Consider the following 56,290-nt stretch of genomic DNA (forward strand, 5'->3'; position numbering starts at 1 on the left):
GAACATCTGCCGGGAAGTCTCGAGATGGAAATCGAAGGTCCGATTTCCATTGAAATTGCGGAAGTTGTCCACAGGCACCCCCGGGTTGCCCACATCCTTCGGCGTGTCCGGGGCACGACACACCGGTGGACCCGCAGTTTCAATTGAAACTGCGGGTTCACCTTCCTCCGGGCCCTGCGCCGGGCGTTGGAGGCGTCGGTGCCGGGTCGGCGCGGTTAAGCTCGCGGCGTGCCGTCGATAACGCTGACCGCTCGACTCTCCCCGTCCGCCAAGGACACCCGGCGCGGCGTCGTTCGCCTGCATCCCGAGGTGCTCGACGCCCTGGGGTTGCGGCCGTGGAACGCCGTGCAGCTGACCGGCGCCCGGGTCACCGTGGCGCTGGCCGCCGCGGCCGCGCCCGGCAGTCCGACCGGGGTGCTGCTGCTCGACGACGTGGCGTTGATGAACCTCGGCCTCACCGAAGGCGCCGAGGTGGGCGTCGCGCCCGTGCAGGTCGCCGCCGCGAAGCGGGTGAACATCGCGGGTTCGCAGCTCGCCCGCGCCACCGTCGCTCCCGAGACCGTGCGGATGGCGTTGACCGGCAAGGTCTTCGGGACCGGCGACACCGTGTCGCTGCTGCCCCAGGACGTCGCGCCGGCGACCACCGCGAACGCCGGCGAGGTGCGCCGGAAGCTCTCCGCCGCCATCGGCATGACCTGGACCAACGAGCTGATCACCATCGCCGCCACCGAACCTCCCGGCGCGGTGGCCGTGCAACCGTCCACAGTGGTCGAATGGCGGGACGGCGCCGCACCGGCGGACTCCCCCGCCGCGCCGGCCGCGCCGCAACCGGCGCCGGTCGAACCGGCCGAGCACGCGGTCCCGGTCGCCGACCTGGTCGGCTCCCGCGACACCGCGAAGCGGCTCACCGAATGGCTGCGGCTGGCGTTCGAGCAGCCCGAGCTGCTGCGCCGCCTCGGCGCCGAACCGCACCTCGGCGTGCTGCTCAGCGGCCCGGCCGGCGTCGGCAAGGCCACCCTCGCCCGCGCCGTGACGAGCACGATCGGCGCGGAGCTCGTCGAGGTCGCGGCGCCCAGCGTCGCGGCGCTCGAACCACGCACCGCCGCCCAACGCCTCCAGGACGCGATCAACCGCGCCACCAGCGCAACCGGCAACTGCGTGCTGCTGCTGACCGACGTCGAGAGCCTCCTGCCGGGCACCGAGCCGCCGCCGCTGGCGACCGTGGCGCTCGACGCGATCCGCGGCGCGATCGGCACCGACCGGCTCGCCGTCGTCGTCACCAGCTCGCAGCCGCAGGCGATCGACCCCAGGCTGCGGGAGCCGGGCCTGGTGGACCGGGAGCTCATCCTCGGCCTGCCCGACGACGCCACCCGTGCGGATCTGCTGCGCGTGCTGCTGCGCAACGCGCCGCTGGCCGAGGACGTGCAGCTCGCCGAGGTCGCCGAACACGCCCCGGGGTTCGTCGTCGCCGACCTGGTGGCGCTGTGCCGGGAAGCGGCGGTCGGCGCGGCGTTGCGGCACCAGGACGACACCGCCGATCCCCGCATCCGGCAGCAGGACCTCGTCGACGCGCTGGCCTCGGTCCGCCCCATTTCGATGTCCACATCGGACAACCTGCAGACCGGCGGGCTGACGCTGGACGACGTCGGCGACATGACCGAGGTGAAGCAGGCCCTCACCGAGACGGTGCTCTGGCCGCTGCAGTATCCGGATTCGTTCACCCGGCTCGGCGTCGAGCCGCCGCGCGGCGTGCTGCTGTACGGGCCGCCGGGCTGCGGCAAGACGTTCCTGGTGCGCGCGCTGGCCGGCAGCGGGCGGCTGAACGTGCTCGTGGTCAAGGGCGCGGAGCTGATGGACAAGTGGGTCGGCGAGTCCGAGCGGGCGGTCCGCGAGCTGTTCCTGCGGGCCGCCAACGCGGCCCCGACGCTGGTGTTCCTCGACGAGGTGGACGCGCTGGCGCCGCGCCGCGGCCAGTCCTCGGACTCCGGCGTGGCCGACCGGGTGGTCGCGGCGCTGCTGACCGAGCTCGACGGCGTGGAGCCGATGCGCGACGTGGTCGTCCTCGGCGCGACGAACCGCCCCGAGCTGGTCGATCCGGCCCTGCTCCGCCCCGGGCGCCTGGAGCGCCTCGTCTACGTCCCGCCGCCGGACGCGGAGGCCCGCGAGGCGATCCTGCGCGCGGCGGCGAAGAACACCCCCTTGGCGTCCGATGTGGACCTTGCCGCCCTGGCCGCCGAGCTGGGCGGCTACTCCGCCGCCGACTGCGCGGCCCTGATCCGCGAGGCGGCCCTGACGGCGATGCGCGAATCCCTTTCCGCGGCGGAGGTTTCGGCCACGCACCTCGCGACGGCCCGGAAGGCGGTCCGGCCCTCCCTCGACCCGGCCCAGCTCGCGTCCCTGGAGGCCTACGCCACCAACCGCGCCTGACCGCACGACTTCGCGTCACCCAGGGCAGCGCGATTCCTCGCGAAACTGCGCCGTCCCCGGGTGACGCGGCGGGTCACTTGGCGGCTACCGCGCCCTTGTAGTCGTTGGTGATGATGGCGATCAGGCCCGGCGTCGCGTCCTGGATGCCGTCGAAGCGGGCCTCGGCGCGCGCCCCGAAGTGGGCCGCCATGTCCTTCGCCTGCTGCTCCTCGACCGTGCCCGGCCGGAAGTAGATCGTCGTGGTGGGAATGCGCCCCGCCGAGTAGTTGCCGACCTCCGGAACCTCGTAACCGGTGCCCCGGAAGTCCTCCGCGGCGCGGTGCGCCAGCCCGGCGATCGTGCTGTTGTTGTAGACCCGCACCAGGATCTTGCCCGTCGCGTTGCCGGAACCGACCGGCACGTCCTGGTTCTGGTTGCCCTGCGGCGGCGCCGGAGGCGGAGTGTCCTGTGTGGCCGGTGGCGGCGCGACCGGCGGTGTGACCGGCGTCGTGCCGGCGGGCGGCACCGCGGAGGACTCGGCGGGCGGGTTCTGCGCCAGCGAGGTGATCGGCGGGTTGTTGCCCGGTTCCGGGGGCAGCGGTCGGGCCGTGTTCGACGTGCTACCGCCGGAAACCAGCGTGGTGATGCCGATGACGCCCGCGATCGCACCGACGCCGATCAGGCCGAAGCCGATGATCTTGGCCTTGGCCGGTCCGGTGGGTTCCCCTGAAGCCATCAGTGCAACTCGATTCCCAGTCGTTGGGCGGCCCGTGCGCGCTGCCGTCCCGCCCGTGCCTTGCGCAGCCGCTTGATCAGCATAGGGTCTGCCCGCTCGGCGACCGGACTGTCCAGCAACGCGTTCAGCAGTTGGTAGTACCGCGAGGGCGACATGTCGAACAGCTCGCGGACCGCGAGCTCCTTCTTCACGCCTTCCCGCTTCCACCACTGCGACTCGAAGGCCAGGATGCCCCGCTCCCGGACGGTGAGCTCGCCGTCCGGCGGCAAGGGCTGGGGCGGCACCGGCGGCGGCTCGACGATCCGCTCGATCGGCTGGGTGATCGGCTCGGCGAGGCGCAACCGCCGACCGGGTGCCGGATCGGATTTCGGCTTCCGCTGTTGCAGGCGCGCCAGCTGCTCGCATTGACGAGCGATCTCCTGCGCGGTCAGCATTTGGGCGGCGTCCATCTGGCTCCTCGCCTCGCGATTCGGGACTTCCCGCGTTCGCCGGAATCACACAGCTGTCATTCCACCTCAATTACACCATGCCCGGAATCCCGGCGGGAGCGGATCACACCGGTGAGCACCGGCCCCGGAACACCCCGACGCCCCGACTGCCCAAACCGCTAAAGTCCCGCTCATGGCTGTTCACCCGATCTGCGTCGTCGGCGACCCGGTGCTGCACAACCCCACCCGTCCGGTGGAGCACTTCGACGACGAGCTGCGCACCCTCGTCGAGGACATGTTCGAGACGATGGCCGCCGCCAACGGGGTCGGGCTCGCGGCCAACCAGATCGGCGTCGACCTGCGGGTGTTCGTCTACGACTGCCCCGACGACGAGGGGGTCCAGCACCGCGGCGTGGTGGTCAACCCCGAGCTGACCACCTCCGAGATCCCGCAGACCATGCCGGACCCGGACGACGACTGGGAAGGCTGCCTGTCGGTGCCCGGCGAGTCCTACCCGACCGGCCGGGCGAGCCGGGCGAAGGTCACCGGGTCCGATGTGGACGGAAAGCCGATCGAGGTCGAGGGGACCGGTTTCTTCGCCCGCTGCCTGCAGCACGAGACCGACCACCTGGACGGCCACCTCTACCTGGACCGCCTGATGGGCCGCCACGCCCGGGCGGCGAAGAAGATGGTCCGCCGCAACGGCTGGGGAATCCCCGGCCTGACCTGGGACCCGGCGGAATCCGGCGACCCCTTCGCCGAAGACGAGGACTGATCAGAATTCCTTGGTTTCCAAGGTGAAGTCGAACGGCTCGGGCAAGGCGATCGGTTCACCGAATGGCACTTTGTGCTGAAATCGGTACCGCCCGCCGGAGGGCCCGGAGTACAGCGTCACCGAAGGTTCGTCCTTCGCGAAACGATCGATCAGCAGGAACAGTGGCACACCACCATGCGCATATCCCCACAGCTTCTCGTTCCGGTCCCTGTTCGCATTTGACTTCGACGTGATCTCGACGGCGAGCAACGCCCGCCCCGCGGGCACCGGAGCGGGATCGTCGTCCGATGGCAACGCATCCATCGGAATGACGACCAAGTCCGGGGTGAAGAGATTGCTCCGCAATGGGATCTCGACAGCAGCAGTTTGAAAGATTCCCCAGTCCTGCGGAATCACGCGAGCGAGAGCACGATGCACTCGGTCGGCGATCACATTGTGGCCATATCCCGGCGGCGGGGTCATGACGATGCTCTCCTCGATGATCTCCGCGCGCCAGCCCTTGTTGGGCAGATCCAGGCTCTGCCAGACCTGAACCAGTTCGTCCCACGTCGAACGCGGGAGCACCGGAGCGGCAGTCACAGCGCGGTCACCTCCTGTATCGATGTCGTCACGCACCGTACTCACCACCCCCGACAACACTGTGATCGCCCTGGTCATGAGCCTAATGGCAAACCGGCCTGCCGTCATCGGGGTGAACCGGGGTTGGCAGCCCGCGGTCTCCCGGCTAGCCTCGGGCAGCGACAAATCAACACCGCGGGAGCTCGCACCAAGAGCGGGCTGAGAGGGCGGCTGGAGAACTCCGGGGCCGCCGACCGCATGAACCTGACCGGGTAATGCCGGCGTAGGGAGTGGATGGCAGTGGCCGACGTGCGTCCGAACGCGTCCGAAAGCGGAACCCAGATCACCACCGGGCCGATCAGCGGCTCGCGAAAGGCGTTCCGGAACACCGAATCCGGCCTGCAAGTGCCATTCCGCCGCATCGAGTTGACCAACGGCGAGCACCTCGACGTGTACGACACCTCCGGGCCGTACACCGACGAGAACGCCACCGTCGACGTCCACAGTGGACTTCATCGGATGCGGGCGGGGTGGACCGACGGGCGGGAGCACCGGACCCAGCTCGGCTGGGCCAGGGCCGGCGTGATCACGCGGGAGATGGAGTACATCGCCGTCCGCGAGGGCGTGTCGCCCGAGCTGGTCCGCGACGAGGTGGCCGCGGGCCGGGCCGTGATCCCGGCCAACCGCTGCCACCCGGAGAGCGAGCCGATGATCATCGGCAAGAAGTTCCTGGTGAAGGTCAACGCCAACATCGGCAACTCCGCGGTGACCTCCTCGGTCGAGGAGGAGGTGGAGAAGATGGTGTGGGCGACCCGCTGGGGCGGCGACACCGTCATGGACCTGTCCACCGGCAAGCGGATCCACGAGACCCGCGAGCGGATCCTGCGCAACTCCCCGGTGCCGATCGGCACCGTGCCGATCTACCAGGCGCTGGAGAAGGTCAACGGCGATCCGGCCGCGCTGACCTGGGAGATCTACCGCGACACCGTCATCGAGCAGTGCGAGCAGGGCGTGGACTACATGACCGTGCACGCCGGCGTGCTGCTGCGCTACGTGCCGCTGACCGCGAACCGGGTCACCGGCATCGTGTCCCGCGGCGGCTCGATCATGGCCGCGTGGTGCCTGGCGCACCACCGCGAGAGCTTCCTCTACACGCACTTCAGCGAGCTCTGCGAGATCCTGCGCGACTACGACGTCACGTTCTCCCTCGGCGACGGCCTGCGGCCGGGCTCCATCGCGGACGCCAACGACCGCGCGCAGTTCGCCGAGCTGGAGACCCTCGGTGAGCTCACGCACATCGCCCGCGAGCACGACGTGCAGGTGATGATCGAGGGCCCGGGCCACGTCCCGATGCACAAGATCGTCGAGAACGTGCGCCTGGAGGAGGAGCTCTGCGGCGAGGCGCCGTTCTACACGCTCGGGCCGCTGACCACCGACATCGCCCCTGCCTACGACCACATCACGTCCGGGATCGGCGCGGCGATGATCGCCCAGGCGGGCACCGCGATGCTCTGCTACGTCACGCCCAAGGAGCACCTGGGGCTGCCGAACCGGGACGACGTCAAGACCGGCGTGATCACCTACAAGATCGCCGCGCACGCCGCCGACCTGGCCAAGGGGCACCCGCGGGCGCAGGAGCGGGACGACGCGCTGTCCAAGGCGCGGTTCGAGTTCCGCTGGACCGACCAGTTCAACCTGTCGCTGGACCCGGACACCGCGCGCGCCTTCCACGACGAGACGCTGCCCGCCGAACCGGCCAAGACGGCGCACTTCTGCTCCATGTGCGGGCCGAAGTTCTGCTCGATGAAGATCACCCAGGACGTCCGGAAGTTCGCCGTGGAACGCGGCCTGACCAGCGTCGAGGCGATCGAGGCCGGGATGCAGGAGAAGTCCGACGAGTTCGCCGGGGCCGGCGGCAAGGTCTACCTCCCGCTGGCCGACTAGACCGGAGCACCGTTTCCGCAGGTCACCGCCCGTGAGCGGTTTGGGGTGCCATAACACCCCAACCCGCTCACGGCATCTGACCTGCGGAAACGCCGCTTCGTACCCTGGAAGATCGGTAGGAGCGGGGCCGTAACATGAAGTGGATGCACGAGATCTCGGCCGGGCACGAACGTCGGCCCGCGAACAACACCGCTCCCCCGACCGCGCTGACCATCGCCGGGTCGGACTCCGGCGGCAGCGCCGGGATGCACGCGGACCTGCGCACCTTCTTCGCCTGCGGCGTGCACGGCATGACCGCGGTCACCGCCGTGACGGTGCAGAACACCGTCGGCGTCACCGGGCTGGTCGAGATCCCGCCGGAGACCGTGGCCGCGCAGGTCGACGCGGTCGCCTCGGACATCGGCGTGGACGCGGCCAAGACCGGGGTGCTCGCCTCGGCCGCCACCATCGAGGCAGTGCTGGACGTCTGCGACGAGCACGGCATCGGCCGCGGCGGTCGCACTCCGTTCGTCGTGGACCCGGTCGCCGCCTCCCGCAGCGGCGAGCCGCTGCTGCGCCCGGACGCCCTGGACGCCCTGCGCCACAAGGCCTTCCCGCGCGCGACGCTGGTCACGCCGAACCTCGACGAGGTGCGGCTGCTGACCGGCATCGACACGCGCACCCGCGCGGACCTGCTGGACGCCGCGAAGGCCGTCTTCGACTTCGGCCCGCAGTGGGTGCTGATCAAGAGCGGCCACCTGGCCGACGACCCGGAGTGCATCGACCTGCTCTTCGACGGCAACGAGGCGATCCCGCTGCCCGGACCCCGCTACGCGACGGTGCACACCCACGGCGCCGGCGACGTGTTCGCCTCGGCGATCACGGCCGCCCTGGCGAAGGGCGCTTCGATGCCGGACGCGGTGCGCAGCGGCAAGCGGTTCGTCACGCGCAGCGTCTCGGACGCCTACCCGCTCGGCGCCGGGGTCGGGCCGGTGTCGACGTTCTGGCGCATCAGCCCCCGGTCCATCTGACCCCCCAACCAGGCCCCTAATAGAGTGATTTTCGTCCCGGATCTGTAACCCGAATGGCGTGCCCGATCGACACAGGGGTTGAGAAGCGCGTAATTCCCGAGATCGTGGGCCAGCGGCGGTCCGCGGTCTGCTGCGCGCTGCGCGCATGACGACGACAGGGGTTTGCAACAGCGTGGCTAAATCGGTGTGGACGCGAGTGCGGGGACTGCTGGCCACCGAGGCCGGGGCGCCGGATCCCCGGCAGCGCCAGTACGCGGTGCTGGTGCTCGTCGCCGTGGTGGCCGGCACCGCCATCGGCTGGATCTTCGGCCTGCAGACCCCGGCGCTGATCGCCGGCCTGACCGCGGTGCTCGCGCTGATCGCCACCGGTGGCCAGTCGCTGCGCTCGGACCTGCAGCGGTTCGTCTGGTTCACCCCGGCGCTGGTGCTCGTGATGACCGTCGGCCCGCTGCTGAGCAACATCCCGGTGCTGGCCGGGCTCGCGGTGGCGGTGGTGGTCTTCGGCGCCGGCATGCTGCCCGCGCTGGGCGAGCACTACCGCATCGGCGGGCAGACCTTCGCCGCGGCGACGCTGGTGTCCACCACCACCGGCATCGGTTCCGACCAGCCGGTGCTGGTGCTGCTGGCGGCGAGCGCCGCGGGCGCGGCGTTCGCGCTGGTGCTGCGGGTGATCATCGGCCTCGGCGATCCGACCAGGGCCACCCGCGTGGCGGTCGCGAGGACGCTGCTCGAACCCGGGCCGGGCGTCGTCGAATCCGCCGCCGCCGCGTGGCGCGCCGACGGGTCCAGCACCTGGCTCGGTCAGGTGCTCGCCGGGGCGGCCCGCTTCCGCGCAGCTCGGGAGACCCTGCTCGTGCAGGCCCAGCAGAGCGACCGGGCCGAAGCCGCGCGCCTGGAGAAGATCGTCGCGGAGGCCGACCAGGTCGCCGCCGAGCTCGCCCGGGCGGTGCGCTCCCGCGCCTGCACCGGACTGCCCGCGGCGGCCCGCCGCGACCCGGCGATGGCGGTCGTGGCGCGCGGCGGACGGCAGGACCTGCCGGACGCGGTGCAGGGCCTCAACCAGGGGCTGGACCGGATCCGCGGTGCCGTGGTGCGGCGTGTCGAGACGCCGCTGCCGCCGCCGGCCCCCGGCGCGCGCCGCGAGCGCGTGCTCGGCGCGATCCGCGCGCACCTCTCGTTCCGCTCGTCGCTGTTCCGGCACGCGCTGCGCTGCACCCTCGCCGTCGCCTTCGGCATGGTGATCGTCCTGCTGCTGCGCGACCCCTCGGCGTCGAGCCTGCTGCTCGCGCTCTACGTGGTGCTGCAGCCCGCGGCCCGCGACAGCATGACCGGCGCTCTGGAGCGCACCGGCGGCGCGGTGCTGGGCGTGACCGCGCTGGCCGTGCTGATCACCCTGCTGCCGGGGGCGTTCTTGCTGGTGCCGCTGGTGATCGGCGGCATGCTGCTGAGCATGCCGCGGCTGCGCACCGACTACCAGGCGCTGCTCGGTTGCCTGATCGTCGTGACCGTCGTCGACCAGGCGATGCGGCTGGACCGGCCGCTGGTGAACGTGGGGATCAGCTTCGCGGCGAACACGGCGGTCGGCGCGGCGATCGCGCTGAGCGTCGGCTACGTCAGCTACCTGGTGCTGCCCAGCAGCATCCTGCCCGATGTGCGCGGCGCGGTGCGGTCGACGGTGTGGGCGGTGTCCGAGCTGCTGCGCAGCGTGCGGGCGGCCGGGCAGGGCGTCGATCTGCCAGCGGCGTTGCAGGCCGCGAACGTGCTCGCGCTGCGGCGCACCCAGGACCTGCTGGGCATGCCCGCGCTGCTCGACGGGACCGGCGAGGAGACCGACGACGACCGGGCGACGCGCGCGGCGGCGATCGCGCTCGACGCGTTGCGCCAGGACGTCGCGACGCTCGCGTTCCGGCCGGAGTCCGAGCAGGCGATCGCGGTGCCGGCGCTGCGCGCGGTGGACGACCTGCTGGGCGGCAAGCCGACGGCGAAGATCCCGGACGTGCCCGAGGGCAGCGCCCCGGCGACGGAGCTGCTGGCGAGCTCGCTGGTGGAGAACGCCCTGCACGCCCGCCAGGCGATCGACCGGACCTTCGGTTACGACAACCCGTGGAAGAGCTACACGATCAGCTTCGTCCGCCCCGAACGCCTCCACATCCGCTGACCTCTCCGGCGAGCACCGAAGCCGGAAAGGTTCGACGTTTTCGCTGGTAACGGGGCCTGCAGTTACGCACTTCCGGGGCCGGGCATCAGCGTTGCCGGAAGCCCGGCGCGCTGCCGGTGACTCCCTCCTGCGGGGGAGGAATCTCCAGCCGCAGCGGGAGTTCTTCGCAGCGGGACGTGCTTATCGTCGCTCGCATGGTTGATTCTGTTGTACCGCGGCGCTGGCCTGGTTCAGCGGTGGCGGTGCTGCTCTTCGGTTATGCCGCGGGGAAGGCCGTTTTCGCATCGCAGGGCCGACTCGGATTCCCGGGCGGGCCGACCGTGCCGGAGGCCGTCCAAGAGGGCTACTTCATGGATGCCGCCGGTGCGCAGTGGCTGGCCAGCGCGACCGGGGTCGTGGGCGCGTGCGTGGCCCTCGCGACGGTGACTCCGCTGGGGCGTCGCGTGCCCAGGTCGTTGATGCTGCTGGTGCTGGCCGGGATGCTGCTGGCCGTCGGCGCCGGCGCGGCGATCATGATCGTGGACGGCTTCATCGGCATCGGGGTGGGCTGGCAGTGGTACCACGGGGTCCTCGGGATCGTCGTGATCGGGCTGCTCGTGGCGATGATCCAGTCCTACGCGAAGGCGACGAAGCATGTCGTGGGCTGACCGGACGCGGGCGGGCGCGTACGGGGCGGCGGCCTGCGCCGCGGCCTACGGGTCGATGAAGCTGGCGCAGGCGCTGGGGGCCAATGCGCTGGCCGACAAGGACCCGCTGCGGCCGGACCTGCGCGAACGATTGCTCGCCCGCGATCCATTGTTCGTGGCGAGCCACTGGGTGCTGGCCGCTGCCGCGGTGGTCGGCATCGTCGTCGCGCTGGCCACCACCCGGCCCTGGCGCGCGCCCCTCCCGCGCCGGCTGCTGCTGACGATCGCCTGGACGCTCGGGATCCTCATGATCGTCCGGTCGATCGGTCCGCTGGGCTTCGGCTTCGTCTCCGACACGTTGGTCCTCACCGGGATCGACGTGCCGCCGCCCGAGCACGCCGCTCTGGCCCGCGACCTGGCGCTCTGGGACCTGCTGCTGTGGTCGCCGTTCTTCTTGCTCTGGGGCGCGTGCTGGACATTGGCCGGCTGGCGGCTGAGCATGGACCGCCCGGCCCCGACGGTCCACTGAGGACTCGTCGGGGCGGTCGGCTCACTCCAGGGGACGGCCGGGGCTGGACGCCTGCGCCCAGAAGCGCTTGGGGATCCGGCCCGCCAGGGCCGCGAGGCGGCCTCCCTCGACCGCCGCCCGCATCGCGGCCGCCATGCGCTCCGGGTCCTGGGCCCGGGTGACCGCCGTGGCCAGCAGCACCGCCGAGCAGCCGAGCTCCATCGCCAGCGCCGCGTCCGAGGCCGTGCCGATGCCCGCGTCCAGCACGATCGGCACCGACGCGCGGGAGACGATCATCTCGATGTTGTGCGGGTTCCGGATGCCCAAGCCGGTGCCGATCGGCGAGCCGAGCGGCATCACCGCGGCGCAGCCGGTCTCCTCCAGCTTCAGCGCCAGCACCGGGTCGTCGTTGGTGTAGGCCAGCACCACGAAGCCCTGGTCGACCAGTTGTTCCGCGGCGTCGAGCAGCTCCACCGGGTCGGGCAGCAGGGTGTCCTCGTCGGCGACGACCTCCAGCTTGACCCAGTTCGTCTCCAGCGCCTCCCGCGCCAGCTGCGCGGTCAGCACGGCCTCCGCCGCGGTCCGGCAGCCCGCCGTGTTCGGCAGCGCTTCGATGCCGAGCTTGCGCAGCAGGTCGAGCACCCCGGTGCCGCCGCCGGCGTCGGCGCGGCGCATCGCCACGGTCGTCAGCTCGGTTCCGGACGCGATCAGCGCGCGCTCCAGGACCGCGAGGTTCGTCGCCCCTCCGGTCCCGGTGATCAGCCGCGAACCGAACTCGCGGCCGGCGATCACCAACGGGTCGTCCATGACTCTCCTAACAACGGGTCCACCGAATCCGGGTAGCGCGGGATCCGGTGTGCTTCTGTTGCCCCGCAAGGGGTTCGGGCCGGAGGGGCGTCAGCCGCCCTGCACTGCGGTGAGGACCTCGATCGCGGCATCGGGGCGCAGCGCGGTGCCCGGCCACAGGGCGCGCGGCACCACGGCGCCGTCCAGCGCCACGGCCACGCCCCGCTCGGGCACCCCGAACTCCCGCAGCACCGCCGCGAGCGTTGCGTCGGCGGCGACCTGCCGGGTCTCCCCGTTGATCACGACGTGCACTGGTGTCCTCCCCATCGGCTCGGATCGGCGGCCTTGATCTCGACAGCGGGTTCCTCGTCGCGCAGCAGCGCGAGCGCCGCCTCGACCGTCACCGGGGCGAGCAGGAAGCCGCCGCGGTGGTGCCCGGTGGCCGCCAGGACGCCGGGTTCCAGCCAGCCGAGCACCGGCAGGTTGTCGTCGGTGCTCGGGCGCAGCCCGGCCGCGGCCTCGACCAGCCGGTATTCGGCGATGCCCGGCATCAGCCGCTCGGCGTCGGCGATCAGGTCCCGCACCCCGCCCACGGTGACCTCGGTGTCGAACCCCACCTCGTACTGGGTGGCACCGAGCACCAGGCCGCCGTCGTCGCGCGGCACGAGGTAGGTCTGCCGCCCGCGCACCGGGCCGCGGATCGTCCGGCTCGGTGGCGGCAGCGCCGTGCTCCGCGCGCGCAGGCGGAGGATTTCGCCCTTCACCGGCCGAATCCGGTCCCGCAGCGCGGGATGCAGCGCGCCCGAATGCACGCCCGCCGAGATCACCGCGACATCGCAGTCCACAGTGGAATCTTCGAGCTCCACCGCGCCGGGCCGGACGTGCTTCGCGTTCGTCGCGACGAACTCGACGCCCGCCGCGGTCGCGGCCGCGCGCAACGCGGCCAGCGCGAGGCGGTTGTCGACCGCGAGATCGCCCGGCACTTCGAGCCCGCCGCGCACCGCCGGGCCCAGCGACGGTTCGAGCCGCCGCACCTCCCGGCCGGTCAGGCGGGTGACGGCGCGGCCGAGCCTGGCGAGGTACTCGGCCAGGTTGTCGAGCTCCGCGCGGTCCGCGCTGTCGACGCCGACGACCAGGGTTCCCTCGCAGCGCAGCCCCGAAGGCAGGCCCGAGGCCCGGGCGAGTTCGTCGGCGAACTCCGGCCAGAGCCGCAGCGACGCCGCGCCCAGTTCCAGCAGTTCCTCTTCGCCGGGCCACGCCTCGGCGAGCGGCGCCAGCATCCCGCCGGCCACGTTCGACGCCCCGGACGCCGGTTCGGCGTCGACGAGTTGCACATGATGCCCGGCAGCGGCTGCGCGCCACGCCACGGACATGCCGATCACGCCGCCGCCTACGACGACGACGCGTTTGTTCCGTTCTTCAGACACTCCACGCTCCCTGCGCCGGCATGACCCGGATCAGGTTCGACGGTCGGGGCCAACGCCCCCTCTCAGCCCGGCACCCGGGCTCCCGTGCTCACCGCCAACCACCGTACCCGCCGAGGATCGCCACGTCGTTACCTGTCTTGAACTCACTTTGCGTAGCGGTGCAGGTAGCGGAACCTCGGACGCCGCCTGGACTGTGGGAGCCCCGACACACGTATGCCCAATACGACGCGTCGGGGCTGTCCTCGCCAGACGACGCCCGAGAACCCGCGGCGGTGCGAGTTGCGAGGGTGGGCTAAGCGGCTGGCGCCGCTTCAAAGACAGGCGGTCGAGCAACTTTCACAAATTTCGGGCGCCGAGTGGGAACGCGCGCCGGTGCTCGCGTTCGCGCGGTCCGGCGGCCGCGTCGCGGGAGGCTACCCTGTGGGGCATGCCTGGATTGGACGGCTTCGGCATCCGCGCTCGCCTCGACGAGGCGCGGCTGTACCTGTGCACCGACGCGCGCGCCGAGCGCGGTGATCTCGCGGAGTTCGCGGACGCCGCCTTGGCCGGCGGGGTCGACATCATCCAGCTGCGGGACAAGAACCCGAACGGCGCCCCGCTGGAGGCCCGCCACGAGCTGGCGGCGCTGGAGGTGCTGGCCGAGGCGTGCCTGCGGCACGGCGCGCTGCTCGCGGTCAACGACCGCGCCGATGTCGCGATGGCCGCCGAGGCCGACATCCTGCACCTCGGGCAGGACGACCTGCCGGTGGAGATCGCCCGGCGCATCGTCGGCGAGCACGTCGCGATCGGCCGGTCGACGCACGACGTGGTGCAGGCGGACGCCGCCGCGACCGAGCCCGGCGTGGACTACTTCTGCACCGGCCCGGTGTGGACGACGCCGACCAAGCCGGGCCGCTCGGCGGCCGGGCTGGAGCTGGTGGAGCACGCCGCGGAGCACCGCGGCCACGGCCGGCCGTGGTTCGCGATCGGCGGCATCGGCCCGGACAACCTGGACCAGGCCCTCAAGGCCGGCGCGGAGCGGGTCGTCGTGGTCCGCGCGATCACGGAGGCCGAGGACCCGCGCGCCGCGGCCCGCGAGCTCCGCGTCCGCCTGCCGTAACTCTCGGCGGCGGAGCGATTTCGCCCCGGACGCGACGCAGCCCCCGGCCGGGTGCCGGGGGCCGGTCTGGTGGCGCTTACTGGGTGAGCAGGGTCAAGCCGTAGGCCTGCAGGATCTCGTTCACCGGCTGGAAGTAGGTCGTGCCGCCGGAGCTGCAGTTGCCCGAACCGCCGGAGGTCACGCCCTGGGCCTGGCTACCGGACAGCCAGGAGCCGCCCGAGTCGCCGGGCTCGGCGCAGACGTTGGTGCGGGTCAGGCCGGTCACCGTGCCCTGCGGGTACTGCACGGTCTGGTTCTTGGCCTGCACCGAACCGCAGTGCCAGCCAGTGGTGGAGCCGGAGCGGCAGATGGACGCGCCCACGGCGGACTCGCTGGAGCCCGCGACGCCGACGGTGCTGCCGTTGTACCGGTTCACCAGCGGGCGCGGGGTGTCGGCGGAGCCGACCCGGACCCAGCCGTAGTCGTTGCCCGGGAACGACGAGCCCTCGAACCGGCCGGTGGGCTGCGAAGTGGAGTCGCCGACGCTGCCGCAGTGCCCGGCGGTCACGAATCCGCCCTGCACCGAGAATCCGACGGAGCAGCGGGAGCCACTGCCGATGTAGTAGGCGTTGCCGCCGATGACATCGGCGTAGGTGCGGGGGTTCTCCAGCGATTCGGTGACGCGCACCGCATCCGTGATGACCCCGGAGGTGTGCACGAACCGCGCCGCGTCGGGGGCGGTGCCCGGCCTGGTGGTGACGACGACGGAGTTCACCTTGCCGTCGACGTACCAGCCGGAGACGCCCTTCGGGGCGATCGAGCTGCGCAGGTTGAGGCCTTCGACGACCCCGTTGAGCTGCTCGATGCTGTAGATGACGAGCTTCGGCTCGGCGCCGGCCGCGCGCACCTCGTCGAAGCGGGCCTGGTCGGTGACGCCGACGACGAGCTTGCCGAGCGCCGGGTCGAAGTAGGCGCCGCCGTAGGTGCTGCCCAGCGCGCCGCTCAGCCGCTCGTCGGCCTGGGCCGCAGCGGCTTCCTGGTCGAGCCGCTGGAGGGCCTGGTCCCGGTCCAGGCCGAAGTCGCGCTGCATCGCGTCGAGCAGGGTCGCCGCTTCTGCCGCGGGCGGCGCGGTTTCGGTCGCGGTGGCGGGCATGGTCAACGCGGCCACCGTTCCCGCCGCCAACATCACGGTCCCGGCCACCCGGGCCGCGAGTCTGCGCTTCATCTGATGTCTCCCTCTTCGTGAGCTGGATCTCATCGCCCCGTCGCCGATCCAGTATCAGAGGAGAACATCAGTCCCACATCCGCCTTTCGCCCCATTCGCCCAAAACGCCTCCTGCGCAACTCGATTGAGCTAGCGCAGGAGGCGTTTGGCCTGGATTTCCTATCCCCCAGAAGAAGACTGACGCGGCTCGCCGGTTTCGAGGGGCACCTCGAGGCGGCCCGACTCCGGCGCCTGGCTGGGCCGTTCGGCCGTGGTCGGCGCCTGCGTCGGCTGCTCCCGGGTGGGCGTCGGGGTTTCCGCGGTCGGCTGCACCGTCGGCTGCTGCGTCGGCGTCACCTCGGTCGTCGGCTGCGGCTGCTGGGTCGGGGTCTCCCGCGGCTTCGTCGGCTCGGCCGGGACGCTGGGCGCGCGCTGCTCGTCGCGGTGCAGCACCTGACCGAGCGTCGTGCCGCCGTCACCGCCGGAGAGCGGTTTTCCCGTCACTCCTTCGAATCCGGTGACGATCAGCATGCTCAGCGCGAACACCCCGGCGCAGCTCGCGGCCACCATCGCCCACCGGACGTGGCGCTTGCGCCGGTCCGCGACCGGCTTCGCGGGCTCGACGACCTCGGTCGCCTGCCCCGCCTCGGCCACGTTCAGCATGCGGGTCGCCGCGTCGGTGTCGATCTTCGCCGTGCGGTCCTCGTCCACGACGGTTTCCCCGCCCGGCCAATGCATTCCGGGCGCCAGGCGGATCCGCCGCGTCGCCTCGACGGTTTCATCCTTTTTGGACACATAGCGCGCGACGGTGGTCCGCCGGAGCTTCAGCGCCGAGGCCTTCGCGGCGGCGTGCACCGCCTTCTCCTTCGCGCTGTCGAACGACCGCTGGTAGAGCGCCCCACCCACGGTGATCACCACGCTCGTCAGCCCGGCACCGATCAAGGTGCCCGCCACGCCGAGCCGGGACCCCAGGAAGGCCGCCGTCACCGAGGCCAGCGCCGCGCCCGCGACCTGGGACGGTGCCAGGTCGATCTTCTTGGACTTCTTGGCCTCCTCGTCCGGCTCCTGCTCGTCCGACTCCTCTTGCCGCTTGACCTCTTCCTGCCTGCCCATCGCTCCCACGCTCTTGAACGCACTCTCCCTGAACGGTCCAACGGGCGAGCACGAGCGTTTTCTCCAGATCGTTGCCGAACCGTGAGGACTCCCACTTCGCGTAACGCGGCCGGCAACGACGAAGGGCACCCCGATCCGGGATGCCCTTCCTCATGTCTTTGCTCTTTGAAGCGGCGCAGCCGCTTAGCCCACCCTCGCAACTCGCACCGCCGCGGGTTCTCAGACCGTGCCCGCCCTTCTGGGCTACTGGGCGAGGCCAGTCCCCGATGCCGCGTATTGGTCGTACGCAAGTCGGGGCTCCCACAGTCCAGGCGGCGACGGCAAATCCCGCAGGGGGGCCGCCACCCGCACCGCCACGCAAGGCGATTCTGGAAACAGGTTTCTCAGGGTCAGTTGGGTGGGTTGAGGCGGGCGACGAACTTGTAGCGGTCGCCGCGGTAGATGGAGCGGACCCACTCGACCGGGCGTCCCTCGGTGTCGAAGGAGTGCCGGGACAGCAGCAGCATCGGGAGGCCGACGTCGGAGCCGAGGAGTTCCGCCTCCTCCGGGCTGGCCAGCGCGGTCTCGATGGTCTCCTCCGCGTGCCCCAGCTCGACCTCGAAGGCCTCGCGGAGCACCTGGTAGAGCGAGCCGCCGGACTCCAGCCGGGTGGTCAGCCCGCGGAACCGGGTCAGCGGCAGGTGGGTGGTCTCGATGGCCATCGGCTCGCCGTCGGCCAGCCGCAGCCGGCGCAGCCGCAGCACGGTCGAACTCGGCTTGGTCCCGAGCAGCTCGGCCAGCTCCTCCGCGGCCGGTTCCTCGACGACCTCCAGCAGCCGGGAGGTGGGCTGGCGGCCCTGGGCGCGCATGTCCTCGGTGTAGCTGCTCAGCTGCAGCCGCTGGGCGACCTTCGGCTTCGCCGCGAAGGTGCCCTTGCCCTGCACCCGCAGCAGCCGGCCCTCCACGGTCAGCTCGGCCAGCGCTTGGCGGACCGTGGTGCGCGAGACGTCGAACTCGGCGGCCAGCGAGCGTTCGGTAGGAATCGGCGCACCGGGCGGCAGGGATCGGAGCATGTCCAACAGGTGCTGCTTGAGCCCCCAGTACTTCGGTTCGCGTTGTGCGCGTCCGGGCGAGTCCGCCCCACCGGACACGGACGTTTCGAGCATCGTTCCTCCTACCACCGCAACCTTGCCGCCGTTGTTCCGCTCCCCGAGGCGTCGAGTCGCCGGCCTGCCGAGTCCTGATACCTCAGCATGCCCGAAAGTCGGCCGCCCGAACGCCGGCGGCGGCGACGTGCTGCCGCGGCGAGCCGGCGCCCGAAGATCAAGCCAGCCTTATGCGTGCCTGAACAGTAGCGCCGAAAAGTCTTGACATCGCGTGCCCCGCACCACAATCTTCATCGCATTGGTCTACACCAAAGATAGGCGGGTGCCCGGCCCTGATGGCGAGCACACGCGGCTCCGCGCCGGTGCGGAGGAAGGGGCGAATGTTGAAGACCTGGAAGGCGCTCGCGGCAGCAGCCGCGCTGTCGTTGACCCTCGCTGGTTGCGGCGGCGGAGCCGGCGCGAGCGACAACAAGCTGACCGTCTGGCTGATGGACGGCTCGGCGCCCGACGTACTGATCGAAGAGCTCAACAAGGAGTTCGAGCAGAGCCACCCGGGCATGAAGGTGGACTACCAGATCCAGCAGTGGAACGGCATCCAGGACCGCCTGACCACCGCTCTGACCAGCAACGACCCGCCGGACGTGATCGAACTCGGCAACAGCCAGACCGCGCAGTTCTCCTCCGAGGGCACGCTGCTGGACCTCACCGCCGACGCCGACGGCATGGGCAAGTCGCAGTGGGTTCCCGCGCTGGCCGAGTCGGGCGCGTGGGAGGGCAAGCAGTACGCCGTGCCGTTCTACGCCGCCAACCGCGTCGTCGTCTACAACAAGGAGCTGTTCCAGCAGGCGGGCATCACCCAGCTGCCGACGAACCGCGACGAGCTGCTCGCCACGATCACCAAGCTGGAGCAGACCCACGGCGCGGACCCCGACTTCCAGTCGCTCTACCTGCCGGGCCAGTCCTGGTACGCGCTGCTGTCGTTCATCTGGGACTCCGGCGGTGACATCGCGACCGGCCAGGGCGCGGAGTACAAGGGCGCGCTGGACACCGCGCAGACCCGCGAGGGCGTCGAGTTCTACCAGCAGCTGGTCAAGACGTCGGCCACGTCCGCCCCGGCCGACACCGACGAGGCCGAGCCGCAGCAGGCCGAGGTGTACGCCAAGGGCAAGGTCGCGATGATGATCGCGCTGCCGTGGGAGGTGCAGACCGCCGCGAAGACCAACCCGGCGATCGCCGAGCTGTCCAGCGCCTTCCCGATCCCGTCGAAGTTCCCGGGCAAGACCGCGCCGGTGTTCCTCGGCGGCTCCAACCTGGCGATCCCGGGCGGCAGCGCCGACGCCGACGCCGCCAAGGACTGGCTGAAGCTGCTGACCAGCCAGAAGTACCAGACCAAGCTCGCCGACAGCGGCGTCGTGCCGGGCGCCTCGCAGGACACCAGCGCGCTGGAGAAGAACCCGGTCAGCGCCGCGATGGCCGTCGCCTCGAAGGACGGCAAGGTGCCGCCGCCGGTGCCGCAGTGGGCGGCCATCGAGTCCGGGCAGAACCCGCTCAAGGACATGATGACGGCCGTGCTGACCGGCCAGAAGACGGTCGTCGACGCCACCTTGGAGGCGAACGACAAGATCACCCGATTGCTGGCGGCGAACAACTGATCATGACCGCTACGCACACCCGCCCGGCGCCGGGCACCGCGGGTTCGCCCGTGGTGCCCGGCGCTCGGCGCCGCCCGCGAGTCCGGGAAGCGATGCCGTACCTGCTGCTCGCTCCCGCGGTGCTCGCGCTGATCGCACTGCTCGGCTGGCCCGCGGTGAACGTGGTCGTGACCAGCTTCCGCAAGCTCGACCTCGGTGAGCTCACCCGTGGCGAGTTCACCTGGATCGGCTTCGACAACTACGCGCAGATCCTCGGCAACCCCGAGTTCTGGACCGTCACGCTCCGGACCGTGGTGTTCACCTCGTCCATCGTGGCGGCCACCGTGCTGACGGCACTGCTGCTGGCGCTGCTGATGAAGCACGTGCCGGTGGTTCCGCGAGTGGTGCTGCAGGTCAGCCTGCTGCTCGCGTGGGCCGTGCCGCAGCTGGCCGCGACCACGGTGTTCCAGTGGATCTTCGACCAGCAGTACGGGATCCTGAACAAGACGCTGGTGCTGCTCGGCTTCGACTCCTTCGCCGGGCACTCCTGGTTCGCCACCGGCGCGAGCACGCTGACCGTGGTCGGCATCCTGATCACCTGGCAGGCCGTGCCGTTCGTGGCGATGACGCTGTACGCCGCGCTGCTCGGGGTGCCCAAGGACCTCTACGAATCGGCCGGGATCGACGGCGCCAGCGGCTGGCAGACGTTCACCGCGATCACCTGGCCGCAGCTCAAGCCGGTGCTGATGATCGTGACGTTCCTGTCGGTGCTGTGGGACTTCAAGGTGTTCTCGCAGGTGTGGGCGATGCGCGAGGGCGGCCCGAGCGGCGGGAGCACGACGCTGCCGGTCATGCAGTACCTCGAAGGCATCGCGGGCAAGCACTTCGGCGCCGCCGCCGCGGTCAGCGTGCTGATGGTGCTCGTGCTCGTCGTGGTCTGCGCCCAGTACCTGCGCCTGCTGCTGCGCTCTCAGGAGGTGGAGCTGTGAGGATCCGCCGGATCGGGTTGTCCGCGCTGGCACTGGCCATCGCGGTGATCTTCGTGTTCCCGACGTACTGGATGTTCGCCAGCTCGTTCAAGCCGCGCGGCGAAGTGCTGTCCACGTCCTACGACCTGGTGCCGAGCGCGGTCACGCTGCAGAACTACGCGACCGCGCTGTTCGGCTCGGACTTCCTGCGCTACCTGGGCAACAGCCTGCTGGTCACGCTCACCGCGGTGGCGTGCTCGCTGGTCGCGGGCACCCTGGCGGCGCTGGCGATGAGCCGGTTCCGGTTCCGCGGCCGCAAGGGCTTCCTGATGCTGGTGCTGGTCGCGCAGATGGTGCCGTTCGAGGCGCTGATGGTGCCGATGTTCCTGTTCATGCGGGATCTCGGGCTGCTGAACAAGCTGCCGTCGCTGATCCTGGTCTACTGGGTCACGACGCTGCCGTTCACCATCTGGTCGCTGCGCGGCTTCATCGACGGGATCCCGATGGATCTGGAGGAGGCCGCCATGGTGGACGGCTGCGGGCGGGCCGAGGCGTTCCGCCGCGTCACGCTGCCGCTGCTGGGGCCGGGCTTGGTGGCCACCTCGGTGTTCGCTTTCATCACCGCGTGGAACGAGTTCCTGTACGCGCTGATCTTCATGCGTTCCCAGGACCTCCAGACGCTGCCGGTGTTCCTGCAGAGCTTCCAGAACGCGTTCGGCACCGACTGGGGCGCCACTATGGCGTCCGCGACCCTGTTCACGCTGCCCGTCCTCGTGTTCTTCCTGGCGGTTCAGCGGAAGATGGTGTCGGGCGTCACTGCGGGCGCCGTCAAGGGCTGAGTAAGATTGGTCTAGACCTAACCTGAAGGGATGGACCCGATGACCGCCACCCCCGGTCGCCACATGACCGACGAGATCAGCCAGCAGCCCGCGATCTTCGCCGACCTGCTGGCCGGCCGGGACGCGATCGCCGAGGTGGCCGCGAAGATCGCGGAACGCCGACCGCGCTTCGCGCTGCTGGCCGCCCGCGGCTCCAGCGACCACGCCGCGCTCTACGCGAAGTACCTGCTGGAAGTCCTGCTCGAAATGCCCGTCGGGCTGACGTCGCCGTCGACGACCACGCTCTACGGCGCACAGCCGGACCTGACCGACGTGCTGCTGGTGTCGGTCAGCCAGAGCGGCGGGTCCCCGGACCTGCTGGAGGTCACCGAGTCCGGCCGCAAGCGCGGCGCGCTGACGGTCGCGGTCACCAACACCGCCGACTCGCCGCTGAACTCCGCTGCCGAGCTGTCGGTGGACATCCGGGCGGGCCGCGAGCAGGCGGTGGCCGCGACCAAGACCTACAGCGCGACGCTGCTCGCCCTGTACCTGCTCGTCGACGCGGTGCGCGGCGGGACCGGCGCGGACGCCGAGCCGATCCCCGAGCTGGCCGCGACCGCCCTGGACGCCGGCCAGAAGGTGGTGGACGACGCGGTGCGCCGGTACCGCTTCGCGGAGCGGATGGTCACCACGGGGCGCGGCTACTCGCTGGCCACCGCCGCCGAGGCGGCGCTGAAGCTCGCCGAGACCAGCTACCTCTCGGCCCGCGCCTACAGCGGCGCCGACCTGCTGCACGGCCCGGTCGCGGCGGTCGACACCGACACCGCGGTGCTCGCGCTGTGCAGCAACGGGCGCGGCGGTGACGCGATGCGCGAGGTGCTCGACGTGGTCCACGAGCGCGGCGCGGACATCTGCGCGATCGGCTCGGCGGCCTCGGAGGTGCACGCGTCGCACCGCATCCCGGTGCCCGCCTGCGCCGAGGAGCTGGCGCCGGTGCTGGAGGTCCTGCCGGTCCAGCAGCTGGCACTCGGGCTGGCGCTGGCCCGGGGCTTCGACCCGGACAGCCCGCGCGGCCTGAAGAAGGTCACCCGCACCCGGTGATCGACGGCGTTTTCGAAGCGAACGGCCCGTTCACTCCACCTACCGGAGCGAACGGGCCGTTCGCTTCTCCGGCGCGGTCGCGCTGAGCGACGACATCCCACTGCCGCGCGAGTAAAAGCCCGCCTCACCGAGGGGGCGGGGTGAGACGGGCACCGTCAGGTTACGCCGAACGGAGCACGCCGCAAGCCTCGGGGCGAGCCGAACGGCAGAGTCCAAAGACCCTAAAAGCCGTACACCTCGCGCGCCGTCGCACCGAACACCGCCGCGCGCTGCCGATCGTCGAGCCCGGCGATCAGCTGCCGGGTCACGCCCATGACCTGCCCGTAGTCGGCGGCGAGCAGGCACACCGGCCAATCCGAACCGAACATCAGCCGGCCCGGCCCGAACGCCTCCAGCACCACGTCCACGTAAGGCGCAAGCCTCACCGGATCAGGTTGCCGGGCCCAGTCGTCCTCGGTGACCAGACCGGACAGCTTGCACACCACGTTCGGGTGGGCGGCCAGCGCCCGGATGCGGCTCGCCCACGGCTCCAGCTCACCGGTGGCCACGGGCGGTTTCGCGCAGTGGTCGAGCACGAAGGTCAGCTGCGGGAACTGCCCGACGGCCTTGATCGCGGCCGGCAGCTGGTGCGGCCGGACCAGCAGCTCGTACACCAGCCCGGCGTCCTCGACCGCGGCCAGCCCGTTGAGCACCTCCGGGCGGATCAGCCAGTCCGGGTCCGGCTCGTCCTCGACCTGGTGCCGGATGCCCTTCAGCCAGCCGCCGGACGGGTGCGCCTGCAGGCGGCCGATCCGCTCGCGGGCGTCCCGCGCGGTCAGGTCGACCCAGCCGACCACCGCCGCGATGCGGTCCACGGTGTCGGCCAGCACCAGCATCTCCGGCGTCTCGTCCGGGTCGGCGGCGGTCTGCACCAGCACCGTGGCGGTCACGCCGGAACCCTTCAGCGCGGCCTGCAGGTCGGCGGGCCGGAAGTCGCGGCGCAGCGGCTCCATCGCCTCGCCGACGATCCACGGTTGGTCCCGGACGTCGAGGTCCCACAGGTGGTGGTGGGTGTCGACGGTCATCGAGCTGCCCCGCTCGCGCCGCGACGGCCCGCACCGTCCAAATCGGACATTCGACGTGACCCGGCAAGGTCGTCCATGCTCCAGCTCCCCGACTGATCAAGCAACGCCTCGATGTATAGCCGCTCGCCACGCCGGATGCCAGGGGTTGGCGAGAAGGTCCTGGCCGGTTTTGGTCGCGCTGGCCACGGTGCGCGGCCGCGGCGGGTAGAAAGGGCGGATGCACGGCGACGAAGCGGCGCTCGTACTCGGCCTCGACATCGGCGGAACCAGCAGCCGGGCGCTCGTCAGCGACCTGTCCGGCCGGGTGCTGGGCCGCGGCGAAGCGGCCGGCGGCAACCCGAATTCGCATCCGCCCGAGCAGGCGGCGCGGCAGATCGCCGATGCCGCGCGGGCGGCGCTCGCCGGGATCGATCCGGCGGCGGTGCGCAACTGCGTGATCGGCATGGCCGGGGTCAGCAAGATGGCCGATCCCGGGTTCGGCGCGCTGTTCGACCGCACGTGGTCCGGGCTGGGCCTGCGGAGCCCGTGGCGAGCGATCAGCGACTGCGAGGTGGCCTTCGCGGCGGGCACGCCGGATTCCGACGGCACGGTGCTGATCGCGGGCACGGGCGCCATCGCGGCCCGCATCGAGCAGCACCGGATGGTCGCGACCATAGGCGGTCACGGCTGGCTGCTCGGCGACGAGGGCTCGGCGTTCTGGCTGGGCCGCGAAGCGGTGCGAGCCGCGCTGCGCGCGCTGGACCGCGGCGAGCCGCTGCACGGCCTCACGGCGGCAGTGCGCGACCGGCTCCTGCCGGACGCGCCGGACGCGCAGCGCAGGGAACTGATCAGCGCGGTGAACGCGGCCCCACCGATCCGCCTCGCGGAGCTGGCGCCGCTGGTGACCGCGGCCACCGACGAAACGGCGGCCGACATCGTCCGGCGCGCCGCCCAAGTCCTGGCCGACACCGCGGCGGCGACCCGCTGCCACGGCGAATCCAGGACGATCGTGCTGGCAGGCGGCCTGGTAACGCCGGGCAACCCGGTCCGAGAGGCGCTGCGCGGCACGCTGTCGGCCCGGGGCTTCCAAACCCAGCGCACGGCGGGCCCGGGCGAAGCCGGAGCGGCCTGGCTAGCGGCCCTGGACCTCGCGGAAGACCCGAAGACCCTCCACGAACGCCTGCTCGGCAGGGCTACCAGCGGCTCCCGAGAGCCGTGAGTGCCGCAATTTCAATGGAAATCGAAGGTCCGATTTCCATTGAAATTGCGGACGTTGTCCACAGCCTTCGGCGTGTCGGGGTGTGACACGCCGAAGGTCCGCAATTTCCATTGAAATCGAAGTCCAGTCCGCCTCAGGCGAGGCCGACCTCCTGGAGGCCCTTGCGGATCGCCGCCAGCTCCGCCTCGTCCGCGTCCACCAGCGGCAGCCGGACCCCGCCGACCCGGTGGCCGACCAGGTTCAGGGCCGCCTTGACCGGGATCGGGTTGGTGGTCGTCGACAGCGCGGCGTACAGCGGCTTCAGGGAGGCGTCGATCTCCGCCCGGCGCTCCGGCTCGTCGACCATCCGCCGCATCTGCGGGCCCACCAGGTGGCTGGCCACCAGGATGCCGCCGAGACCACCGAGGTCCAGGGCCGCGGCGAAGCCGTCGTCGTTGCCCGCGTACAGGCCGAGGCCGTCGATCTGGGCGAGCGCGGCGTTGTCCGCCTGCTTGACGTAGTCGATGTTCTCGACCTGGGCGAGCTCCGCGAGCAGGTCGGGCGTCAGCGACAGGCCGATCCGCGACGGCACGTTGTAGAGCACCACCGGCTTGTCCGTCGCCCGCGCGATCTCGGTGAAGTGCCGGACGAGGCCGCGGCGGTTGGGCCGGTTGTAGTACGGCGTCACCGAAAGCACCGCGTCGGCGCCGAGCTCGGTCGCCCGCTCCGTCATCTCGCAGGCGTGCGCGGTGTTGTTCGACCCGGTCGAAGCGATCACCGTGGCGCCCGCCGGGCGCTCGGCGCAGGCGAGTTCGATGAGCCGCAGGTGCTCCTCGTCGGTGAGCGTGGGCGCCTCGCCGGTCGTCCCGCAGACCACGATGCCGTCCGAGCCGTGGTCGATCAGGTGGCGGAACAGGTCCAGGAAGGCGGCTTCGTCGACGCGCAGCTCGTCGTCGAACGGGGTGACTATCGCGGTGATCACGCTGCCGAGAGACATGAGCGCATTCTGCTCCTCCGGCCGAGCGGTCACGACTGCGGATGCCGCAGTCCCGGGTGTTCCGGCGGCAGGGACCGCCGCATCACCCACCAGCTCGCCGCCACGCACACCGCCACCAGCGGCCAGGTCAGCACGACCTGCGCGATGGTCAGCGCGCCGGTGAAGCCCAGCAGCCACAGCGGGATGAACACCACCAGCCGCACCACGTACTGGCCGACCCAGACCCAGCTCGCCCGGCTGTACGCCCGCAGCAGCACCGGGTCGCGGCGCCACCGCCGGGCCTGGCCGAGGGCCGTGGCGACCACCACGCCGAGCAGCGGCCAGCGGATCGCGATGCTGGTCATCCAGGCGAGCGCGCTGAGCGCGTTGGTCACCAACCTGGGCAGGAAGAAGTCCGCGGCATCCCCGGTGTACAGCGCGATCAGCGCGCCGAGCAGGACCGCGAGCAGGCTGATCAGCACCGCCAGCGGCCGGGCTCCCCCGCGCAGCCGCCACCCGGCGATCAGCGCGCCCACCACCACCGCCGCGCCGCCGCCGATGGCGATCGACTCGCCGCCGAGGAACCACCCGGCGCCGAACGCGATGGGCGGCAGGCTCGCGTCGATCGCGCTGGTGCGGCCGCCGAGCAGCCGCATGAACGAATCGCGGTCGTCGCGGTCCGCCGCGATCTCCGCCTGCCGGTCCTGCGTCACGGAACCCAGCCTGCCCTAACCAACACCCGGTCCGCACCCACCAGTGGCAAGCGACTCCCCGACGAGGCGTTTCAGCCGATCCCCCGGCGGGCCCGGTCGAGGAGGGCGGCGAGCTGGCCGGCGATGCGGGGCTTGTCCGCCGGGCGGCAGGTGACGACGTCCTGGCCGTCGGCGCGCTCGCCCTGCAGCGAGTAGCGGCCCCGATCGTTGTCGAACCAGATCAGGTTCGGGATCCGGCCGCGCGGCCCGCCGCGCCGGGCGCCGCCGACGACGAAGTGCCCGAGCCGGAACTTCTGCCCCGAGGTGATCGAGCGCAGTTCGGCCAGCCCGTCGATGTCGGCGTCGGTCGGGTGGCCGTGGCTGCGATCGGCCACCGCGCGCACCTCGCCGCCGCTGCCGGGCGGGGCGTCGGGCAGCAGCTCGGCGCACACCCGGGGCAGGGTGTCCGGCGCCAGGAAGCTCATCCGCAGCCCCCGGCCGTCGAGCACGCCGACCACCCCGACCTCGCCGGTCGCCACGACCCGCGCGGCCAGCCGCTGCCCGGCGCGCACGTCCAGCAGCCCGGCGGCCGCGATCGACACCTCGGAGCTGCACAGCAGGTACAGCGCGTCCTCGACCTCGGGCTCCGGGCGGCCGTTGCGGGCCAGGCCGGTCGACTCCAGCTCCTGCCACACCTGGGCGGCCAGCCGGTTGCGGTCCTCCGCGGCCTCACCGACGCGCGGGAGCTCGAACGGGTACTGCCGCACGGTGAGGTTCAGCTGCTCACCGAGCAGGTCGACCGCGGGGATCGACAGGGTGATCGTCTCGACCATCACAGCTCATTTCGAGTCGGGGTGCACCGGCCGGCGCTGAGATCAGCGTCGCAGGCGGCGCGGGACTCGGCCCGCACCGCAGGCGTTCGTTCCACCCGCGGCGCGAGCCACATCGAACAATCCCTAGAAGTCCCGGTAGCTGGACGGGGCTTCGCCCAGCACCGGCGGGGCGACGAGGCGGCTCCCGCCGTCGTCCTCCTCGAAGAGTTCGTCGGCTTCGACCAGGAACTGCGGCACCGCGCCGCTACCGCTCTCGCCCGGCTTGTAGCCGGCGCCGGCGCGCAGGTCGTCGTCCTCCCGGCGCTCCTCCTTGAAGTCGTCGGCCGACCAGGTCATGTTCCGGCCGTAACCGGCCCGGGACGACGAGGCCCCGCTCCAGGTGCCGGACGATCCCATCGGCCCGAACCCGCCGTCGGCGCGCTGCGTGAGCTTCGGCGCCCGCGCGGGCACGGGACGCCGCTGCTCGGGCGGTCGAGGCGACTCCGGCTGCGGCTCCGGCGGGCGCGGTGGCGCCTGCGGAGCCGGCGGCGGGCCGGCGTTGACCGGCATCGGAGCGTTCGGCGGGCCGTCCGGCCGCGCGGGTGGCGGCCCGACCGGGCGCCCGGCCTGCGGCATCGGACCGCTCGGCGGCCCCTCGGGCGGCGGCCCGGGAGCGACCGGAGGCCGCGGCGGCGGACCACCCAGCGACGGGTTGCCGGCCGGAGGCGACGGCGGACCCTGCGGAGCAGGAGGACGCGGTTCGGCCACCGGCGGACCGTCGACGGGCGGCGGCCCGGAGGGCGGCGGCCCGGCGAGCCGGGGACCGGGAGCCTCGTGCCGCGGCGCGCCGTCAGGCGCGAGCGGTGGGGCGTCGGGCCGCGGCGGAGCCTGCGGCGGCGGACCGCTGAGCGGAGCGGCCTGCGGCAGCGGGCCGCTCTGCGGGCCGGGCTGCGGAGGCGGGCCGTCCAGCGGCAGCGGGCCGGGCTGCGGAGGCGGGCCGTCCAGCGGCAGCGGGCCGGGCGGAGGGCCGTCCTGCCAGGGCGGACCGGCCTGCGGCAGCGGGCCGCTGCCCGGACCGGCGTCGTGGCGCGGCGGCGGACCGTCCAGCGGAGCGTCGTGACGCGGCGGAGCCTGCGGCGGCGGACCGCTCAGCGGACCGGCCTGCGGCAGCGGGCCGCTCGGCGGTCCCACCTGCGGCGGCGCACCCATCGGAGCGGCGTCGGGTCGCGGCGGCAATCCGTCGATCGGCCCATCGTGGGGCGGCGGCCCGTCCGGCCCCGCCGGCGGGAGGTCGTGGCGCGGCGGTCCAGCCTGCGGCAGCGGACCGCTCGGCGGGCCGACTTGTGGCTGCGGACCGCTCGGCGGGCCGGCGTCGTGCCTCGGCGGCAACCCGTCCGGCCCGGACATCGGCCCATCGTGGGGCGGCAGACCATCCCGGCCTGGCGGCGGAACGTCATGCCGTCGCCCGCCGACCTGCGGCGACGGTCCGTCGAACGGCGGAGCGCCGGACCCCAGAGCATCCGGCTCGGGCGCCAGCAGCCCGTCCTGCGGCAGCGGGCCGCTCGGCGGTCCCTGCTGCGGCAGCGGGCCGGAGTCGCGTCGGCGCGGCGGGCCGTCCGGCCCGGTCGGCGGGAGGTCGTGACGCGGCGGTCCCGCTTGCGGCGGCGGGCCGCTCGGCGGTCCTGCCTGCGGCGGCGGGCCACCCACCAGGCCGTCGTGGATCGATGGCAGCGGGCCGCTCAGCGGGTCGTCCTGCAGCGAGCCGCTGAGGCCGCCGCTGAACCCGGTCGGGCGCTGCGGTTCTTCGATCGGCTCGGGGCCGAGCGAGCCGGACAGCTCGGCCGGCGGTTCCGGGCGTCCCGGCGGCACGTCGAGTCCGCCGAGGTCACCGGAGAGCGCCAATCCGCCGCCCGGCGTCTTCGGCGCTTCGGGCCGGTCCGGCGCCGGCCTGGCGTCTTGGGGCGGCCGGCGCTGGTCGTGCTCGAAGCGATCGGGCAGCTGCTCGGCGCGCTGCCACAGCGCGAACGGGTGCGGTTCGGCGGCCAGCGCGGCGAGCTCGCCGCGCAGATCGAGGCGCATCGGACGCGGGGCGGGCGGCCGGGGCCCGCTCGGTGCCGGCGGCACCTCACCGCCGAGCGAGCCGCGCATCGGCGCGTCCGCACGGCGTCGTCCTCCCGGGCTTGCTGCCCGCTGTTGCGCGTCGAAGCCCGCTGGCCCCGGCGCGGACGCCGGATTCTGCGGTGACGTCACGATTCCCCCAGATATTCGGGACGGTTGCAGCGCCGCACGACGTCCGGGTGGACCCGAACCGCGGGCGCACTGGAATCGACGCAACGGAGCACGCTGTCGTTCCCCAACTCAACCGACCGCGATGACGCGAAACGGCGGACGGCGCGGCGTCTCCCCGAACGCACGCCGAGCTGCCACCTGCATCGATCGCAACATCGCGGGCCCCCTCATTGCATCTGCTACCGCCGAAGGACAGTAGCAGCTGAGGTTCACCCGTATCGGTGTTTCGAGGAACAGCCACCCAGTTGCTGCCGCGACGCCGGAAAAGTGCAGTGCGGCAACGAAATTCGCAAAGTTCGAGCAGCTTCCGGGCGAATCGGACAGAAATACTAGACCGTTCAGTGCCGTTAATCACTAGTGCGGAACCGACGGTGGCGTAGGTAGCCGTTCGAGCGCCAATCTTGTTTCCGGTCACCGCGCGTGCGGGAGGAAGGACCAGGAGGGAAAGAGTCAATGGAATCGCAGCGCAACGCCGGCTCGGCGCGCTGGGGCAGCTTCGTCGCGCTGGGGGACAGCTTCACCGAGGGGCTCGCCGACGCGGATCTGAACGGGAGCTTCCGCGGCTGGGCGGACCGGCTGGCCGAGCACCTGACCGCCCACGACCCCGAGCTGCGGTACGCCAACCTCGCGGTGCGCGGCAAGCTGATCCGCCAGATCGTCGACGAGCAGGTGCCCCAGGCGGTGGCGCTGCGGCCCGGGCTGGTCGCCCTGACCGCCGGCGGCAACGACATCATCCGCCCCGGCAGCAACCCGGACGCGGTCGCGGAGCTCTTCGACTCCGCGGTCGGCGAGCTGCGGGCCACCGGCGCCGACGTGCTGATCGGCACCGGCTTCGACACCCGCGGCACCCCGGTGCTGCGGCACGTGCGCGGCAAGGTCGGGACCTACAACTCGCACCTGCGGGCGATCGCCGACAAGCACGGCTGCTACGTGATGGACCTGTGGTCGATGCGGGTGCTGCGGGACAACCGGGCCTGGAGCGAAGACCGGCTGCACCTGTCCGCGGCGGGCCACCGGCGGGTCGCCCTGCGCGCCTGCGAGGCGCTGGGCGTCCCGGTCGCCGCCGACTGGCGCGAGCCCTGGCCCGCGGTCCCCGAAATGCCCTGGCGGGAGCAGCGCGCTCAGGACATCCGCTGGGCCCGCGAGTACCTCGCGCCGTGGATCAGCCGCCGCCTGCGGGGCGTGTCCAGCGGCGACGGCCGCACCGCGAAGCGCCCCCAACTGGAGAAGCTCACCGCCGGGCACCCCTCGGCCTGAGCTCCGGAACAACGTTTCCCCTGGTCACACCTGCCGTGAGCACTTTGTGCCGCCATGGCGGCACAAAGTGCTCACGGCCCCGACCAGGCGGAACACCCCCAGATACCCGGAACGACGAAGTGCGGACCTCCGGCAGGATCACCCACTCCTGGCGCCGAAAGCCCGCACTCACCCCCACGTCCATTCGGGATGAACCCGTCCCGAATGCCAAGCCCCCCTTGCGGCCGCCCCGGCCGGCCACGTGTGCCGACCGGGACGACCGGGCGACAATCCCCCCTGGACTCCCCCCAGAGCCGCCCGTGTGCGAACCATGCACGGCTTGATCCGCACATGATGAAAGTTCCCAGCGGGCGCTACACGGCCGCTAAACGTCGGCTAAACGCCCCTCAGCAGGCGGCCGCGGAGAGGTCTTCCAGCCGCGCGCGGACCTCGGTCGAGCGCGGCGAGCCCTCCGATTCGAAGATCGCCAGTGCGGTGTCCCAGCGGGTCCGGGCCACCGCCAGGTCGCCGCGGGACCGGGCGGCGTCGCCGAGGCCCAGGTACGCGGACGCCTGCCGCATCGCGGAGCCGCACTTCAGCGCCATGTCCAGCGCCTCGTGGTGGAACCGCTCGCCGTCGGCGATCCGGCCCAGCTCGATGCTCACCTCGCCGCAGTTGTTCAGCACCATCGCCAGCGTCTCCAGGTCGTCGGCGTCCCGGTACAGCGCCTCGGCCTCGCGCAGGTGCGCCAGCGCCTCCTCCAGCTCGCCGTTGACCTGCTCGACCATGGCGAGGTTGTTCAGCGCCCCCGCCACGAAGTACCGGTCGCCCAGCGAACGGTAAACCCTCAGCGCGTCCTGGCAGTGCACTTTCGCCTCTTCGTAGCGCTTCAGGCGGAACAGCACGCTGCCCATGTTGACCTGGGTCATCGCCAACCGCGCGGAATCGCCGGTCCGCACCGCGGCCTGGTACGACTCGTCGTAGTGCGCCAGCGCGGCGTCCAGCCGGCCCGACCGCGAGTACGCGACCCCGAGGCCGGCCGGCATCAGCACCTTGCCCGCCGGGTCGTCCACCGCCCGGGCCGAGTCGAGCCCGTCGCGGTAGATCCGGATCCAGTCCTCCCACGGGCAGCGCACCATCAGGTAGTTGAACTGCAGGCGGGCCAGCGGCCAGGCCAGCTCGTGCATGCCCTCGGCGTTCGCGGCGCGGACGGCGGCGACCAGGTTCGTCCACTCCGCGTCGAACCACTCCAGCGCCTGCGACCGGTCGGCGATCTCCGGCCGGGGCACCTCGGGCCCGCTGGAGAAGTCCAGGTCGTCCCGGGCCGGGCGGAGGAAGCGGCGCGCGTGGTCGGCCGTGACGAGGTAGTGGTTCAGCAGTCTGCGCAGGGCCTCGGTGTCGACCGGGGTCGGCTCGGCCAGCAGGTCGCGGGCGTAGACGCGCAGCAGGTCGTGCATGCCGAACCGGTCCGGCTCGGCCTCGGTGACCAGGTGCGCGAGCGCCAGGGCCCGCAGCCTGCGCTGCGCGTTGGGCGCGTCGGTGCCGCACAGCGCGGCGACGGCGTGCGAGGTGAAGGTGTGGCCGGGCACCAGCCCCAACAGCCGGAACGTGTCGGCGTGCACCGGGTGCAGGCTGCGGTAGGAGATGTCGAACGCGCGGCGGACGCTGGTGTCGACGTCGTCGATGTCCAGCGCGTGCAGCCGATTGCGCTCGTCGGTCAGCTCGTGCACCAGGTCGGACACGCCGCGCGCCGGGTTCGCCGCGAGCCGCGCGGCGGCGATCCGCAGCGCCAGCGGCAGCCCGCCGCACAGCTCCGCCAGCGCGGCCGCGGCCGCCGGCTCGGAGGCCGACTTGCCGGGCACGCCCGCCCGGTCGAGCAGCTCGATCGCGGTCTCGGTCGGCAGCGTTTCCAGCGGCAGCACCCGCGCCCCGCTGCGCACCACCAGCCCGTCCAGCCGCCGCCTGCTGGTGACCAGCACCAGCGACTCGGCGCTGCCCGGCAACAGCGGCCGCACCTGCTCGGAGTCCCGCGCGTTGTCCAGCAGCACCAGCACCCGGCGCTTGGCCAGCAGCGACCGGTACAGCGCGGTGCGGTCGTCCAGCTCGACGGGGATCGCATTCGCCGCGACACCGAGCGCTTTGAGCATGCTGGTCAGCACCTCGCCGGGCGTCAGCGGCTCGCGCTCCGAGTCGTAACCGCGCAGCGATGCGTACAGCTGCCCGTCGGGGAACTCGTGCTCGACGCGGTGCGCCCAGGTCAGCGCGAGGGCGCTCTTGCCGACGCCCGCGGTGCCGGTGAGCACGGCGAGCAGGGTGGAGCCGCGTTCGCGTTCCGCCAGCATCTCGTCGAGCGCGGCGAGTTCGCCCTGGCGGCCGACGAATCCGGCCGGGGCCGGCGGCAGCTCCGCCGGGATCGGGCGCTTGAGCTCGGGCCCCGGTTCCGGTCGGCGCTGCGGGCTGCGCAGCGCCGGGTCGTCGCGGAGCAGCTTCTCGTAGAGTTCGCGCAGCTCGGGGCCGGGATCGAGGCCGAGCTCGTGGGACAGCCGGTGGCGCAGGGCGTGGTAGCGGGCCTGCGCCTCGGCGCGGTGCCCCGCGCGGTAGTGGGCCAGCATCAGCTGGCTGGTGAGCCGTTCCCGCAGCGGATTCCGGTCGACCAGGGTGGACAGTTCCAGCACCAGCTGGTGGTGCCTGCCGAGATCCAGGTCTGCGGCGACCCGCTCCTCCAGCGCCAGCAACCGCAGCTCGTCCAGGTTCGGCGCGACCATCCGGTACAGCCGGCTGCTGGCGAGGTCGGAGAGCACCGGGCCGCGCCACAGCGTCAGCGCCTCGGCCAGCATCCGCGACCGCGCCGCCGGCTCCATGCCGTGCGCGCGGTTGATCAGCGCCCGCGCGCGGTGCGCGTCGATCCGGTCGCTGTCGACCCGCAGCAGGTAGCCGGGCGGGCGGGTGACGATCTCGGCCGATTCCGAGCCGGCGCCGAAGAGCTTGCGCAGCCGGGAGACGTAGCCGTGGATGATGGTCCGGGCGCTGGCCGGCGGCTCGTGCTCCCACAGCGTGTCGATCAGCCGGTCCATCGAGACGACCTGGTTCGGTTCCAGCAGCAGGCAGGCCAGCAGCGCGCGGACCGGGGCGCTGCCCAGCGGTTGCGGGCTGCCGTCGACGCGCACCTCAAGAGGGCCGAGCAGGCGGAACTCGAACCCCGCGCCCGGTGCCTCGGTCGAGCTGCCGTGCCCCGCCATCATCTCCAATTCCGACTCTCACTCATGTTTGTTGAGCCTTCAGACAGTCTCGGGTACCGCGCACGGCGAGTCCACACCCCCGGAAAGCCCACGCGGCGGCCGGTCCGCCGCCCAAAACCCGACACACCGTAACGAGGCGCGCCCGAACGCATGTCGATCACCGGCCGACGATTCACCCCAATGGAGCCATGTCCGATTCCTCCCTCGGCGTCCGGCCCACGCCCGCTGTTGCGGTGAACATCTCCCGGCGACCGGATACGCCAAGTAAAGTCTGGACACGGCGATCACTCGTACGAGGACACTGTGGAAGGAGAGCCGCACCCGTGCCGACCCCGTCCACAGTGGTCGATCGCGCGGTGGCCTGCCTGCTCGGCGGGGCGCTCGGCGATGCGCTCGGCAGTCCGGTCGAGTACGCGCAGCTGGACGACATCCGCGCCGAGTTCGGTCAGGCAGGCGTGGCCGAACCGCCGCCGCAGGCCTTGCTCGGCGACGCCACGCAGCTGGCGCTGTTCACCGGCGAGGGTTACCTGCACGCCTGGACCACCGGTAACAACGGCGGCAATTGGCGGCCGGTCGAGTCCACCGCCGCCGCTTACCGACGGTGGTTGACCACCCAGCAGGAAAACAAGCCGCAGCCCGGCGCGACCGGCCTGCTCGCCGAGCCCGAGCTGTACGCCAGCCGGGCGCCCGGCCTGACCAGCCTGCGTGCGCTGCAGGAACCCGAGCTCGGCACGCCGGACCGGCCGCGGAACACCTCCAAGGGCTGCGGCGGAGTGGATCGCAGCGCGCCGCTCGGCTTCGCGCCCACCGCGGAGATGGCCTACCAGCTGGCCTGCCAATGCGCGGCGCTCACCCACGGCGGCGTCGGCGGCTGGGCCTCGGCCGGGGCGCTGTCGCTCATCGTGCACCTGGTGGCCGTCCAGGAGCGGAAGCTGCCCGCCGCGGTGGACCAGGCGGCGGGCCGCGTGCTGCGCGAGGACGGCGAGGCCGCCACGGCCCTCGCGGAGGCTTCGACGCTGGCACGGCTGGGCGCGAACGTCGGGCACATCGAGCGGCTCGGTCAGGGCTGGATCGGCCCGGAGGCGCTGGCCATCGGCGTCTACTGCGCGCTCGCGATGCCCAAGCCCGACCAGTTCGCCGACGCCCTGCGGCTGGCGGTGAACCACTCCGGGAACAGCGACACCACCGCCGCCGTGACCGGCAGCATCCTCGGCGCCCGGCACGGCACGGCGGTGCTGCCCCGCTCGTGGCTGGCGCGGCTGGAGCTGGCGGACGTGATCGAGCGCATCGGCCACGACCTCGGGGCCTCCTGCGTCGGCGAGCAGTTCAACGAACGCCGCTACCTCGGCCTCGCCTGAAGCACGGTTTCCGCTGGTGAACACCCGTGCGTGTGTTGTGCTGCCATAGCGGCGCGAAATACGCGCGGCACCTGACCAACTGAAACCGATCGCTCAGGCGTCGTCCCGCCGGGCGGCCCTGGCCCGGATGACGGCGACGGCCACGGCGAGGAACCCGATGTTGAAGGCCATCTGCACCGAAGCGACCGCGCGGGCGACCTGGGACTCCGCGTGCACGTCGCCGAAGCCGACGGTGCTGGTGATCGTCAGCGAGAAGTAGAGCGCGTCGGTCCTGGTGCGCAACGACGCGATCGAGCCCGGATCCTGACGGGACAGTCCGAAGTAGACAGCGGCGAAGAACAGCACTGCCAGGTACAACGCCACGGCCACCCCGGCCATGGAACTGCCGTGGCGCGCGCCGCCGATCCGGAACCGGCGCACCTGGAACAGGATCAGCGAGGAGACCGCGACCAGGCCGATCGCGAACAGCACGACCGAGTTCACGGTGCCGACGAGCCCGAACCGGTCGACCGGCAGGAGGTAGTAGACGACGGTGCACGCCACCACCGCGCCCAGCGAAGTCGCCAGGTTGATCAGGACCCGATTCCGGCCGCTCCCAGGCACGACCGCCAGCTTCGGCCAACCCCGGACCCACCGCCATTCGGGCTCCTTGCGCGACCCGCAGTTTCAATTGAAACTGCCGTCACACCGCAGTTTCAATTGAAACTGCGGTCAGGCGGTGGCCGGGGTCCGGGACAGGCGGCGGAGTCGGCGGTTGCCGACCACGCGGCACACCAGGTAGATCACGAACGAGATGATCGTGACGAAGGCGCTCACCGGCGCCCCCGGCGCCAGCGACAGCAGGATGCCGCCCAGCACCGCCACCTCGGCGAACACGACGGCCAGCACCGTCGCCTTCACCGGGCTCGCGGTCACCCGCGCCGCCGCGGCTCCCGGCGTCACCATCAGCGCCAGCACCAGCAACGCGCCGACGGTGTAGACGCCGAGCGCGGTCGCCACGCCGACCAGCACCGCGAACAGCGGCGTCAGCAGCCGCGCCGGAACACCGCGGGCCGCCGCGACGTCCGGGTCGACGCTGGCGAACAGCAGCGGCCGGTACACGAAGGCCAGCACGACCAGGACCGCCGCCGCACATCCGGACAGCAGCAGCACGTCCGCGGAATCGACGCCGACGATCTGCCCCACCAGCAGGCTGAACTTGTTCGAGGTCCGCTCCGGGTTGAGCCACAGCAGCAGCACGCCGACGCCGAGCCCGAAGGACAGGATCGCGCCGATCACCGAATCGCGTTCGGTCCCGCGCTGCCCCAGCAGCCCGAGCAGCAGCGCGGCGACCACGGCGCCGGCCAGCGCCCCGACGCCGACGCCCACGCCGATCAGCAGCGCCGCAGCGGCACCGGTGAACGCGAGCTCGGCCGTGCCGTGCACGGCGAAGGACATCTTCCGCGCGACGACCAGCGGCGCCAGGCAGCCGGAGACCAGCCCGAGCGCCGCCGCGGCCAGCAGCGCCTGCTGGACGAACGGGTAGCCGAGCAGGTCGATCGTGGTCGAGAAGTCCAGGATCTTGCCCAGCCCGTCGATGATCGCGTTCACGCTTCTTCCGCCTCTTGCACGTGGTGGTCGTGCTCGTGCTCGTCGGTGCCGGCGACCACCAGCCGCCCGCCGACGCGGGCGACCTCGACGTCGGTGCGGTACAGCTCGGACAGCGTCGCGGAGGTCATCACCTCGTCCGGCGGGCCGATCCGGAACCGGCCGTCGACCAGGTAGAGGACCCGGTCGACCAGCGGCAGCACCGGGTTGATCTCGTGGGTGACGAACAGGGCCGCGGCCCCGGCCTCCCGCGCCTGGTTCGCGATCAGCCGGCTGACCTTGCGCTGGTGCGCGATGTCCAGCGACAGCAGCGGCTCGTCGCACAGCAGCACCGCCGGATCGCTGACCAGTGCCTGCGCCACCCGGAGCCGCTGCTGCTCGCCACCGGAGAGCAGGCCCAGCGGCATCCGGGCGTACTCGGTCGCCTCGACCGCGCGCAGCGCCGCGGCGACCCGCTGCTTGCGCTCGCGGCGGCCGCGCAGGCCCGTGCCCCAGTGGTGACCGTCCAACCCGAGACCGACGAGATCGCTACCGCGCACCATGACGGTCGCGTCCAGCGCCCGCTGCTGCGGGATGTAGCCGATCCGGTTGCTGCCCCGGCGGGCCGGCCCGCCGGCGATCTCGACGCTGCCCGCGGAAAGCTGCTGCAAGCCCAGCAGCACGCGCAGGAGGCTCGTCTTGCCGGAGCCGTTCGGCCCGAGCACGGCCAGGAACTCCCCCGGCGCGACGTCCAGGTCCAGGCCGGACCACAGGACTCGGGGGCCGTAGGAGAGCTCCGCGCCGCGCAGCCGCACGGCGGGGGCCGTGGCGGTGGGCGCGAGGACGGTCTCGGTCTCGGGTTTGGCGGTCATATCTCAGCGATTCTGGGTCAGCGCGGCCTGCAGGGCCGTGATCTGGGCGTCCATCCACTGCACGTAGGTCTTGCCCTGCGGCAGGGTCTCGGTCATCTCCACGACCGGGATCTGATTCTGCTCGGCGGCACTGCGCACGTTGCGGGTGACCGGCGATTCGGTCTGCGGGTTGTAGATGACCGCCGCGGCCTGCTTGGAGTTCACGGCGTTCTGGATCGCGGCGACCGCGGCCGCCGACGGGTCGCTCTCGGCCTCGACGGCCTTGACGAACTCCGGCGGCGTGATGTCCTGCAGGCTCGCCGCTTCCACCAGGTAGTGCGCGACCGGCTCGGTGACGATCACCGGCTTGCCCCGGTTCTGGTCGCCCAGCTCGCCGACCCGCCCCTGCAGCTTGCCGATGTCCTCAGCGAAGTGGCCCGCGGCCTTGCCGAACTGCTCGGCCTTGGCCGGCTGCAGCTTGCTCAGCTCGGCGTTGACCTGGGCGGCCACCTGCTGCACGACGTGCAGGTCGTACCAGACGTGCTCGTTCGCCGAGTGGTCGTGGCCCTCGTGCCCGTGCTCCTCGTGGCCGCCGTGCTCACCCGCGGGCTCGCCCTCGTGCTCGTCCTTGACGGCCTCGATGACGGGCTTGCCCTGGCCGCTGCTGCCGAGGATCTTCTCCATGAACTCGTCGTATCCGCCGCCGTTGAACACGACCAGGTCCGCGTCGGTGACCTTCGCGGCGTCCTGCGGGGTGCTCTCGTAGGAGTGCGGGTCCGCGTTGGGGTCGCTGATGATCGCCTCGACCTCGATGTCGTCGCCGCCGATCGCCTGCACGACGCTGGCCCACGCGCTGGTGGAGGCGACGACCTTGATCTTGTCGCCGCCGGCTGCCTGCTCGCCGGTGCCGCAGGCGGTCAGGGCGATGGCGGTGGCGGCGAGGCCGGCTAAGGCGGTGGCAGCAGAGCGGCTGCGGACGGTCATCGGTTGCACTCCTCGGCGATAGGCCCCTTGCGCAGCAGACTGACGGCTAACTGCGAACGGTAACGGAAACCGTTGTCAACTACAGTCTAAGCACGTCTCCGCACAACACTCCACCGACCGGGTTATTCCTGTTGCGCACACAACGACGCCCCCGCCAGGACCAGCGGGGGCGTCGGCATGGGGGCCGCGACCGGCGGTAGCGGCCTGAGCAGCCACGATCGGTTCGCGATCAGGCGACCAGGCGATCTCCGGTCTCGGGGTGGAAGAGGTGGATCTCACTGTGGTCGCGCAGGGCGACCTTGACCTGCTGGCCGAGCGCGGGCGGGGTGCGGCCGTCGGCGCGGACGACGAAGCGCTCCTGCGAGCCGTTGACGTCGATGGCGCCGTGGATGAGCGCGTCGGCGCCGAGCTCCTCGACCAGCTCGACGGTCATGGCCATGCCGTCGTCCTCGCTGGAGGTCAGCGACAGCGCTTCGGGGCGCACGCCGAAGGTGATCTCCTTGAGGTCGCCCGCGGCGGCCACGGCCTCGCGCGGCAGCGGGATCGTGGCGCCGTCGAGCACCGCGCCGTCGCTGGTCAGCGGCACCGTCTTGAGGTTCATCGCGGGCGATCCGATGAAGCCGGCGACGAAGGCGTTGGCCGGGTTCTCGTACAGCTCGCGCGGGCTGGCGCACTGCTGCAGCAGCCCGTCCTTGAGCACCGCGACGCGGTGCCCCATCGTCATCGCCTCGACCTGGTCGTGGGTGACGTAGATCGTGGTGGTGCCCAGCCGCTTCTGCAGCGCCGCGATGTTCGCGCGGGTCTCCACCCGAAGCTTGGCGTCGAGGTTGGACAGCGGCTCGTCCATCAGGAACACGCTGGGCTCGCGGACGATCGCGCGACCCATCGCGACCCGCTGCCGCTGACCGCCGGAGAGCGCCTTGGGCTTGCGGTCCAGGTACTTCTCGAGGTCCAGCATCCGCGCGGCCTCGGTGACCTTCTCCTTGATGACACCCTTGGGCGTCTTGCGCAGCTTCAGCGCGAAGCCCATGTTCTCCGCGACCGTCATGTGCGGGTACAGGGCGTAGGACTGGAACACCATCGCGATGTCCCGCGACTTCGGCGGGGTGTTGGTGACATCGTTGCCACCGATGGTGATGCCGCCCTCGTCGACGTCCTCCAGCCCGGCCAGCATCCGCAACGCCGTCGACTTGCCGGACCCCGACGGCCCCACCAGCACCAGGAACTCACCATCGGCGATGTCCAAGGCGAGCTTGTCCACCGCCCGGACCGGTGGACTCCCCTGGTAAACGCGCGAGGCGTTGACGTAAGCAACCTCAGCCATCTGTGACACCTTTCACGGAATCGGTCATGAAAACGTAACCGCAAAATGGCTCGGGGTCAGCCCCTCGAATGAACCAACTCGGAGCGTGATCACTCTGCGTCGCTCCGTGTTCATGATTCGAACGTAGGTGGGATCTGCATCATGCTCACTTCACCGAGGGGTACTGAACCGTTACGGTTCCTCCATGGCGCGGTCAACGAATGCCCGGCGGCCTGCGACGCTCGCATCGCTCGCTGCAGAACTCGGGGTCTCCCGGACGACGGTTTCCAACGCGTACAACCGTCCGGACCAGCTCTCCCCGGAGCTGCGCAAGCGAGTCCTGGAGACCGCTCGCCGACTCGGCTACCCGGGGCCGGATCCGGTCGCGAGGTCGTTGCGGACCAGGAAGGCGGGCGCCGTCGGCCTGCTGCTCACCGAGAACCTCTCCTACGCGTTCCGCGACCCGGGCGCCGTCGGCTTCCTCGAAGGACTCGCGCTGGCCTGCGAAGACGCCGGTCAGGGCCTGCTGCTGATCCCGGCGAGCCCGGAGCGCGAGGACGTCGCCTCGGTCCACCGCGCCGGCGTCGACGGCTTCGTCGTGTACTCCGTCCCCGAGGACGACCCGCACCTGGCCGCGGTGCTCGAACGACCCGTCCCGGTGGTGGTCTGCGACCAGCCGCGCCTGGACAACCTGGACTGGGTCGGCCCGGACGACGGGAAGGCCATCAAGAGCGTCGCCGACCACCTGATCGGACTAGGGCACCGCCGCATCGGCGTGCTGTGCATGCGCCTGGCCCGGGGCCGCAACGACGGGCCCGCGTCGGTGCAGCGGCAGGCCAACGCCAGCTTCCACGTGCAGAAGGCCAGGCTGACCGCGCTGGCCGAGGTGTTCAGCGAGGCGGGCGTGGACTGGACGAAGGTGCCGGTGGTGGAGCGCTTCGACCACACCACGGCCTCCGGGGCGTCGGCGGCGGCGCAGCTGCTGGAGATCGACCCCGAGATCACCGCCATCGTGTGCACCTCGGACATCCTCGCGCTCGGCGCGCTGAGCGAGGCCCGCAACCGCGGCCTGCGGGTGCCGGAGGACCTGACCATCACGGGCTTCGACGGCATCCCGGACGCGGAGCGGGCGGGCCTGACGACGGTGCGCCAGCCGTGGCTGGAGAAGGGCCGCGCGGCCGGGCGCCTGCTGCTGGAGGCCAGCGAGCCGGGCCGCCCCCGCCACATCCAGCTGGAAACCCAGCTGATCACCGGCGCCACCTCGGCCCCGCCCCGCTCGGCGGAGGAGCGCTGGTTCGGCCCGTGATCGCGCTGATCACGTCCCGGACAGGCCGCCGTCCACGGCGGTGTAGCCGCCGGTGACGTGCCTGGTGAGGTCGCTGGCGTAGGCGACGATCGCGGCGGCCACGTCCTCGGTCCCGGCGACCCGGCCCAGCGGCGTGCGCGCCCCGGTCTCGTCGATCATCGCCTGCTGCTGCGCACCGGCGTTGGCAGCGGTGGGCACGAATCCGGGCGCCACGATGTTCACCCGGATGACGTTGCACACCAGCACGTCCACGTCGCCGAACTCGTCGGCGACCCGGTCGACCACCCGCGCCATGTCGTCGGCATCGCCGGCGTCCCCGGGACGGCGACGGCGCGGGATCCGGCGGCCTCGACGGCCATGGCCTCGCTGCGGGACGGCCCGATGCGGTTCTCCCGGCTGCGCGCGAAGATCGGCGGGATCAGCGAGAAGATGCTGTCGCAGACGCTCCGCGTCCTCGTGCGCGACGGGCTGATCGAGCGCACGGTGGAGCCGTCGAGCCCGCCCAAGGTCAGCTACGAGCTGACGCCCCTCGGCTGTGACCTGGCAGATCCGCTCCAACACCTGATCCACCGGATAGCGGCCCGAGCCGACGACGTGGTGGAAGCCAACGCCGCTTCGACCACACCTGACCGCAGACCCCGCGCCGTGGGGGGACGCAAGGGCCGGTTTCACGCGAAACCGCCACCGACGTCAGGCACGGGGCTTCCCGACTTCGCCTGAAATCGGAAATCTCCTCGGCCTGGTGGGTCAGTAGTTCGCCCACTCCCCCTGGGCGTACTCGAGGATCGTCGGGTGCATCAGGGTCGACGGTTCCAGGCCCGGGATCCTGGTGCGGTCCGGCGAAAACGTCGCCGCCGCTTGCAGCGTCGCCGCATCCAGGGACCGCAGCGGCGGGGCGTCGGCCGGGAGCCGCAGCGGCGGAGCCCCGGGCGAGGCGAGCGGTGTCCGGCCGGACGCGGCTATCGAGGGTCCGCCCGTCGTGCGGTCGTCGGCAGTTTCAATTGAAACTGCCGAGTCTGGGGCGGAACCCGAGGTCACGTTGGCCAGGTGGAAGCCCCATTCGCCGAAGCTGGGCATCGCGATCTGGTACGGGACCGTGTTCAGGCCCGCCGACCTCATCGTCGACTCGATGCACCAGAACGCCTTCGGCGCGAAGAACGGCGACCCCGCCTGCACCACCACTCGCGCGTTGTCCGACATCGCGTGCCGGACCAGGCCGTAGAACTCCGTCGAGTACAGCTTCGCCGTCGCCGTGGAGTCCGCGTCGGGCATGTCCACGAGCACCACGTCGTAGCGTTCGCGGTTGTCCCGCAGCCAGCTGAAGGCGTCCGCCGCGATCGCCCGCACCCGCGGGTCCGCGAAGGCGTCCTGGTTCAAAGTGGACACTCGGGGGTCGGTGCGCGCCAGCTCCAGCACCGCCGGGTCGAGGTCCACCAGCGTGGCCTCGCGGACATCCGGGTACCGCAGCACCTCGCGCAGCGCCAGGCCGTCGCCGCCGCCCAGCACGAGCACCCGCTCCCGCGGCCCGGCCATCGCCGGGTGCACCAGCGCCTCGTGGTACCGGTACTCGTCCATCGAGCTGAACTGCAGGTCTCCGTTGAGGTACAGCCGGGTGTCGCTGTTCCCGTTCAACGAAACCGACTCGGTCAGCACGACGTCCTGGTACGGCGTGCGCTCCGAATGCACCACGGGGTCCGCGTACAGCGCCTGGCGCGCGGTGACCTCGAAGTCGTCGGCGAACGCGTAAGCCCCGACGAGCACGCCGCCGACCAGCACGGTCGCCCCGGTCAGCAGCAACGTCGCGCGCTTGGAGAGCTCGCGGCGGAAGACGGTCAGCACCAGCCCGATGCCGGCGGCGGCGTTGACCATGCCGACCAGCAACGCGCCCTGCACCTGCCCGAACAGCGGCAGCAGCAGGAACGGGAACGCCAGCCCGCCGACGAGGCCGCCGACGTAGTCGGCCGCGAACAGGTCGGCGACCGCGGAACCCGCGTCCTGCCGCCGGATCCGCTGCAGCAGCACCATCAGCAGCGGGATCTCCGCGCCGATCAGCACGCCGAGCACGAGCGCGGTGGCGATCAGCGCGGGCATGTACAGGCTCAGCCACGCGAACGCGGCGTACAGCCCGAGCACGCTGACCCCACCGAGCAGCGCGAGCAGCAGCTCGATGCCCGCGAACGCCGGAGCCGCCCAGCGCTGCAGGGGTTTCGCGGCGAGCGCGCCGACGCCCATCGCGAACACCATCAGCGACAGCACGATCGACGCCTGGCCGACGGTGTCGCCGATCAGGTAGCTGCCGAGCGCGACCAGCGCTAGCTCGTAGACCAGACCGCAGGCGGCGCAGATGAAGACGGCCACCAGCACCGCGGTCCGGGCGACCCGGCCGCGCGGCTTGACCGGAACGGCGGGCTCGGCGGCGGGCTCGGCGCTCACCGACACGCGCGGCTCACCAGATCGAGGCGGCGATGATCACCGCGATCACCACGTGCGTCGTCGCCGACACCCAGGTCGCCGGGTGCATGTTCGGGGAGGAGAGCTCGTCGCCGAGCTTGCCGGGCGTGACCGCGTCGATCAGCAGGAACGACAGGCTCATCAGGATGAGCCCGAGGAGACCGAAGACGAGGGTGTCGATCAGCCCGGCGATCAGGTCGTCGGCGCTGCCCACGATCGCGGTGGTCAGGATGATCCCGACCCCGATCAGGCCGGAGACCAGCAGCAACGCCGCGTTCGGGTTGCGCTGGACCCAGATCAGGTCGCGGAGCTTGCCCGGCGTGGCCAGGTCGACGAGCACGTAGCCGAGCGCCATCATCGCCACGCCGATCACCCCGTAGGCGACCGCGGCGATCAGGCCGGCGAGCATTTCCTGGAGCAAGGTGAGGCCCTCCTGGTGTCGTGTTCGGTGCGGTCAGCGGCGGGGACCTGCCGGCGGCGGTCCCTGCGGCGGCGGTGGCCAGGACTGCCGCGGGCCCCCGGGCGGCGGAGGCCACCCCTGCTGCCCCGGAGCCGAGGGTCCTCGCGGCGGGTGCGGTCCGCTCGGCGGCGGCCCCTGCAGCGGCGGTGCAGGCGGCGGCCCTTGCGATCCGCCAGGTGGCGGGCCCTGCGGCGCGGGCGGCGGCGTTCCCTGCGGAGGCCCAGGCGGGCCGCCCTGCGGTCCGGGCTGACGCCCGGGCGGCGGATCTCCCTGCGGCGGCGCTGCCCCCTGCGGTCCCCCCGGTGGCGGTGCGGGCGGAGTGTCCGATGTGGACTTCTGCTTCGCGCGGGCCCGGAAGCCCAGCAGCAAGCCGAGCACCACGACGACGCCCAGCCCGCCGAGCCAGGCCCAGGGCACCCAGTCCGAGCCCGAACCGTCGCCCTTCGGCAGCGGCGGGACCGAGGCGGTGCCCGAGGCGTCCTCGGTCGCCCGCGGCGCCGTCAGCACGCCGTTCTCCACCAGCAGCAAGGGCAATCCGAGCGCGGCCTGCCCGGTCGCGGTCACCGGTTCCGCTGCCAGCGAGTCGGCGGTGACGCCGAGGTTCACGAAGTCGTCCGCGTCCAGCTGCGCGTCGAGGTCGCCGGACGCCGCGACCTTGATGTCGGCCGCGTCGGCGTCGTCGTCGGTGTCGCCGGCCGCGACGAACACCTGGGTCTCGGCCCAGCGCGGGCAGCTGTCGGCCGGGACGCCGGGGCCGCGGCTGGAGCCCTGGTCGAACTGCTCCGTCGAGCCGTCGACCAGCTTCCAGCCGAAGCACACCCCGTGCGCCCGCTCCGCCTCCGCGAGCCGCTGCGCGAGCTGCTGCGCATCGGCGGGGGTGAACCGCTCGATCGGCGGCCCCGAGTAGCTCGTGCCGTCCAGGTAGTAGGTGGTTTCCTCCGAGGTGAAGGTGTTCTGCGCGGACTCGCCGCCGATCGTCCCGGCGACCGCCAGGCCGACGGCGATGACGGCGCCCGCGGTCACGACGAGTCCGACCTTCTTGCCGCTCATTTGCCCGCTCCCGGCCCCCGGCCGCGGAAGCTCTCGCCGTGCGGGCTGCTCCAGCCCCAGACGCCGCCGACGTGGCTGTGGTAGCGGCGGTAGGCGCGGTCGGAGTCCATCAGGTGGATCACCGATCCGGGCGCCTGCGGCTGGATGATCACCGCGTCGCCGGAGTACCGCAGGTAGATGCCCGACGAGTCGGCGTACTGGGACTGCGGGCGCCACTTCGAGGTGATCTCGGCGGCGACGACGCTCGGCGGTTTCGGGCTCGTGTAGGCCCGGTTGTCGGAGTCGCCGGACAGGTCGAGGTGGGCGGCGCGGGTGTAGTTCTTCGCGACGTAGCCGTGCGGCCCGGTGCCGGTGGAGAAGATCGTCACCAGCCCGATGATCAGGGCCAATACCGCGGCGGCGCCGGCGATCACGAACCAGAAGCGAGGTTTCACCGGTCAGTCCGCCGTCGGGTAGATGAGCACGTCATAGCGGCTGAGCGCTTCGCCGCTGCTGGCTTCCCAGTCGGCGTCGCCGTAGGACTCGAAGCCCAGCATCGATCCGTCCGAGGCCTCGTAGTCGTGGTAGCGCACGGTGCCCCGCTCGGCCAGGCCGGTGGTGGCCTCGCTGCGGAACTCGGCGCTGCCGGATTCCTCGGAGTGGTAGGTGCGGCCGCCGAAGTCGATCGTCTTCGGGCCGGGCTCGCCGGCGTCGGCGACGGGCGTCCACAGCGAGAGGATCAGGTCCGGGTCCTCTTCCACGGCCAGCCACACCTGCCCGCCCTTGGCGTCGTCGAGCAGGTGCTCCGCCCAGGTCCAGCCGCCTTCGGAGAGCCGGATGGTGCCGCGGACGGTGTAGGTGCCGCCGCGCACCTCGACGATGTCGCCGGCCTTCAGCGCCCGCGGGTCGCCGCGCAGCGAGTCCTGGTCACCGGTGTGGAACGGATCGGTGGGCCGGGTTTCCGGTTTCGCGGCGGACCGCTTGGCCCGCATCCCCATGATCACGGCGAACACCGCGACGACGATCAGCACGATGATCACGACGATCAGCGTTGCGGTCAGTCCGTTCACCCGTCCGCCTTCCCCTCGTGCGAGCGTCCGGCACAGAGCGTATTAGCCCGCCCCCGACGGGATGACATCAATCGCCCAAATCGTGACCAGTTGAACGTTGAACGGACCAATCGGCGCGCTGAGTGGCGAGTCCGTTCACTCCACCCAACAGGCGGAAGCGAACGGGCCGATCACGCCGCAGAACGAGGCGAACAGGCCATTCACCCCACCGAACAAAGCGAACGGCCCGCTCACCTCTCCCGGCAGGCGGAAGCGAACGGACCGTTTGCGCCGTAGAGCGTGGCGAACAGGCCGTTCGCCTCTCCTCGACAGAACTATGCGGACAGCAGCTGGGCGCAGCGGATCAGGCCCAGGTGGGAGTACGCCTGCGGGTGGTTGCCCAGGGAGCGCTCCGCGATCGGGTCGTACTCCTCCGACAGCAGCCCCGTCGGACCGGCCGTGTCGACGATCTGCTGGAACAGCTCCTCCGCCTCCGTGCGGCGGCCGATCAGCAGGTACGCCTCGATCAGCCAGGCCGCGCACAGGTGGAAGCCGCCCTCGTCGCCGGGCAGCCCGTCGTCGCGGCGGTAGCGGTACACGGTGGACCCGCTGCGCAGCTCCGCCTCGATCGCCGTGACGGTGGCCTGGAACCGCTCGTCGGACGGGTCGATCAGCCCGGACAGCCCGACGTGCAGCGACGCCGCGTCCAGGTCCGAGCCCTCGTAGGCGGTGGTGAACGCCTGCACGTCCGGGTGCCAGCCGTTCTTGACCACGTCCTGGCCGATCTGGTCGCGCAGCGGCGCCCACGACGGGTCGGCCTCGCGGCCGTACGCGGTCGCCAGCTTCACCGCGCGGTCCAGCGTCACCCAGCACATGACCTTGGAGTACACGTGGTGGCGCGGCACGTCGCGCTCTTCCCAGATGCCGTGGTCGGGCTCGAACCAGCGGTGCGAGACGGCCTCGGCCATCGCCTTCACCAGGTCCCAGTCCACGTCCCGGATCCGGCCGGTGGCCTGCGCGAGGTGCGTGATCAGCTCCACCACGGGCCCGAACACGTCCAGCTGCACCTGCTGGTCGGCGAGGTTGCCGACGCGGACCGGCCGCGATCCGGCGTAGCCGGGCAGGCTGTCGATCACGGCCTCCGGGCCGAGCCCGGTGCCCTGCAGCGTGTACAGCGGGTGCAGCCGCTCCGGGCCGGGCAGCGTCTCCAGCACCCGGTGCAGCCAGTTCAGGAACGCCTCGGCCTCGCCCGTGGAGCCGAGCGTGACCAGCGCCTGCGCGGTCATCGCGCCGTCGCGCAGCCAGCAGTACCGGTAGTCCCAGTTGCGGACGCCGCCGATCTCCTCCGGCAGCGAGGTGGTGGCGGCCGCCATGATCCCGCCGGTGTCGGTGTTGCACAGCCCGCGCAGCGTCAGCGCGGAGCGGGCGACCAGGTCGCGCTCCACGTCGGGCAGCGACAGCGTCTTCATCCACTCCGACCAGTACCGGTCGGCCACGTCGCGGCGCTCGACCTCGGCGTCCGCCGACGACAGGTCGTCGGTGCCGCAGCGCAGCTCCAGCACGACCGGGTTGTCCTCGCGCGGGTCGACGACCGCGTGCGCGGATTCGTGCATGCCGTCGGAGGTGATCTCCCACTGCACGCCCGGCGAGTACAGCACCATCGGCTCGGCGGTGCCCTGCACCCGCAGCCCGCCGGCCTCGGCGGTCAGCCGCACCGGCACCTGCCCGAACTCGGGGCGCGGCGCGAACTCCACCGCCGCAGGCACGCTGCCGCTGATCACCCGGACCACGTCGGTGCGGTGGCTGTCGGTGCCGTGCGCGAGGTAGTCCGTGACCAGCAGCCGCGACCAGCGGGTTTCCACGATCATGGTGTTCGGCACGTACCGCTGGCCCAGCGGCAGCGGGCTGCGCTGGGCGCCGTTGCCGCCCTGCGGGCGGATCGTGAAGTGCCCGGCGCCGGGGCCGCCGAGCAGGTCGGCGAACACCGCGGCCGAGTCGGGGCCGGGGTGGCACATCCAGGTCAGCCGCGCGTCGGGGGTGACCAGGGCGACGGTGCGCTCGTTGGACAGCATCGTCAGCCGCTCGATCGGCGGGGCCTGCTCGCCGTAGAGCCAGGTGCGCCGTTCCTCCATCAGGAACGCCAGCACGGTCGCGACCTCGGTGGTGCTGCCGATCCGGTAGGCCGCCAGCGTCTCCCCGTCACCGACCTTGATGCCCAGGTCGGGGCCGTGCAGCCGGGCGAATGCCTTCTCGTCGGTGACGTCGTCGCCGAGGAAGATGGCCGCGGTGGCGCCGACCTGGTGGCGCAGCGCGTCGAGCGCGTTGCCCTTGTCGGTCTGCACCACGGCCAGCTCGATGACCGCCTTGCCCTCGGTGACCTGCACGCCTTCCCAGGCCGCCGGGCCGGTGCGGACGGTGTCCAGCACCTCCTCGGCGACCTCGGCTTCGGCGCGCCGGACGTGCACCGCGACGCTGGCGGGTTTGTTCTCCAGCGTGACGCCGGGTTTACCGCGCACGATGTCCTGCAGGGCGATCTGCAGCTCCGTGCGCAGCTGGGTGGCTTCGGGTTCGAGTTCGTGCACGAACCCGACGTCGAACTCCGAGCCGTGGCTGCCGACGAGGTAGACCTCGGCGGGCAGCCGGGACAGGGTGGCGAGGTCGCGCAGCGCGCGGCCGGAGATCACCGCCGTGGTGGTCGCCGGCAGCGCGGCCAGCGACCGCAGGGCGTGCACCGATTCGGGCAGCGGTTTGGCCTGGGTGGGGTCCGCCACGATGGGGGCGAGGGTGCCGTCGTAGTCGCAGGCGACCAGAAGTCGAGGCGTCCGCGCGAGCTGCACGATCACGCGACGCAGCTCGGCAGGAAGGGCTTCGGCGGTCAACGCCATACTCCTCAGGGGGGCGCGGTCAAGTCGTTTGTGGATCGATCCCGTTCGCGCCACGGTGGTGACCGTCGACGGCGAGCGGTTCGAACAAGTATCGCTGAGGCCGGGCCGTCCGTGTTGTGGACCGGTTACTCGCGGCTACTCCACGAGCGGTGCGCCCAACGCTTCGAGGAACGACCGCGCCCAGCGGTCGACATCGTGCGTGAGCACCTGCCTACGCAGTGCGCGCATCCTACGGCGTCCTTCGGCCTCGTCGATGTCGAGGGCCGCGAGCAACGCGTCCTTGACCCCGTCCAGGTTATGCGGGTTCACCAGGAACGCGCTCGTGAGTTCGGCCGCAGCACCGGCGAATTCGCTCAGCACCAGCGCGCCGCCGAGGTCGTGGCGGCAGGCCACGTACTCCTTGCACACCAGGTTCATGCCGTCCCGCACCGGCGTCACGACCATGACGTCGGCGGCGCAGTAGAAGGTCACCAGGTCTCTGCGGTCCACCGAGGTGTGCAGGTAGTGCACGGCCGGGTGACCGACGCGGCCGAACTCGCCGTTGATCCGCCCGACCTCGCGCTCGATGTCCTCGCGCATCTGCTTGTAGTGCTCGACGCGTTCCCGGCTGGGCGTGGCGATCTGGATCATCGTCACGTCCTCGGCCTTGATGTGGCCTTCGGCGAGCAGCTCGTGCATCGCGTGCAGCCGCACGTCGATGCCCTTGGTGTAGTCGAGGCGGTCGACGCCGAGCATGATCTTCTTCGGGTTGCCGAGCTCGGCACGCAGCGTCTTCACCCGCTGCTGGATCTCCTTGGTGCGCGACAGCTTGTCGAGCCCGGCGGCGGCGATGGAGATCGGGAACGCGCCGACGCTCACGGTGCGGTCGCCGACCTGCACGACGCCGGGCCGGGAGCGGACGCCGACCTGGCCGCGGCTGGGTTCGAAGCCGGCCAGCCGACGGGCCAGCCACAGGAAGTTCTGCGCGCCGCCAGGCCGGTGGAAACCGACCAGGTCGGCGCCGAGCAGCCCGCGCACGATCTCGGTGCGCCACGGCAGCTGCATGAACAGCTCGACCGGCGGGAACGGGATGTGCAGGAAGAACCCGATGCGCAGATCGGGCCGGAGCTCCCGGAGCATCGCCGGGACCAGCTGCAGCTGGTAGTCCTGCACCCACACCGTCGCGCCTTCGGCGCTGACCTCGGCGGCGGCCTCCGCGAACCGCTTGTTGACCCGCCGGTAGGAGTTCCACCAGGCGCGGTTGTACACCGGCGGCACGACCACGTCGTGGTACAGCGGCCACAGCGTGGCGTTGGAGAATCCCTCGTAGTACTCGGCGAATTCGTCCGCCGACAGCGGCACCGGGTGCAGCTGCAGGCCGTCGTCGCTGAACGGTTCGACCTCGATGTCGGCGACGCCGGGCCAGCCGACCCACGCGCCGCGCCGGGCGCGCAGGAACGGCTCCAGCGCGGTGACCAGCCCGCCGGGGCTGTGCCGCCAGCGTTCCGTGCCGTCGTCGAGGCGTTCCAGATCCACCGGCAGCCGGTTCGCGACCACGACGAAGTCCGCTCGATCGGGCGTGCTGCCCTTGCTCACCGGTATTCCTCCCGCCGTGTTGGCCACCTGTCGCGAGGCTAGCCAATCCAACCTGCTGCTGCGTGCTGCGTGTGGGGCAAACCGGGCCGGTCGGCCCGTGGGTCGTCCGGCCCGTCGGAACGCCGCCGGAAGACCCGCAACCGATCAGTCGATCCGGCGCTTGGCAGGGCGCAGCGGGCCGGACATCCGCGGCCCGGCGAACCGGCGTTCCAACCTACCGAGCCGGGAGCGGACCGGCTGCGCGAGATATTCGCCGAGCACCACGCCGGCACCGAGCGCGAGCCCGGTGGCGACGGCGAGCATCAGCGTGGCGACGCCGGTCGGGCTGCCAAGCACGGACAGCTCGTACAGCCCGCGGTAGGTCGCGAATCCGGGCAGCAGCGGCGCGACGCCGGAAACGGCGATCACCAGCGCGGGGATCCGCAGCCGCCGCGCGATGATCCCGCCGATGAAACCGACCACGGTCGTCGCCACGGCCCCGGCCAGCACGGTGTGCACGTCGACCAGCGTCAGCAGCGAGTGCACCGCCGCGGCCACGCCACCGCCGATCCCGGCCGCGAGCAGCGGCCGCGGCGGCGCGTAGCTGGCGAGCGCGAAGCATGCCGACGTGGACGCACCGGCGAGCATCTGCACGGGCAGGTGCAGGGCCGGTGCCAGCACTTCGGCGCGCCCGAGGCTCTGCGCATCCAGGCTGCCGACGGACTCACCGCCGATGCGCACGCCGATGTACAGCGAAAGCACGACGCCGGCGATCAGCCCGGCGGACATCAGGGCCAGTTCGGCGATCCGGCCTGCGGCGGTGACGTTGTAGCCGGTGATGGCGTCCTGCATGGAACCGACCACGGTCATACCGGACAACAACACGATGATGCTCGCCGCGATCGCCAACGCGGCGTTGTCCAGCATGCCGGTGGCGTAGCAGCCCAGCGCGACCGCGGTGGCGATCGCCCCGCCGACGGCCTGTTGGAAGAAGAACGGCAGCGCGCGCTTGTTCAGCAACCGCCCGACGCGGTCCACCAGCGCGGTCGATCCGGCGGCGACCAGCGGCAGCAGCGGGGTGGAGCCACCGCCGAGCAGCACGGCCAGCGAGGCGGCCATGCCGGCCCAGGACAGCGTGGCGACCCAGCGGGGGAACGGGTGCGGCGCGGTGGTGATCCGGTCCAGCTCGGCGTAGGCCTCGGCGGCGGTCAGCTCATTGGCGGTGATCCGCCGCAGCAGCGCCTCGACGTCGGCGAGGCGCGTGTAGTCCAGGGAGCGGTTGCGGACCACTCGCAGCGAGGTGATCGGCGGCAGGTCGGTGCCTCGGTAGGTCGACACCGTGATCGACGTGTAGATGACGTCGACCTCGGTGTGCGGCAGACCGTAGGCGCTGACGACGGCGATGATCGTCGCGGTCACGTCCGAGGCGCCGGCCCCGCTGGCCATCTGCACCTCGCCGATGCGCAGCCCGAGGTCGAGCACGAGGTGGACGGTGGATTCGTCGGGCAGAGCCGGCCCGTAGACGACGTTGCGAGCCCCGGGCGGCATGGTCAGTTCCGGGTCGCGCCGCCGCAGCACACCGCGGGCGCGGTGCGTGATTCCCACTGCTGGTCTTCCTTCCTGCCGGGCCGCCTTGCGGGCGGGCCGCCGTGCCTGATCTTCCCCTCGGGCATCGCCTGTCATGAGCCGACCGTTGCACTCACAATCTGTGTCGTCCATCACTGATTTCCGGCCAGTCGTCGACCGCACCGGAAGTCACCGCCCGGCGCCGGTCGCGCGGCCGCTTTCCACCCCGGGCGGATGGACGCATACGATGTCCCCGCACGACGGAAGTGCATGCCGCTGTAGCTCAGTTGGTAGAGCGCCCGCCTTGTAAGCGGACGGTCAGGGGTTCGAGTCCCCTCAGCGGCTCCAAAGGTACCTGACCTGCGCTTTTGACGAAATCAGACGATCTGTCGATTGCAGCACAAAAACGCCCCGCCCGGCATCGGCCGAGCGGGGCGCATTGGTTCGAACGGCCGGAGCTGAAGTTCCGGCAGCTCATGTCTCGTGAGCACTTTGGATCGCCATAGCGCTCCAAAACACTCACGACCACCTACCGGCGGAACCGGCCAGCCTTGACCTGGCCGAGGAAGGCCGCGAAGGCGTCACGGCTGAACGCCAGGACCGGGCTCGCCTCGCCGAGCTTGGAGTCCCGAACGCCACGAGCGCCAGGAGCAGCGCCAACCTCGACGCACTGCTGCGGATTCCCGCTGCTCCTAGTCGACTTGTGCCAGTTGGTGAACGCGCTCGCGTTCATGCTGACCCTCCTGGAGGACGATTGATCACAGATAGTTGTCCGCTTCGCGGAGCAAGTAGTCACGAGAGGCCACCGGATCGAGTGCTGCCCCTGTGAGCCGTGCCCACAAGTGACTGTACGTCTCGACGTCGTCCTCCTCGTCGAGGTATCGGCCGTCGTGAAAGTCCTCCAGGTAGACGAACTCCAGCGGCCCGGCCTTGCCCGGCGACGGAATGCGGAAAGTCGTGAACGGGTAGGTGCAAGCAGGCGGGTAAGTCCTGGCTTTGAACGGCAGGATCTGCAGCTGGACGTTTGCCAACGTCGCCACCTCGGCGAGGTGTAGCAGCTGCTCACGCATCACCTTTGCGTCACCGACCTGCCGAAGCACAGATGACTCCGACATCACGAACCCGATCTCGGGCGCCGACGAGCGGTCGACGATCTTCTGTCGCTCCAGCCGCGCCCTGATGGCGTTGTCGATTGACTGATCGAACACTCGCGGGCCGCCCTCGGTGAACATCGCCCGCATGTAGCCCTCGGACTGGAGAAGTCCAGGTACTAGCTCGGCCTGGTAGTAGCGGATCGTGCTGGCGTCCTGTTCAAGGTCGACTGCCATCCGGAAATGCTTTGCGTAGACGGATCGGTAGCCGGACCAGCGTCCGCGTTGGTTGCAGTGCTTAGCAGTCTCCAGCGCCCATGCCTTCTCCTCGTCCGTCGCTCCGTACTTGTCGAGGAGAACCTGGATGTCGAGCGTGCGGACACTGCTCTGACCTCGTTCAAGACGACTGAGCTTGGTTTCCTTGTTGCCCAACACCTCAACGGCTTCGGCCAGAGTCAAACCGCGATCTTCACGAAGCCGCTTCAGTTCCTTGCCGAGCTGCAGCTGAAGCACTGTCGGTGTTGGCATGTCGATCAGCTTTCCATGCTTCCTGGCATTCACGCCTCAGGCACGAGTGCCCCGGTGTCGTGAGTGGCAATGGTCGCTCAGGCAACCATTGCCACTCACGACCTCACTGGCTCCCGTTCGGATGAAAGTTCTCCGTGACATGTCATCGTAGGATTTCGTTCTGATAGAAACCTATCGTGACATGTCACCGAGACTTCGGGGGTTGACGTGGTTGCGAACGACATGAGGCCCGATCCGTGGCTGGTTCCGCATCTGGATGCGTTGCGGGCGAGTGTTCGGGCCGGGTTTCGGTTCCTGCACCTGCCTCGGTTCGACGATGTCCTTGTCCTGCAAGGACACCGGGTCGAACACGGGGCGATGGACATGTTCCGGGCGAGCTCGGCCGACGACGCGCTCGCGGCGCGGTTCCGCGTCGAAGACCTGGAAACCGGCTCACCACAAGCGGTTTGGCACCGGTACGGGCCGGTAGCCGATGCGGTCCGCGCGCTGCTTGAGCTTCCGCCGCACGGCTCGCCCGGCGCGCCGAGCTTGGCTCGGTCGCGGTCGTTGTGGCTTCCCGGCGATGACCTGCTTCGGAACGGAGGACTGGGATGACTTGGTTGCTGTGGTTCTTCGCGGGATACGTGCCCGGCCTCGCCGTGCTGGTCATCGCGTTGTGCCGATTGAACGGCCGCGAGCCGACCGGTCAGCACTCCGGTTCCGGCGATGGCGCGCTGACCGTCGAACGCCTCATCGCGCGCGTCGAGAACGACCAGGTGTCAACGGATTGCTACGGCAGGCACGCGCTTCGCGATCCGGGACTGTTCCGGGTGGCGGTGTAGCCGTGGCCCAGAACTCCAAGCCACCGCGCGTGGTCCGGGTGAAGCACACCAAGCCGAATCGCTTCCTGCCGATGGCTTGGCGCGTCGAACGGCTCTCGCCCACCGAGGCCTACACCATCCGCTGGGGACGCGGCGCGGGCTACTTCACCGTCCACCGCGGCGACATCGGCAGCTCCCCCGACGACGCCCACCTGATCGACACCGTCCACATAGGTCACGGCTGGGCGGACGAGGCCGACGTGGCCGCCCAGCTCCGGACCTGGTTGCGCCACAAGGCGAATCCCCATCGCCGAACGGCGTGACCGAGACTCCGCCCGATGCCGCCTCCCCCCGACCCCGAGGCATCGAGCGGACGGCCGGTCGGCGCAGGCCCCGCGCCGACCGGCCACCCCCCGGCTCGTGAGTGTTCGTTCCGGTAAGAACCGGAGTCATCGCTCACGAGCACGAACCTGGCTCGGGCTGGCGCCGCGCACGCGTTTGAATGCGGTGCTGAAGGCGAAGTCGTTCTGGTAGCCGACCTTCCGCGCCACCGATGCCACCGTCGCGCCCGGCTCGCGCAGGAGGTCCGCCGCCAACGCCATCCGCCAGGACGTCAGGTACGACAGCGGCGGTTCGCCTACCAGCTCCGCGAAGCGCCGCGCGAACGCCGCTCGCGAGACGTCCGCCGCAGCCGCGAGCGAAGCGACGGTCCACGCATGGCCGGGATCGCCGTGCATCGCGCGAAGCGCCGCGCCCACGACGGGATCGGCCAGCGCCCGGTACCAGGCCGGCGGTTCCGCTCCCGGGCTGGCGAACCAGGCGCGCAGGGTCCGGACCAGCAGCAGGTCCAGCAGCCGGTCCAGGACGAGCTGCTGACCGGGCTGATCGACGTCGAGTTCCTCGGCGAGCAGGGCCACGGCCGACGACGGACCGCCTGCGGAAGCCGGCACGACGATCAGCGGCGGCAGTGCATCCAGCAGCCGCTGCCCGATGTCACCCGCGAGCCGGTACGCGCCGGTGACCAGCGCGACCGGGGCTTCGGCGAGGCTGCCGTACGTGCGTGGGCCGAGCCGCGGGCTGTCCTCCTCTGCGAGCGTCGCACCGTCCGACGTGCTCGTGCAGTGCCGCGCGTGGTGGATGCGCACCTGCGGCGGCGTGTCCGGGCTGTCGGCGATCCCGTGCGGCCGAGGTCCGCGCACGATCGCGGTGTCGCCTGCCCGCAGCGGTGCGGCTTCGCCCCCGTCCGGAACCACCCAGACCTCGCCGCGCAGCACCGCGTAAAGCGTCAGCGGCGCGGGCTCGTCATTCAGCCAGGACCACGGCGGCGAGGCGATGTTCTGCCGGATCACCGCCCCGTCGGCCCGAACTGCTCGCAACACGTCGGCCAGCGCATCCACCCGTTCAACGTAGACGAACGCGAAGGCATCGGAGCCGATCACCCATGGATCGTCCAGCCGTTCGTGAGTTGAGGTGGACGCATGACAGCAGACATCACCTTGGTCCTCGGCGCGACGGGCAAGACCGGGCGGCTGGTCGCCGACGGGCTGCGGGCTCGCGGAAGGGCGGTGCGCGCGGCCGCCCGCTCGGCCGGGACCCGGTTCGACTGGGACGCCCCGGAGACCTGGCCCGCCGCGCTCGACGGCGTGCGAGCGGTGTACGTCGTG

General features: G+C 71.5%; 51 protein-coding genes, 1 tRNA gene, 1 pseudogene and 2 riboswitches (1 of these 55 cut by a window edge). Of the genes and pseudogenes, 21 read left to right on the forward strand and 32 right to left on the reverse strand.

Annotation, left to right across the window (positions count from 1 at the left end; all coding sequences use genetic code 11):
- The first annotated feature begins 228 nt into the window (after positions 1-228).
- Positions 229-2,427: an AAA family ATPase gene (locus AB0H93_RS03705; protein ID WP_358566925.1), complete on the forward strand. Its 2,199-nt coding sequence runs from the start codon at positions 229-231 to the stop codon at positions 2,425-2,427.
- A gap of 73 nt (positions 2,428-2,500) precedes the next feature.
- Here the strand turns inward: AB0H93_RS03705 and AB0H93_RS03710 are convergent, their stop codons facing one another.
- Together AB0H93_RS03710 and AB0H93_RS03715 are read right to left on the reverse strand one after the other, a co-directional pair.
- Positions 2,501-3,142 (reverse strand): LytR C-terminal domain-containing protein, encoded by a 642-nt coding sequence (locus AB0H93_RS03710; RefSeq protein ID WP_358566928.1) that lies wholly within the window; start codon positions 3,140-3,142, stop codon positions 2,501-2,503.
- Complete coding sequence (locus AB0H93_RS03715) at positions 3,142-3,453, reverse strand: DUF3263 domain-containing protein (protein WP_358568423.1); 312 nt, start codon at positions 3,451-3,453, stop codon at positions 3,142-3,144. The genes AB0H93_RS03710 and AB0H93_RS03715 overlap by 1 nt, the downstream gene beginning before the upstream one ends.
- A 310-nt stretch (positions 3,454-3,763) precedes the next feature.
- On the opposite strand from AB0H93_RS03715, the gene AB0H93_RS03720 reads away from it, so the two are divergent.
- On the forward strand, positions 3,764-4,345 hold the full coding sequence (locus AB0H93_RS03720) for a peptide deformylase (protein WP_358566931.1): 582 nt from the start codon (positions 3,764-3,766) through the stop codon (positions 4,343-4,345).
- Here AB0H93_RS03720 and AB0H93_RS03725 read toward each other — a convergent pair whose 3' ends face one another.
- Positions 4,346-5,002, reverse strand: a complete 657-nt coding sequence (locus AB0H93_RS03725; protein WP_358566934.1) for a Uma2 family endonuclease — start codon at positions 5,000-5,002, stop codon at positions 4,346-4,348. It abuts the gene before it with no gap.
- A gap of 86 nt (positions 5,003-5,088) precedes the next feature.
- Positions 5,089-5,210: riboswitch (TPP riboswitch) on the forward strand.
- Here AB0H93_RS03725 and thiC point away from each other — a divergent pair.
- The 5 genes from thiC to AB0H93_RS03750 all read left to right on the forward strand — a co-directional run bounded on the left by thiC (position 5,198) and on the right by AB0H93_RS03750 (position 11,170).
- On the forward strand, positions 5,198-6,847 hold the full coding sequence (thiC, locus tag AB0H93_RS03730) for a phosphomethylpyrimidine synthase ThiC (protein ID WP_358566937.1): 1,650 nt from the start codon (positions 5,198-5,200) through the stop codon (positions 6,845-6,847). It overlaps the preceding riboswitch by 13 nt.
- A gap of 143 nt (positions 6,848-6,990) precedes the next feature.
- Positions 6,991-7,857, forward strand: coding sequence for a bifunctional hydroxymethylpyrimidine kinase/phosphomethylpyrimidine kinase (thiD, locus tag AB0H93_RS03735; RefSeq protein WP_358566940.1), 867 nt, complete (start codon positions 6,991-6,993; stop codon positions 7,855-7,857).
- 145 nt (positions 7,858-8,002) lie between these two features.
- Positions 8,003-10,015: an FUSC family protein gene (locus AB0H93_RS03740; RefSeq protein WP_358566942.1), complete on the forward strand. Its 2,013-nt coding sequence runs from the start codon at positions 8,003-8,005 to the stop codon at positions 10,013-10,015.
- Positions 10,016-10,209: 194 nt separating this feature from the next.
- Positions 10,210-10,662 (forward strand): hypothetical protein, encoded by a 453-nt coding sequence (locus AB0H93_RS03745; RefSeq protein ID WP_358566945.1) that lies wholly within the window; start codon positions 10,210-10,212, stop codon positions 10,660-10,662.
- Complete coding sequence (locus AB0H93_RS03750) at positions 10,649-11,170, forward strand: DUF3995 domain-containing protein (protein WP_358566948.1); 522 nt, start codon at positions 10,649-10,651, stop codon at positions 11,168-11,170. Before AB0H93_RS03745 ends, AB0H93_RS03750 begins: the two co-directional genes overlap by 14 nt.
- A gap of 21 nt (positions 11,171-11,191) precedes the next feature.
- Here the strand turns inward: AB0H93_RS03750 and AB0H93_RS03755 are convergent, their stop codons facing one another.
- The 3 genes and pseudogenes from AB0H93_RS03755 to thiO all read right to left on the reverse strand — a co-directional run.
- Positions 11,192-11,956, reverse strand: coding sequence for a thiazole synthase (locus AB0H93_RS03755; protein ID WP_132487127.1), 765 nt, complete (start codon positions 11,954-11,956; stop codon positions 11,192-11,194).
- Positions 11,957-12,046: 90 nt separating this feature from the next.
- A complete protein-coding gene (gene thiS / locus AB0H93_RS03760) occupies positions 12,047-12,247 on the reverse strand; it encodes a sulfur carrier protein ThiS (RefSeq protein ID WP_358566952.1) in 201 nt (66 codons plus the stop codon).
- Positions 12,235-13,365: pseudogene (thiO, locus tag AB0H93_RS03765) on the reverse strand (glycine oxidase ThiO); the annotation flags it as partial. The pseudogene thiO and the gene thiS, both read right to left, overlap by 13 nt.
- A riboswitch (TPP riboswitch) is annotated at positions 13,353-13,458 on the reverse strand. It overlaps the preceding pseudogene by 13 nt.
- Positions 13,459-13,789: 331 nt before the next feature.
- Here thiO and thiE point away from each other — a divergent pair.
- The gene (thiE, locus tag AB0H93_RS03770) at positions 13,790-14,461 is read left to right on the forward strand and encodes a thiamine phosphate synthase (protein ID WP_358566955.1); all 672 of its coding nucleotides are present in this window, start codon (positions 13,790-13,792) and stop codon (positions 14,459-14,461) included.
- Positions 14,462-14,537: 76 nt separating this feature from the next.
- On the opposite strand, the gene AB0H93_RS03775 is transcribed toward thiE, so the two are convergent.
- The 3 genes from AB0H93_RS03775 to AB0H93_RS03785 all read right to left on the reverse strand — a co-directional run bounded on the left by AB0H93_RS03775 (position 14,538) and on the right by AB0H93_RS03785 (position 17,902).
- Positions 14,538-15,665: a S1 family peptidase gene (locus AB0H93_RS03775; protein ID WP_358566958.1), complete on the reverse strand. Its 1,128-nt coding sequence runs from the start codon at positions 15,663-15,665 to the stop codon at positions 14,538-14,540.
- Between the two features lie 159 nt (positions 15,666-15,824).
- Complete coding sequence (locus AB0H93_RS03780; protein ID WP_358566961.1) at positions 15,825-16,757, reverse strand: hypothetical protein; 933 nt, start codon at positions 16,755-16,757, stop codon at positions 15,825-15,827.
- Between the two features lie 389 nt (positions 16,758-17,146).
- The gene (locus AB0H93_RS03785) at positions 17,147-17,902 is read right to left on the reverse strand and encodes a GntR family transcriptional regulator (RefSeq protein WP_358566964.1); all 756 of its coding nucleotides are present in this window, start codon (positions 17,900-17,902) and stop codon (positions 17,147-17,149) included.
- A 323-nt stretch (positions 17,903-18,225) separates the two neighbouring features.
- On the opposite strand from AB0H93_RS03785, the gene AB0H93_RS03790 reads away from it, so the two are divergent.
- The 4 genes from AB0H93_RS03790 (at position 18,226) to AB0H93_RS03805 (ending at position 22,360) form a co-directional block, all read left to right on the forward strand.
- Positions 18,226-19,494 carry a sugar ABC transporter substrate-binding protein gene (locus AB0H93_RS03790; RefSeq protein ID WP_358568426.1) on the forward strand — a complete coding sequence of 423 codons (1,269 nt, stop codon included), beginning with the start codon at positions 18,226-18,228 and terminating at the stop codon, positions 19,492-19,494.
- Between the two features lie 92 nt (positions 19,495-19,586).
- Positions 19,587-20,462, forward strand: coding sequence for a sugar ABC transporter permease (locus AB0H93_RS03795; RefSeq protein WP_358568429.1), 876 nt, complete (start codon positions 19,587-19,589; stop codon positions 20,460-20,462).
- Positions 20,459-21,280 (forward strand): carbohydrate ABC transporter permease, encoded by an 822-nt coding sequence (locus tag AB0H93_RS03800; protein WP_132487115.1) that lies wholly within the window; start codon positions 20,459-20,461, stop codon positions 21,278-21,280. The genes AB0H93_RS03795 and AB0H93_RS03800 overlap by 4 nt, the downstream gene beginning before the upstream one ends.
- A 30-nt stretch (positions 21,281-21,310) precedes the next feature.
- A complete protein-coding gene (locus AB0H93_RS03805; RefSeq protein ID WP_358566968.1) occupies positions 21,311-22,360 on the forward strand; it encodes an SIS domain-containing protein in 1,050 nt (349 codons plus the stop codon).
- 221 nt (positions 22,361-22,581) lie between these two features.
- Here the strand turns inward: AB0H93_RS03805 and AB0H93_RS03810 are convergent, their stop codons facing one another.
- Positions 22,582-23,424: an amidohydrolase family protein gene (locus tag AB0H93_RS03810; RefSeq protein WP_358566971.1), complete on the reverse strand. Its 843-nt coding sequence runs from the start codon at positions 23,422-23,424 to the stop codon at positions 22,582-22,584.
- A gap of 217 nt (positions 23,425-23,641) precedes the next feature.
- Between AB0H93_RS03810 and AB0H93_RS03815 the strand changes: the two genes are divergently transcribed.
- Complete coding sequence (locus tag AB0H93_RS03815) at positions 23,642-24,622, forward strand: BadF/BadG/BcrA/BcrD ATPase family protein (RefSeq protein ID WP_358566974.1); 981 nt, start codon at positions 23,642-23,644, stop codon at positions 24,620-24,622.
- Between the two features lie 133 nt (positions 24,623-24,755).
- Here the strand turns inward: AB0H93_RS03815 and dapA are convergent, their stop codons facing one another.
- From dapA to AB0H93_RS03835, 4 genes are all read right to left on the reverse strand, one after another.
- Positions 24,756-25,598, reverse strand: a complete 843-nt coding sequence (gene dapA, locus AB0H93_RS03820) for a 4-hydroxy-tetrahydrodipicolinate synthase (protein ID WP_358566977.1) — start codon at positions 25,596-25,598, stop codon at positions 24,756-24,758.
- Between the two features lie 29 nt (positions 25,599-25,627).
- Complete coding sequence (locus AB0H93_RS03825; RefSeq protein WP_358566980.1) at positions 25,628-26,290, reverse strand: DUF3159 domain-containing protein; 663 nt, start codon at positions 26,288-26,290, stop codon at positions 25,628-25,630.
- 71 nt (positions 26,291-26,361) lie between these two features.
- Positions 26,362-27,102 carry an ESX secretion-associated protein EspG gene (locus tag AB0H93_RS03830; RefSeq protein WP_358566983.1) on the reverse strand — a complete coding sequence of 247 codons (741 nt, stop codon included), beginning with the start codon at positions 27,100-27,102 and terminating at the stop codon, positions 26,362-26,364.
- 123 nt (positions 27,103-27,225) lie between these two features.
- Positions 27,226-29,229 carry a hypothetical protein gene (locus AB0H93_RS03835; RefSeq protein WP_358566986.1) on the reverse strand — a complete coding sequence of 668 codons (2,004 nt, stop codon included), beginning with the start codon at positions 29,227-29,229 and terminating at the stop codon, positions 27,226-27,228.
- Positions 29,230-29,823: 594 nt separating this feature from the next.
- Here AB0H93_RS03835 and AB0H93_RS03840 point away from each other — a divergent pair.
- A complete protein-coding gene (locus tag AB0H93_RS03840; protein WP_358566989.1) occupies positions 29,824-30,627 on the forward strand; it encodes an SGNH/GDSL hydrolase family protein in 804 nt (267 codons plus the stop codon).
- A gap of 386 nt (positions 30,628-31,013) precedes the next feature.
- Here the strand turns inward: AB0H93_RS03840 and AB0H93_RS03845 are convergent, their stop codons facing one another.
- Entirely contained in the window at positions 31,014-33,848 is a 2,835-nt protein-coding gene (locus AB0H93_RS03845) for a BTAD domain-containing putative transcriptional regulator (RefSeq protein ID WP_358566992.1), read from the reverse strand.
- 320 nt (positions 33,849-34,168) lie between these two features.
- On the opposite strand from AB0H93_RS03845, the gene AB0H93_RS03850 reads away from it, so the two are divergent.
- A complete protein-coding gene (locus AB0H93_RS03850; protein ID WP_358566995.1) occupies positions 34,169-35,203 on the forward strand; it encodes an ADP-ribosylglycohydrolase family protein in 1,035 nt (344 codons plus the stop codon).
- Positions 35,204-35,296: 93 nt separating this feature from the next.
- Here AB0H93_RS03850 and AB0H93_RS03855 read toward each other — a convergent pair whose 3' ends face one another.
- The 5 genes from AB0H93_RS03855 to ugpC form a co-directional block, all read right to left on the reverse strand.
- Positions 35,297-35,806, reverse strand: a complete 510-nt coding sequence (locus tag AB0H93_RS03855; protein WP_358566998.1) for an ion channel — start codon at positions 35,804-35,806, stop codon at positions 35,297-35,299.
- A 108-nt stretch (positions 35,807-35,914) separates the two neighbouring features.
- Complete coding sequence (locus tag AB0H93_RS03860) at positions 35,915-36,793, reverse strand: metal ABC transporter permease (protein ID WP_358567001.1); 879 nt, start codon at positions 36,791-36,793, stop codon at positions 35,915-35,917.
- Positions 36,790-37,641 carry a metal ABC transporter ATP-binding protein gene (locus AB0H93_RS03865; RefSeq protein ID WP_358567004.1) on the reverse strand — a complete coding sequence of 284 codons (852 nt, stop codon included), beginning with the start codon at positions 37,639-37,641 and terminating at the stop codon, positions 36,790-36,792. The genes AB0H93_RS03860 and AB0H93_RS03865 overlap by 4 nt, the downstream gene beginning before the upstream one ends.
- 3 nt (positions 37,642-37,644) lie before the next feature.
- A complete protein-coding gene (locus AB0H93_RS03870; RefSeq protein WP_358567007.1) occupies positions 37,645-38,604 on the reverse strand; it encodes a zinc ABC transporter substrate-binding protein in 960 nt (319 codons plus the stop codon).
- Positions 38,605-38,833: 229 nt separating this feature from the next.
- The gene (ugpC, locus tag AB0H93_RS03875; protein WP_132487087.1) at positions 38,834-39,928 is read right to left on the reverse strand and encodes a sn-glycerol-3-phosphate ABC transporter ATP-binding protein UgpC; all 1,095 of its coding nucleotides are present in this window, start codon (positions 39,926-39,928) and stop codon (positions 38,834-38,836) included.
- 184 nt (positions 39,929-40,112) lie between these two features.
- Between ugpC and AB0H93_RS03880 the strand changes: the two genes are divergently transcribed.
- Positions 40,113-41,213: a LacI family DNA-binding transcriptional regulator gene (locus AB0H93_RS03880; RefSeq protein WP_132487085.1), complete on the forward strand. Its 1,101-nt coding sequence runs from the start codon at positions 40,113-40,115 to the stop codon at positions 41,211-41,213.
- Between the two features lie 9 nt (positions 41,214-41,222).
- On the opposite strand, the gene AB0H93_RS03885 is transcribed toward AB0H93_RS03880, so the two are convergent.
- Positions 41,223-41,507 (reverse strand): SDR family oxidoreductase, encoded by a 285-nt coding sequence (locus AB0H93_RS03885; protein WP_358567010.1) that lies wholly within the window; start codon positions 41,505-41,507, stop codon positions 41,223-41,225.
- Positions 41,508-41,570: 63 nt separating this feature from the next.
- Between AB0H93_RS03885 and AB0H93_RS03890 the strand changes: the two genes are divergently transcribed.
- Positions 41,571-41,933: a helix-turn-helix domain-containing protein gene (locus AB0H93_RS03890; protein WP_358567013.1), complete on the forward strand. Its 363-nt coding sequence runs from the start codon at positions 41,571-41,573 to the stop codon at positions 41,931-41,933.
- A 27-nt stretch (positions 41,934-41,960) separates the two neighbouring features.
- Here the strand turns inward: AB0H93_RS03890 and AB0H93_RS03895 are convergent, their stop codons facing one another.
- From AB0H93_RS03895 to AB0H93_RS03930, 8 genes are all read right to left on the reverse strand, one after another.
- Positions 41,961-43,652, reverse strand: coding sequence for a polyamine aminopropyltransferase (locus AB0H93_RS03895; protein WP_358567016.1), 1,692 nt, complete (start codon positions 43,650-43,652; stop codon positions 41,961-41,963).
- A gap of 7 nt (positions 43,653-43,659) precedes the next feature.
- Positions 43,660-44,085: a DUF350 domain-containing protein gene (locus AB0H93_RS03900; RefSeq protein ID WP_358567018.1), complete on the reverse strand. Its 426-nt coding sequence runs from the start codon at positions 44,083-44,085 to the stop codon at positions 43,660-43,662.
- Positions 44,086-44,118: 33 nt separating this feature from the next.
- Positions 44,119-45,174, reverse strand: a complete 1,056-nt coding sequence (locus AB0H93_RS03905) for a hypothetical protein (RefSeq protein WP_358567021.1) — start codon at positions 45,172-45,174, stop codon at positions 44,119-44,121.
- Complete coding sequence (locus AB0H93_RS03910; protein WP_358567024.1) at positions 45,171-45,608, reverse strand: DUF4247 domain-containing protein; 438 nt, start codon at positions 45,606-45,608, stop codon at positions 45,171-45,173. Before AB0H93_RS03910 ends, AB0H93_RS03905 begins: the two co-directional genes overlap by 4 nt.
- A 3-nt stretch (positions 45,609-45,611) precedes the next feature.
- The gene (locus AB0H93_RS03915) at positions 45,612-46,223 is read right to left on the reverse strand and encodes a DUF4178 domain-containing protein (RefSeq protein WP_358567027.1); all 612 of its coding nucleotides are present in this window, start codon (positions 46,221-46,223) and stop codon (positions 45,612-45,614) included.
- A 314-nt stretch (positions 46,224-46,537) separates the two neighbouring features.
- Entirely contained in the window at positions 46,538-49,087 is a 2,550-nt protein-coding gene (otsB, locus tag AB0H93_RS03920; RefSeq protein ID WP_358567030.1) for a trehalose-phosphatase, read from the reverse strand.
- 135 nt (positions 49,088-49,222) lie between these two features.
- Positions 49,223-50,662, reverse strand: a complete 1,440-nt coding sequence (locus AB0H93_RS03925) for a trehalose-6-phosphate synthase (RefSeq protein ID WP_358567033.1) — start codon at positions 50,660-50,662, stop codon at positions 49,223-49,225.
- 144 nt (positions 50,663-50,806) lie between these two features.
- Entirely contained in the window at positions 50,807-52,246 is a 1,440-nt protein-coding gene (locus AB0H93_RS03930; RefSeq protein WP_358567036.1) for a threonine/serine exporter family protein, read from the reverse strand.
- A 233-nt stretch (positions 52,247-52,479) separates the two neighbouring features.
- On the opposite strand from AB0H93_RS03930, the gene AB0H93_RS03935 reads away from it, so the two are divergent.
- Positions 52,480-52,555 (forward strand) — tRNA-Thr (locus tag AB0H93_RS03935).
- Between the two features lie 181 nt (positions 52,556-52,736).
- Here AB0H93_RS03935 and AB0H93_RS03940 read toward each other — a convergent pair.
- Entirely contained in the window at positions 52,737-52,940 is a 204-nt protein-coding gene (locus AB0H93_RS03940) for a DUF397 domain-containing protein (protein WP_358567039.1), read from the reverse strand.
- Between the two features lie 25 nt (positions 52,941-52,965).
- Positions 52,966-53,826 (reverse strand): helix-turn-helix transcriptional regulator, encoded by an 861-nt coding sequence (locus AB0H93_RS03945; RefSeq protein WP_358567042.1) that lies wholly within the window; start codon positions 53,824-53,826, stop codon positions 52,966-52,968.
- Positions 53,827-54,416: 590 nt separating this feature from the next.
- Between AB0H93_RS03945 and AB0H93_RS03950 the strand changes: the two genes are divergently transcribed.
- Positions 54,417-54,647: a hypothetical protein gene (locus tag AB0H93_RS03950; protein WP_358567044.1), complete on the forward strand. Its 231-nt coding sequence runs from the start codon at positions 54,417-54,419 to the stop codon at positions 54,645-54,647.
- Between the two features lie 2 nt (positions 54,648-54,649).
- A complete protein-coding gene (locus tag AB0H93_RS03955; RefSeq protein WP_358567046.1) occupies positions 54,650-54,949 on the forward strand; it encodes a hypothetical protein in 300 nt (99 codons plus the stop codon).
- A gap of 126 nt (positions 54,950-55,075) precedes the next feature.
- On the opposite strand, the gene AB0H93_RS03960 is transcribed toward AB0H93_RS03955, so the two are convergent.
- On the reverse strand, positions 55,076-56,065 hold the full coding sequence (locus AB0H93_RS03960) for an AraC family transcriptional regulator (RefSeq protein ID WP_358567049.1): 990 nt from the start codon (positions 56,063-56,065) through the stop codon (positions 55,076-55,078).
- Positions 56,066-56,104: 39 nt separating this feature from the next.
- On the opposite strand from AB0H93_RS03960, the gene AB0H93_RS03965 reads away from it, so the two are divergent.
- On the forward strand, positions 56,105-56,290 hold the beginning of the coding sequence (locus tag AB0H93_RS03965) for an NAD(P)H-binding protein (protein WP_358567052.1). The gene runs 645 nt beyond the window's last position; 186 of the gene's 831 nt are visible here — the first part of the coding sequence; it begins with the start codon at positions 56,105-56,107; its stop codon lies beyond the right edge, outside the window.

The organism is Saccharopolyspora sp. NPDC050642 (assembly GCF_040654735.1).
GTDB classification, from domain to species: Bacteria; Actinomycetota; Actinomycetes; order Mycobacteriales; family Pseudonocardiaceae; genus Saccharopolyspora; species Saccharopolyspora elongata.

Excerpts from the sequence above, each read along its gene's own strand:
- AB0H93_RS03710 (WP_358566928.1), bottom strand. The coding sequence starts at position 3,142 with ATGGCTTCAGGGGAACCCACCGGACCGGCCAAGGCCAAGATCATCGGC.
- AB0H93_RS03720 (WP_358566931.1), top strand. The coding sequence starts at position 3,764 with ATGGCTGTTCACCCGATCTGCGTCGTCGGCGACCCGGTGCTGCACAAC.
- AB0H93_RS03725 (WP_358566934.1), bottom strand. The coding sequence starts at position 5,002 with ATGACCAGGGCGATCACAGTGTTGTCGGGGGTGGTGAGTACGGTGCGT.
- thiC (WP_358566937.1), top strand. The coding sequence starts at position 5,198 with ATGGCAGTGGCCGACGTGCGTCCGAACGCGTCCGAAAGCGGAACCCAG.
- thiD (WP_358566940.1), top strand. The coding sequence starts at position 6,991 with ATGCACGAGATCTCGGCCGGGCACGAACGTCGGCCCGCGAACAACACC.
- AB0H93_RS03740 (WP_358566942.1), top strand. The coding sequence starts at position 8,003 with ATGACGACGACAGGGGTTTGCAACAGCGTGGCTAAATCGGTGTGGACG.
- AB0H93_RS03745 (WP_358566945.1), top strand. The coding sequence starts at position 10,210 with ATGGTTGATTCTGTTGTACCGCGGCGCTGGCCTGGTTCAGCGGTGGCG.
- AB0H93_RS03750 (WP_358566948.1), top strand. The coding sequence starts at position 10,649 with ATGTCGTGGGCTGACCGGACGCGGGCGGGCGCGTACGGGGCGGCGGCC.
- AB0H93_RS03755 (WP_132487127.1), bottom strand. The coding sequence starts at position 11,956 with ATGGACGACCCGTTGGTGATCGCCGGCCGCGAGTTCGGTTCGCGGCTG.
- thiE (WP_358566955.1), top strand. The coding sequence starts at position 13,790 with ATGCCTGGATTGGACGGCTTCGGCATCCGCGCTCGCCTCGACGAGGCG.
- AB0H93_RS03775 (WP_358566958.1), bottom strand. The coding sequence starts at position 15,665 with ATGAAGCGCAGACTCGCGGCCCGGGTGGCCGGGACCGTGATGTTGGCG.
- AB0H93_RS03780 (WP_358566961.1), bottom strand. The coding sequence starts at position 16,757 with ATGGGCAGGCAGGAAGAGGTCAAGCGGCAAGAGGAGTCGGACGAGCAG.
- AB0H93_RS03785 (WP_358566964.1), bottom strand. The coding sequence starts at position 17,902 with ATGCTCGAAACGTCCGTGTCCGGTGGGGCGGACTCGCCCGGACGCGCA.
- AB0H93_RS03795 (WP_358568429.1), top strand. The coding sequence starts at position 19,587 with ATGCCGTACCTGCTGCTCGCTCCCGCGGTGCTCGCGCTGATCGCACTG.
- AB0H93_RS03805 (WP_358566968.1), top strand. The coding sequence starts at position 21,311 with ATGGACCCGATGACCGCCACCCCCGGTCGCCACATGACCGACGAGATC.
- AB0H93_RS03810 (WP_358566971.1), bottom strand. The coding sequence starts at position 23,424 with ATGACCGTCGACACCCACCACCACCTGTGGGACCTCGACGTCCGGGAC.
- AB0H93_RS03815 (WP_358566974.1), top strand. The coding sequence starts at position 23,642 with ATGCACGGCGACGAAGCGGCGCTCGTACTCGGCCTCGACATCGGCGGA.
- dapA (WP_358566977.1), bottom strand. The coding sequence starts at position 25,598 with ATGTCTCTCGGCAGCGTGATCACCGCGATAGTCACCCCGTTCGACGAC.
- AB0H93_RS03830 (WP_358566983.1), bottom strand. The coding sequence starts at position 27,102 with ATGGTCGAGACGATCACCCTGTCGATCCCCGCGGTCGACCTGCTCGGT.
- AB0H93_RS03835 (WP_358566986.1), bottom strand. The coding sequence starts at position 29,229 with ATGCGCGGCTCGCTCGGCGGTGAGGTGCCGCCGGCACCGAGCGGGCCC.
- AB0H93_RS03840 (WP_358566989.1), top strand. The coding sequence starts at position 29,824 with ATGGAATCGCAGCGCAACGCCGGCTCGGCGCGCTGGGGCAGCTTCGTC.
- AB0H93_RS03845 (WP_358566992.1), bottom strand. The coding sequence starts at position 33,848 with ATGATGGCGGGGCACGGCAGCTCGACCGAGGCACCGGGCGCGGGGTTC.
- AB0H93_RS03865 (WP_358567004.1), bottom strand. The coding sequence starts at position 37,641 with ATGACCGCCAAACCCGAGACCGAGACCGTCCTCGCGCCCACCGCCACG.
- AB0H93_RS03870 (WP_358567007.1), bottom strand. The coding sequence starts at position 38,604 with ATGACCGTCCGCAGCCGCTCTGCTGCCACCGCCTTAGCCGGCCTCGCC.
- ugpC (WP_132487087.1), bottom strand. The coding sequence starts at position 39,928 with ATGGCTGAGGTTGCTTACGTCAACGCCTCGCGCGTTTACCAGGGGAGT.
- AB0H93_RS03880 (WP_132487085.1), top strand. The coding sequence starts at position 40,113 with ATGGCGCGGTCAACGAATGCCCGGCGGCCTGCGACGCTCGCATCGCTC.
- AB0H93_RS03885 (WP_358567010.1), bottom strand. The coding sequence starts at position 41,507 with ATGGCGCGGGTGGTCGACCGGGTCGCCGACGAGTTCGGCGACGTGGAC.
- AB0H93_RS03890 (WP_358567013.1), top strand. The coding sequence starts at position 41,571 with ATGGCCTCGCTGCGGGACGGCCCGATGCGGTTCTCCCGGCTGCGCGCG.
- AB0H93_RS03905 (WP_358567021.1), bottom strand. The coding sequence starts at position 45,174 with ATGAGCGGCAAGAAGGTCGGACTCGTCGTGACCGCGGGCGCCGTCATC.
- otsB (WP_358567030.1), bottom strand. The coding sequence starts at position 49,087 with ATGGCGTTGACCGCCGAAGCCCTTCCTGCCGAGCTGCGTCGCGTGATC.
- AB0H93_RS03940 (WP_358567039.1), bottom strand. The coding sequence starts at position 52,940 with ATGAACGCGAGCGCGTTCACCAACTGGCACAAGTCGACTAGGAGCAGC.
- AB0H93_RS03945 (WP_358567042.1), bottom strand. The coding sequence starts at position 53,826 with ATGCCAACACCGACAGTGCTTCAGCTGCAGCTCGGCAAGGAACTGAAG.
- AB0H93_RS03950 (WP_358567044.1), top strand. The coding sequence starts at position 54,417 with ATGACTTGGTTGCTGTGGTTCTTCGCGGGATACGTGCCCGGCCTCGCC.